The organism is Mycolicibacterium nivoides (genome assembly GCF_003855255.1).
Lineage (GTDB): Bacteria > Actinomycetota > Actinomycetes > Mycobacteriales > Mycobacteriaceae > Mycobacterium > Mycobacterium nivoides.
The window spans coordinates 3,813,435-3,871,105 of record NZ_CP034072.1; the positions used below are offsets into that span (position 1 = coordinate 3,813,435).

Below are 57,671 nucleotides of genomic sequence, written 5' to 3' on the forward strand. Positions count from 1 at the left end.
CGACACGGACGCAACGTGATTGGTGAACTGCACGATCTGTTCGTTGCTGTTGGACAACGCGTTGACGAGGACCTGAAGGTTCTTCACCGTGCCGAACAGATCGGTGCGGGAATCACCCAACCGGCCCGCGGTCTGGGACAGCTCCCTCAGTGCGTTGCGGAACGAGTCGCCGTTGCCGTCGAACGTGGTGGCGGCCTGGTCGACGAATGCCGCGATCGGACCCTGGACCGAGTTGGCCTGCGGTCCGAGTTGTGAACTGAGCTGCGTGAGTTGCTCTTTGACCTCGTCCCATTCGACCGGGACGCCGGTGCGGTCCAGCCCGATCGACGCGCCGTCGGCCATCACGTCGCCCTCGGTGTAGGCCGGCGTCAACTGAATGAACCTGGCCGACACCAGGTTCGGCGAGAGGATCAGCGCCTTGGCATCGGCGGGCACCTTGATGCCGCGGTCGAGGGTCATCTCGATCTTGACGTCCGAGGGCCGCGGCTCGATCGAGTCGATCGTGCCCACCGGCACACCGACGATCCGAACCTCGTCGCCGGGGTACAGGCCGACGGCGTTGGTGAAGTACGCCGTGAGCTTGGGACCCGTCCGCGACGGCCACACCTGGTACACGCCGACGGCGAGCACCGCCAGCAGCAACACGGCCAGGCCGATGCGCATCCACCGGTTACGACCGGACGACACCGAACTCTCTTGGGTCATGGCGATTTCGGCCTAACGATCGTGCGTTCGGAGATGTATCCACGCAGCATGTCGGCGAGGCTGTCGGGCAGCTTCCCCGGCTGGAAGTAGGTATCGAGCAGCACCTCGGACATCGACGCCGGCGGCAAGCCGTACAGGTTGATGTTGAAGCCCGGACCGTTGCCGACCACCTCGGCGAGGGTGGTCGCGTACGGCGGCAGGCGGCGCAACGCCTCGCCGATGTGCTCTTTGCGCTCCAGCAGGTTGTCCATCACCAGGTTGAGCTTCTCCAGCGCCGGCTTGAACTCCTTGCGGTTGTCGGCGACGAATCCCGAGAGCTGCCTGGACACATCGTCGATGCCGGCGATCAGATTGCTCAGCGCCTGCCTGCGCTCGTCGAGCGCGGCGAACAGCTGGTTGCCGTCGGTGACCAGCTGGTTGACCTGACCGGCGCGCGATGCCAGCAGATCCGACACCCGCTTGGCGTGCGCAAGCAATCCTTCGAGGGCCTCATCGCGCTTGTTGATGCTGCGCGACAGGTTGGCCACACCGTCCAGCGCGCCCCGCAACTGCGGTGTGGCATCACGCAGGGTGTCGGTCAAGGTCTGGAGGGCCTGCTCGAACTTCGGCTTGTCCAGTTCGGAGACGTTCTGCCCCAGGTCCTGCAGGGCCGTGTTGAGCGTGTAGGGAGTCGTGGTGCGTCCCAACGGGATCACCGTCGAGGACCCACTGCCCTTCGGCGTCACCGAGAGCGACTTCTGACCCAGCACGGTTTCGGTCTTGATCGCCACCAGTGACTGATCGCCGATCTTGATGTTGCGATCCACGGTGAAGCTGACCTTGGCGGTGTCACCGGCCAGCGCCACCCCGGTGACCTTGCCGACCGCGATGCCGGAGACGTTGACGTCGTTGCCCGGATCGATCCCGCCGGCGTCGCTGAAATACGCCTCGTACTTCTTGCCCTGAGGGAAGAAGGGAAGCCCGGTATAGCCGAAGGACACCAGCACCACGCATGCCACCAGGGCGATCCCGAAGATCCCGGTGCGTAGCGCTGTGTCGCCGTCGCGCTTAGCCATTCTCCGAGCACCTCCCCTTCGACGGGTCCGGCGGGCCGCCGAACGGAATCAGAATGTCGCTACCGGCCGGTCCGTTGACCTTCATCCGGATCGAGCAGTAGTAGATGTTGAAGAACGAGCCGTAGGCGCCGAGTCCGTTGAGCCGCAGGTAGTTCTCGGCCAGCGGTTCGATCACCTTGTTGACGTCGGCCTTGCGTTCGTCGAGGCGCTGCGCCAACGGCCGCGCGTTCTCGATGACGGCCTGCAGCGGACGACGCGACTTGTCCAGCATGTCGGTCAGGTCGTTCTCGGCCGAGGCCAGCGGTGCGATGGCGCCGGCGATCGGGTCGCGCCCCTCGGACAGGCCGGAGATGAGCTTCTGCAATTCGTCGACGCTGGAGTCGAACTGCGCGCCCTTCTCGTCGACGGTGCCCAGCACCGTGTTGAGGTTGGTGATCACGTCACCGATCAACTGGTCGCGGGCGGCCAGGTTCTGGGTGAATGCGCTCGTGCTGGTCAGCATGTTCGCCAGCGCTCCGCCCTGACCCTGCAGCATCTCGATGATCGCGTTGGAGATCTCGTTGACCTTGTTGCCGTCAAGGCCTTTCATCACCGGCCGCAGTCCGCCCAGCAGCGCGTCGAGATCCAGTGCGGGCTGGGTGTTCTGCTGCGGGATGGTCCCCCCGGGCGCAAGCTTGCGCAGCTCGCCGGGGCCCGACGTGATCTCCAGATACCGGTCGCCGACCAGGTTCTCGTAGCGCACCTTGGCCCGGCTCGACGTGTAGAGCTGGTAGCGCTTGTTGAGGTCGAATTTCACGTCGACCGTGTTGTCCGGGTTGAGCTTGACCTCGTTGACCGTGCCGACCGGCACGCCCGCGATGCGGACGTCCTGGCCGGCCTTCAGTCTCGAAGCCTGGCTGAACGTGGCGTGGTAGCTGTTCTCCGAGGCGAACCGGAATTCGCCGAACACCACGACCAGCATGGCCGCCACCAACAGCATGGCGATGGTGAAGATGCTGACCTTGAGCATGGTCCGGTCAGGACGCGCACTGGACGCCATCAGAAGCGATCCCTTTCCGCGAACGCGCCATTGAACAGGAACTGCAGGGTCGCCGGGGCGTCGAACTGCACCTCGGTGTTCGGCTGGAACGGCACGTAGGCGTTGTCGGTCACCAGGAACGGTGCGTGGTACCAGCTGCCACCGAACTGCTTGGACGGGATGTCCGGCAGGCCACGGCAGTTGGGGCCGCCCGAGGCGTTCACGATCGGCAGGCTCTCCGGATAGGTGTACGCCGGGGCGCCGGGCAGGAAGTTCGACGACACGAACAGACCGGGCCGGATACCACCGATGATCGGCGCGAACCGGTCCACACCGACCGACACACCCTTCAGCACACAGCCGAACTCGGGTGAGTAGTCGCTGGCCACCTTCAACGGTGCCCGCAGCCGCTGAATGGCGGCGATGTAGTCGTCGGCGGCCGGCTGCAGGGTCGCGGTGCCGTTGTTCGCCAGGCCGGTCGCGGCCAGCAGCGTGGCGTTGAGGTTGGTCTTCTCGTCGACGATCGTCTTGTTCAGGGCGGGCACATTGTCGACGATGCGCGCCAGGTCCGGCCCGGCGTCACCGTAGATGTTGGCTACCGCGGCGGCCTTCGCGAAGTCGTCGCGCAGCGTCGGCAACTTCGGATTGATCTGCGCCAGATAACCGTTGAGTCCCGTGATGGCCGCACCGAGGTCGTCCCCGTGGCCGCGCAGGCCCTCGCCGAGAGCGGTGAGGGTGGCGTTCAGGCTGACCGGGTCGATCTTGTTGAGCACATCCGACAGCGTCTGGAAGAGCGTGTTGACCTCGAGCTGCACGTCCTTGGCAGCCACCGTGCTACCCGGGCGCAGCGAGGTCGGCTGCGGCTCCGCAGGTGGCTGGAACTCCACCGACTTCGCACCGAAGATCGTGTTGCCCGCGATCCGCACCGTGGCGTTGGACGGGATGTAGCGCATCTCGCCACGCTTGATGGACAGCGTCAGCTTCGCCTCGCCGCCGGCGTACGCAATGTCGGTGACCTTGCCGATCTGGATGCCGCGGTACTTCACCTTGGCGTCGCGCTCCATCACCAGGCCGGCCCGCGGCGCGGTCAGGCTGACGGTGTCGGTCGGCGTGAAGGCAGCTGTGTAGGACAGGTAGGTGAAGACCACTGCGGCGGCCAGGATCGCCGCCAGGATCGCAGCGGCGATCCTGACATGACGACGGTGCTTGGAGGGTGCGTCTGCCATAGGAATTCCTGCCACCTACCCGGAAAGGTTGAAGTTGCCGGACGCGCCGTAGACGGCCAGGGAGATGAACAGCGTGATGGTGACGACGACGATCAGTGAGGTACGCACCGCCTGACCGACCGCAATGCCCACGCCGACCGGCCCGCCGGATGCGTTGTAGCCGTAATAGGTATGCACCAGCATCACCGCGATCGCCATCACGATCGCCTGCAGGAACGACCAGAGCAGGTCGCTGGGTATCAGGAACGTATTGAAGTAGTGGTCGTACAGACCCGCCGACTGACCGTTGATGAACACCGTGGTGAACCTCGCGGCGAAGAACGCGGCCAGCACCGACAGCGAGTACAGCGGCACGATCGCGATCAGGCCGGCCAGCAACCGGGTCGAGACCAGGTAGGACACCGCATGGACCGCCATCGCTTCGACGGCGTCGATCTCCTCGGCCACCCGCATCGCGCCGAGCTGGGCGGTTGCGCCCGCGCCGATCGTGGCGGCCAGGGCGATACCGGCGATCACCGGTGCCACGATGCGCACGTTGAGGAACGCCGACAGGAAGCCGGTCAGGGCCTCGATGCCGATGTTGCCGAGCGACGAATAACCCTGCACCGCGATCACACCGCCGGAGGCCAGGGTGAGGAAGGCCGCGACGCCGACGGTGCCGCCGATCATCACCAGGGCGCCTGCGCCCATGGTCATCTCGGCTACCAGCCGGATGGTCTCCTTGCGGTAGCGGTTGATGGCGTTCGGCAGGTACCGCATGGTCTCGCCGTAGAACAGCGCCTGCTCGCCGACGTTGTCGACGACCTTGGGTACGCCGCGGAACAGCCGGCGGAAGCGGAGTGTGGCGTCATAGCTCATCGCACGAGCACCCGGACCCCGATGGCCGTCATGATCACGTTGATCACGAACAGGCAGATGAAGGCGTAGACCACCGTTTCGTTCACAGCGTTACCGACACCCTTCGGGCCTCCTTTTACGGTCAAACCGCGGTAGCAGCCGACCAGGCCGGCGACCACGCCGAACAACAGCGCCTTGATCTCGGCCAGCACGAGCTCGCCGAGGCCGGTCAGCACCGTCAGGCCGTTGATGAAGGAACCCGGGTTGACGCCCTGCAGGAACACTGAGAAGACATAGCCACCGGCGAGGCCGATCGCACAGACCAGACCGTTGAGCAGCAGCGCCACGAAGGTCGAGGCCAGCACGCGGGGCACGACCAGTCGCTGGATCGGATCGATGCCCAGCACGCGCATGGCGTCGATCTCTTCGCGGATGGTGCGGGCACCCAGGTCGGCGCAGATCGCCGTGGCGCCCGCGCCGGCCACCACCAGCACGGTCACCACCGGGCCGAGCTGGGTGATGGTGCCGAAGGCGGTGCCGGCGCCGGAGAGGTCCGCGGCACCGATCTCGCGAAGGAGGATGTTGAGGGTAAACGCGACCAAGACCGTGAACGGGATGGCGACCAGCAGGGTCGGCACCAACGAGACCCGGGCGATCATCCAGGTCTGATCCAGAAACTCTTTGAACTGGAACGGTCGACGGAACATCTTGGCGAAGGTGTCCAAGGACATCTCGACGAAGCCGCCCACGGCCCGGGCCGGAACCGCAAGCTGTTCGATCAACCTGGGCTCCGTTCTCGGGGTACTCGGGTGGGGGAAGTTCCGCGGAAACTCGCGTTAGCGAAAGTTTGACGGCCACGTGACGTGACCGCTCTCCCACCCCTTGGTCTTACGGTGCTCTTAGTGAGCCGGATCATACTAACTAGAACACGTTCGCACTGTCAAAGAATTCAAAATCCTCATGTCGGACGCCGTTTTTGCAGCTCAGGGCGTACCGCACCAATCTTGAGTTAGAACACGTTCTACACATGTCGAGCGACGGTCAACGAGACCGTCAGTCTCGTGAATCCATCAGCTCAGTGGCCGAGAATCCACGCCCCAGGTCACGATCAGCAAAGTAATCGTGCAACGTCCCGCTGAGGTCTGCCGGGTTCCAGGCATCGGAGTTCGCAGTGAAATGCTTCTCCGCTGTGGGCGGCGCGACCAACGTGACAGTTGGACCATAGACGATGAACAGCTGACCGTTGACAGCTTCGGACGCGGGCGCGGCCAGGAATCGCACAAGGGTGACGACATGGTCGGTCGACAGCGGGTCGACCTGGCCTTCGGGCGCATCCCCGAAGACGCCCACGGTCATTGCGGTACGGGCCCGCGGTGCGATCGCGTTGGCCCGTACACCGAAGCGCTCCAGGGCGCGGGCGGCCGACACCGTGAGCGCGGTGATGCCCGCCTTGGCGGCGCCGTAGTTGGGCTGACCGACGGGACCCGACAGCCCGGCCTCCGACGAGGTGTTGATGATCCGGCCGTAGACCGTGCCGTCCCCCGCCTTGGCCTTGTTGCGCCAGTAGACCGCGGCATTGCGGGTCAACAGGAAGTGGCCGCGCAGGTGCACCGCGATGACCGCGTCCCACTCCTCGTCGCTCATGTTGAACAGGATCCGGTCGCGGGTGATGCCCGCGTTGTTGACGACGATGTCCAGGCCACCCAGACCATCGGCGGTGGCGACCAGCTCGTCGGCGGTCGAGCGCGCGCTGATGTCCCCGGCAACGGCGACACCCTTGGAGCCGGCGGCCGCGATCTCGTCGAGGACGTCAGAGGACTCCAGTGCGCCGGCCATGTCGTTGACCACCACGGTCGCCCCGGCCTTGGCCAGGTCGACCGCCTCGGCGCGACCCAAGCCCGCGGCGGCACCAGTGACCACCGCCACTTTTCCGGACAGATCAATCTGAGCGTCGGTCATGATTTATGAATACCTCTAGTCTTTTCGGATCAGGGCTGCCCGGGGGCATTCGGCGATGGACTGCTCGGCCAGATCCTCCTGGTCGGCAGGCACCGGATCGGACTTGACCACGGCATAGTCGTCGTCATCAAGATCGAACAAATCGGGGGCAATACCCACGCACACCGCATTGCCTTCGCAGCGATCACGGTCCACTTCAACTCGCATGGCGACCTCCTCACAACGTGTGTACGCACGGGGCTGCGTGCGCGCAGCCACAGAATACGACCACACCTGACGGATACCAGTCCTGCACCGGCCTGGATCCTAAGACTAGAACGTGTTACAACCAGGTGAGAACTCAGGTCTATCAAGCAGTGAGGATGCAGCGGAATGCGGATCGGTTACACCCCCGAGCAGGAGGAGCTGCGCCGCGAGTTGCGCGCATACTTCTCCAAGTTGATGACGCCGGAGCGCGTTGAGGCACTCAGCTCGTCAGAGGGCGAGATGGGACGCGGCAACGTCTATCGCGAGACCGTCGCACAGATGGGCAAGGACGGCTGGCTCACGCTGAGCTGGCCCAAGGAGTACGGCGGGCAGGCCCGGCCGCCGATGGACGGGCTGATCTTCACCGACGAGGCCGCGATCGCCGGCGCCCCGGTGCCGTTCCTGACCATCAACAGTGTCGCGCCGACGATCATGCACTTCGGCACCGAGGAACAGAAGAAGTTCTTCCTGCCCAAGATCGCCGCGGGCGAGCTGCACTTCGCCATCGGCTATTCGGAGCCGGGCGCGGGCACCGACCTGGCGGCACTGCGGACCACCGCGGTACGCGACGGCGATGACTACGTGGTCAACGGCCAGAAGATGTGGACCAGCCTGATCGCCTACGCCGACTACGTGTGGCTGGCCGTGCGCACCAACCCCGAGGCCAAGAAACACCGCGGCATCTCGATGCTGATCATGCCGACGACCGCCGAGGGCTTCTCCTGGACGCCGGTGCACACCATGTCCGGCGTGGACACCAGCGCCACCTACTACCAGGACGTTCGCATCCCGGTCACCAACCTGGTCGGCGAGGAGAATGCCGGCTGGAAGCTCGTGACCAACCAGCTCAACCACGAGCGCGTCGCGCTGGTGTCGTCGCAGCCGATCTACGTCGCGCTGGACGGGGTCCGCGAGTGGGCCCAGAACACCAAGGACGTACACGGCAAGCGGGTCATCGACTCCGAGTGGGTTCAGCTCAACCTGGCCCGCGTGCACGCCAAGGCCGAGGTGCTCAAGCTGATCAACTGGGAACTGTCTTCGGGCACCGAGGCCCCGTCTCCCGCGGATGCGTCGGCAGCCAAGGTGTACGGCACCGAGCTGGCCACCGAGGCCTACCGCTTGCTGATGGAGGTGCTGGGCACCTCGGCGACGCTTCGCCCGGACAGCAAGGGCGCGCTGCTGCGTGGCCGCATCGAGCGGTTCCACCGGTCGGCGCTGATCCTGACCTTCGGCGGCGGCACCAACGAGATTCAGCGCGACATCATCGGCATGGTCGCGCTCGGCCTGCCCCGAGTGAACCGGTAAGGACGCAAACCAATGGATTTCAAGACGACCGAAGCCGCCATCGATCTGGGCGGCCTGGTACGCACGATCACCGAATCGGTGTGCACCCCGGAACGCCAGCGTGAGCTCGACGGGCTGGAGCAGCGTTTCGACGCCGATCTGTGGACCAAACTGGCCGAAGCCGACGTCCTGTCGGCCGCGGCACCGGAATCGGTGGGCGGCGGTGGATTCGGCGTGCTCGAGCAGGTCGCTGTCCTGACCGCGCTGGGCCGACAGCTGGCCGCCGTGCCGTACCTGGACTCCGTGGTGCTGGGTGCCGGAGCGCTGGCCGCGTTCGGATCCGAGGAGCTGCGCACCGAGTGGGCCCAGCCCGCGGTGGCCGGCGACAAGATCCTCGCCGTGGCCCTGGACGGCGAAATGGGCCAGGGGCCGGTTCAGGCTCAGACCGACGGTTCGGGCTACCGGCTCACCGGCACCCGCACCCAGGTGAACTACGGGCCGGTGGCCGACGCGTTCCTGGTTCCGGCCGAAATCGATTCCGGGGTCGGCGTTTTCCTGGTCGCCAAGGATGATCCAGGTGTCACCGTCTCTGCGCTGAGCACCACCGGCAAGGGCAGCGTCGCCCATCTGGAACTGCAGGGCACCACGGTGGACGCCGCCCGCCTCGTCGGCGGTGCGGAGGTCGTGCGGTGGCTCACCACATACTCGGCGTTGGGCCACAGCGCCTTCCAGTTCGGTGTGCTGGAGCGGGCGCTGGAACTGACGTCCGAGTACGCCCGTGAGCGCGAACAGTTCGACCGGCCGATCGGCAGCTTCCAGGCTGTCTCGTCACGCCTCGCTGACGGCTACATCGACATCCAGGGCCTGCGTCTGACGCTGACCCAGGCCGCCTGGCGACTGTCGGAGGATCTGCCCGCCGACATCGATGTCGCCAGCGCGGCGTTCTGGGCCGCCGAGGCCGGCCATCGTGTCGCGCACACCACGGTGCACGTGCACGGCGGTGTCGGCATCGACATGGACCACCCGGTGCACCGGTACTTCCTGGCCGCCAAGCAGACCGAGTTCGGCGTCGGTGGGGCGACAGGGCAGCTGCTGCGCATCGGCCGCGAACTCGCGGACACACCGGTCTAGGGATGGGGGGTCCAACCGCCGAGCCGACGGTCACCGAGCTGCTGGTCCCGCTGGCCGAGGTCACCGACCGTGGCCTCTACCAAGAGGATTCGTTCGTCAGCTGGGCCGACCACATCGCCGCCGGCGCGCAACTGGCCGCGGCGCTGCGGGCGCGGTTGGACCCCTCGAAACCCCCGCACATCGGGGCACTCCTCGGCAACACCACATTTTTCTCCAGCCTGCTGGTGGCCGCGGGCCTGAGCGGGCTGGTGCCCGTCGGGCTCAACCAGACCCGCCGCGGTGAGGCGCTGGCCCGCGATATCGCCAAGGCCGACTGCCAGCTGGTGCTGGCCGACAATCCCGACGCGGTACCCCCCGGAGTGGATTTCATCGATGTCGAATCTGCCGACTGGGCTGCCGAACTCGCGTCGTATCTGGACACTCCGGTGACGTTCGCCGATCTGTCGGCCGACGACCTGTTCATGCTCATCTTCACCTCGGGAACCAGTGGCGATCCCAAGGCCGTGCGGGTCACCCACGACAAGGTGGCGTTTCCGGGCCGGATGCTGGCCGACCGCTTCGGGCTGGGTCCGGACGACACCGTGTACCTGTCGATGCCGCTGTTCCACTCCAACGCGATCATGGCCGGCTGGGCCGTCGCCGCGGCGGCCGGTGCGTCGATCGCGTTGCGCCGCAAGTTCTCCGCCTCCGGTTTCATGCCCGACATCCGCCGCTTCGGCGCCACCTACGCCAACTACGTCGGCAAGCCGCTGTCTTACATCCTGGCCACCGAACCTGCGCCCGACGATGCCGACAATCCGCTGCGGTTCCTCTACGGCAACGAGGGGGCGCCGCGCGATCTGGGCCGGTTCGCCGAGCGGTTCGGGGTGACGGTGGTCGACGGATTCGGTTCCAGCGAAGGCGGTGTGGCGATCGCCCGCACTCCCGACACCCCCGAAGATGCCCTCGGCCCGCTCACCGACCAGGTGGCGATCGTCGACGTGGACACCGGCGAGCCGTGCCCACCCGGAGTGGTCGGCGAGTTGGTGAACCCGACCGGCGCGGGCTGGTTCCGCGGCTACTACAACGATCCCGAAGCCGAAGCCGACCGCATGACCGGCGGCGTCTACCACACCGGCGATCTGGCCTACCTCGACGAGAACGGCTACGCGCACTTCGCCGGGCGTCTGGGCGACTGGATGCGGGTCGACGGCGAGAATCTGGGAACCGCGCCGATCGAACGAATCTTGCTGCGCCACCCCGACGTTGCCGAAGTCGCGGTGTACCCGATCCCCGACCCCGACGTGGGCGATCAGGTGATGGCCGCGCTGGTGCTGACTGCGGGCAAGCCGTTCGACATCGACAGCTTCGGGAAGTTTCTTCATGAGCAGCCCGATCTGGGACCCAAGCAGTGGCCGTCGTATGTGCGGGTCGGCACCGGGCTGCCACGTACCGAGACGTTCAAGGTGATCAAGCGACAGTTGTCGGCCGAGGGCACCGAGTGTGCCGACCCGGTCTGGTCGATCCCCCGCTAGCCCCACACCTGCCCGGCACCCGCGCCAATCATTTCGATACCATCGGCATCGAAACGTTGAGAGGCGGACCATGCACATCGCAGTGACCGGGGGCACCGGCTATCTCGGAGCCCACACCGTCCGGGGCTTGCTGGCCGCGGGCCATCGAATCCGCCTGCTGGTCGCGCCGGGTTGCGGTGACGACGAGGTGATCGGCCACCTCGCCGAGCTCGGTGAGATGTCGGTGCTGCAAGGCGACATCCGGGACAGCGGCACCGTAGGGGACCTGCTGTCGGGGTGCGACGCCCTGATCCACGCCGCGGGCATCGTCGGCACCGATCGCCGGCGCGAGCAGCTGATGTGGGAGATCAACGCGCACGCGACAGAGGCCGTGCTGAACCGTGCCGTCGAGGCCGGGCTCGATCCCATCGTCTCGGTCAGCAGCTACAGCTCACTGTTCCCGCCACCGAACGGGGTGATCTCCGCCGACACCCCGCCGGCGTCGGGCCGCAGCCCCTACGCCCAGACCAAGGCCTATGCCGATCGGGCGGCCCGACGACTGCAGGACGCCGGGGCCCCGGTGGTGGTCACCTACCCGTCGAGCGTGGTGGGTCCGGCCTACTTCACCGCCGCCGGGGTCACCGAGCGCGGCTGGGCACCGATCGCCAAGGCCGGTCTGGCGCCCCGGATGACCGGCGGCATGCAGATGATCGACGTGCGCGACGTCGCGCTGGTGCACGAGCGGCTGATGGTGCCCGGGCGCGGACCCAAGCGCTACGTCTGCGGCGGCGTGATGGTGTCGTTCAACGAGATGATCGATGTTCTCGAACAGGGAACCGGGCGCAAGGTCCGCCGAATCCCTTTGCCGGGGAGCCTTTTCCGGGGCATCGGCTGGTGCTCGGATCTGCTCGGCGGGGTGCTTCCGCTCGGTGACGGGATCAGCCACGAGGCCGCACTGCTGCTCACCGCCGCCACCCCCACCGACGACAGGAGCACGCTGGCCGATCTGGGCATCGAAGCATGGCGTTCGCCGCAGGACGCGATGCTCGCCTCATTCGGCAGGTGACACACCCAGGGCCTGGCTGAGCAGCCGCACCAGCCGCTGCTGCAGTTCGGGCGAATCGTCGTCGGTCGCCACCGTGGTGGTGAACAGCGCCGCCCCGGCCGCCATCGACAGCACAGCCTTCGCGTCCGATTCCGTCCCGTAGCCTCTGGCCGCGAACATCTCGATCGCCGGCCCGCTGAACCCGTCCCACAGCGCTTTACGCATCGCGGCGTTCTCGCGCAGTGCCAGCAGCAATCCGGGCACCGCCTCACTCACATCGGGACGGCTGAACAGCTGATGGCTGCCGCACACCACCCAGTCGATCCAGCCGGCCAGGTCGGTGCCGGAAAACGGTGACATGTCGGGTGATTCGCCGAGTATCGCGTGCAGCACCAGCTCGGCCTTCGACGACCACCGCCGGTTCAGACTGGACCTGCCCACCCCGGAACGCGCCGCGACCAACCGAACGCTCAGGTCGTCCCAGCCCACCTCGACCAGCAGCTCACGCGTGGCCGCGAGCACCCGCTCGTCGATCGACGTGTCGCGTGGTCGCCCGGCCATTCCCCGATTCAACCGCATGGTGGCGCGAGTAGCGTCGGAGACGTGGGCTACCGCGAACACCGTCCGCCGCCACGCCTCGGCGAGCTCGTGGAGTGCCGGTGGGTCCGCACCGGCCCGGCAGAACCCGGCCGGATACTGCCCGACGGCTGCATGGACCTGATCCAGATGGGCGGCCGGATCGTCGTGGCCGGCCCCGACACCACGGCATTCATCGCCGCGGGCGGCCGCGATCCGGTGCAGGGGTTGCGGTTTCGGCCCGGAGCCCTGCCGCGCCTGCTCGGCGTCCCCGCCTCTGAACTCCGCAACACCCGGGTCGACCTGAATGAACTGCGCCGGATCGACCGGGGCGGCTCACTCGAAGAGCTTGCCGAAACGCTCGCGTCGGAACGGCCACGCACCGAGACCGCACCCTGGCCGCTGCCGGCACTGCGCGACGTCACGCGCCGGCTGGCCGCCGGCGAATCCGTCTCCGCGACAGCGCGCCATGCCGGCTGGTCGAACCGGACCATGCAGCGGCAGTGCGCGGCGGTCTACGGATACGGGCCGGCGACGTTGCGCCGCATCCTCCGGTTCCGCCGCGCGGTCGGGCTGATCGGCACCGGCCTGAGCGCAGGCGCGGTCGCGGCACAGGCCGGCTATGCCGACCAGCCCCACCTGCACCGCGAGGTCCGCGCCCTGGCCGGGGTGCCATGGCGTCAGCTCCGTCAGCTTCCCGATGCCGCGAACAGGTCCACCGAGGTCCCGTCGGGATCTTCGACGGTGGCATAACGCTGTCCCCATGGCGCGTCGAACGGCTTGAGCGTTCCCGGGTGCCCGGCGGCGGTGAGCCGCTCATAGAGCGCGTCGACGTCGGCGGGCGCGTCGAGCCCGAAGGCCAGCGCCACCCGTCCGGCTCCCGTCGGGGGCGCCCAGCCGGGGTGCATTCCGGCGATCACCTCCTCCGTGTCGAACGCGAGGCGGTTTCCGCCCGGCAACGCCACCTCGACGTGCGGCCCGTCGGGCCGGGGAACCGGCAGGCCGAGCAGCCGATAGAAGTCCAGGGATCGGGGCAGGTCTCTCGTGACGATCTCGATGACCGCCGAGTTCAGGTTCAAGGCCATACCCGCAGGTTAGGGCGCTGGACCGGGCAAAGTCGTGAACAGATCGGACAAGCTGCGCCTTTGTCGGACTGCCGGTACCGAGTAGGTTTGGCTTGACTGTTAGTTACTTGCCAGTAGGGAGTCCCCGATGCCCGCTCCGTCCGCCGCCGACTTCGCCCGCCTGCGCGCGCTCGTCGCCATCGACGATGTCGAAGCCCGGCAATCCAAGCCGATCGACGAGGTCTTCACCGGCAAGGAGCTGACCACCATCCCGGTCGGCACCGCCGCGGATGTGACGGCCGCCTTCGCCAAGGCCCGCGCCGCGCAAGCAGAGTGGGCCAAGCGCCCGGTCAAGGAGCGCGCCGCCATCATCAAGCAGTTCGGCGCCCTGCTGGCCAAGAATCGCGACTTCCTGATGGATGTGGCCCAGGCCGAAACGGGCAAGGCCCGCTCGGCCGCGCAGGAAGAGATCGTCGACATGATCCTGAACGCGGGCTACTACGCGCGCGAGGCGGCCCGGCTACTCTCCCCGAAGCGGGTGCAGGGTCTGCTCCCGGGATTCGTCAAGACCGTGGTCAACCACCACCCCAAGGGCGTCATCGGCGTCATCTCGCCATGGAATTACCCGATGACCCTGTCGATCTCGGACTCCATCCCCGCCCTGCTCGCCGGCAATGCCGTGGTGGTCAAGCCTGACAGCCAGACCCCGTACTGCACGCTGGCCAATGCCGAACTGCTGTATCAGGCCGGGCTGCCGCGGGATCTGTTCGCGGTCGTGCCCGGGCCGGGTTCGGTGGTCGGCACCGCGATCGTCGAGAACTGCGACTACATGATGTTCACCGGTTCGACGGCCACCGGGCGGACGCTCGCCGAGCAGTGCGGCCGCCGGTTGATCGGCTTCTCCGCCGAACTCGGCGGCAAGAACCCCATGATCGTCACCAAGGGCGCCAATTTGAAGGTGGCCGCCAAGGCCGCCACCCGCGCCTGCTTCTCCAATGCCGGTCAGCTGTGCATCTCGATCGAGCGGATCTACGTCGAGCGCGACGTCGCCGACGAGTTCACCGCCAAGTTCGCCGAGGAGGTCCGCAACATGAACCTGTCGGCGGCCTACGACTTCACCGCCGACATGGGCAGCCTGATCTCCGAAGATCAGATCAAGACGGTGTCCGGTCACGTCGACGATGCAAAGGCCAAGGGCGCCAAGGTGGTTGCCGGTGGTAATGCGCGCCCCGACATCGGCCCGTTGTTCTACGAGCCCACGGTGCTGACCGGTGTCACCGACGAGATGGAATGCGCGCGCAACGAAACCTTCGGCCCGCTGGTGTCGATCTACCCGGTCGATTCCGTCGCCGAGGCGATCGAGAAGGCCAACGACACCGAGTACGGCCTCAACGCCAGCGTGTGGGCCGGATCGAAGTCCGAGGGCGAGGCGATCGCGGCCCAGGTCAATTCGGGCACGGTCAATGTCGACGAGGGCTATGCCCTGGCGTTCGGCAGCACCGCCGCCCCGATGGGCGGTATGAAAGCCTCCGGTGTCGGACGCCGCCACGGCGCCGACGGCATCCTCAAGTACACCGAGTCGCAGACCGTCTCCACCGCGCGGGTGATCAATCTCGATCCGCCGCTGGGAATCTCGCAGACGTTCTGGCAGAAGGCGCTCACGCCGATGATCCGGGCCGTGCAGAAGCTGCCCGGCCGCTAAAGCGACGCCGGCGATGCTGAGGCGACAGTTCCTCCGGTCAGGGACGGTCGTGGTCGGTGCGGCCCTGGCGGCTGGGTGCACCGACCCCGCCGGCAAGGATCAACGCAGTTGGCGGATGCCCGACGAAGGCTACCCGCACAAACGGACCTGGATGGCTTTCGGTGCCAGCGAGGCGATCTGGGGTGCTGCGCTGCTGCCGGAAGTGCGCCGGAACCTCGCGACGATCGCCCGGACGATCGCGCAGTTCGAGCCCGTCACGATGTTGGTCCGCGCCGAGGACCACGATCTGGCACGGGAAATCGTGGGGCCCACTGTGGAATTGGTGGAGGCACCGCTCGACGATCTGTGGATGCGCGACACCGGGCCGGTGTTCGTGCAGATCAACATCGACGCCATCGCCGCCGGCGGTGGAGGCATCCACTGCGCCACCCAACAGGAACCTGTCCAGTACTAGATCACGGGACGACGCGCGACGACCTCGAAGTTCAGCGGGATCCTCGGCGTTCCCGGTGGCAGGGTCCAGCCGTGGGTGCAGGGCACAAGAGCAGGGAACGCCGGCCAGTCCATGTAGGGCAGCTCGGCGAACGACTCGATGACGAGCCCGGCCTGCAGCAATGCCATGACCACTTCGGCCAGGTCATGACGCCACTCATGGTTGCGCACATGGGCGATCTGTCCGGCCGAGCTTTCGGTGTAAGTCCCTGAGTCGTCGTAGGTTCGGGCGCCTCCGCCGCTGAGGTAGTCGTCGGTGACATCCCACGGTTCGAAGTCCATCGCACCGAGGAGTGGATGATCGTCGCGGATCAGAAACACCCCGCCAGCACCTCGCGGTCCCAGCACAACGACATCGAGCCTGCGGTCAGATCGCGAAATCGTGGGAAATCGCGACCTGACCGCAGGCTCGATGCGCTATGCGCAGACTCAGCTCTCGGCGATACCGTCGAGACGCTTGGTGGCCGCCTCGAAACCGCTCACCAGCTCACCGATGATGTCGGCGGCGGGGCGGATCTCGTTCATCCGGCCGACGATCTGGCCGACCGGCATCGCGACCGCGGTCGGGTCATCAGAAAGGCTCATCCGCTGATGCGCCTCGCCGACCAGAATGTTCTGCAGCGGCATCGGCAGCGCTTCGGGGGCGTCCGGTGCGTCCCAGGCGTCGGTCCAGCGGCTCTTCAAGATCCGGGCGGGCTTGCCGGAGTAGATCTTCCGGCGCACGGTGTCGGCGGAGGTGGCGTTCAGCAATGCCTCCTGGATCACCGAGGCACCCGACTCGCGACGCACGCCCAGGTCGTATTCGGCCGCGGTGAGGAATGCCGATCCCATCCAGACACCCTGAGCACCGAGCGCCAGGGCCGCCGCCACCTGTCGGCCGCTGCCGATACCGCCGGCAGCAAGCACCGCGGCCTTGCCGTCGACAGCGTCGACGATTTCCGGCCACAACACCACCGAGCCGATCTCACCGGTGTGCCCGCCGGCCTCATGCCCCTGGGCGATCACGATGTCCACCCCGTTGGCTACGTGGCTGAGCGCATGCTTCGCGCTGCCGGCCAGCGCGGCCACCGGCACACCTGCCTCGTGAACCTGCTCGATGACGTCATTGGGCGGGGACCCCAGCGCGTTGGCGATCAGCTTGATCGGATGGCGCAACGCCACCTCGACATGGCTTCGCGCCACCGAGTGCAGCCAGCCCAGCACACCTGTGTTGTGCTCGCCCTCCGCCGGGAGCGGCGGAACGCCGAGATCGGCAAGGGTTTTCGCGACGAAGTCCCGGTGAGCCTGCGGAATCAGCTTGTCGATGTCGACTGCGCTGCCCTCGGTGGGGATCTTGTTGGGCATCACCACGTCGACGCCGTACGGCTTACCGTCGGTGTTGGCGTCCATCCAGGACAGCACGTTTTCCAGCTCGTCGGGATCGTTGAACCGCACGCAGCCCAGCACACCCAGACCGCCGGCCCGGGTGACCGCGGCGGCCACCTTCTCCGACGGGGTGAATACGAAGATCGGGTATTCGATCCCGAATCTCTCGCAGAGATCAGTCTTCATCATTTCGCTCCAACATGATTCGCGTGCACCTCGTCGGCGGCGCGCTCCTCGGTGGTGTCCTTGGCCCACCGGTAGTCGGGCTTGCCCGCGGGCGAGCGCTTGACCTCGTCGACCAGCCACAGGCTGCGCGGCACCTTGTAACCCGCGATCTCGCTGCGCACGAACGCATCGAGATCGGCCAGGGTCGGGCGCGACCCGTCGCGCGGCTGCACGACGGCGGCGACGTGCTGACCGAAGCGCTCGTCGGGCACGCCGACCACCAGCGCGTCGAACACGTCCGGATGTCCCTTGAGCGCGGCCTCGACCTCTTCGGGGTAGATCTTCTCGCCGCCGCTGTTGATCGACACCGAGCCGCGGCCCAGCATGGTCACGCTGCCGTCGGCCTCGACCTCGGCATAGTCACCCGGGATGGCGTAGCGGACCCCGTTGAAGGTCCGGAAGGTCTCGGCGGTCTTCTTCTCGTCCTTGAAGTAGCCGACCGGGATGTGGCCGCACTTGGCGATGATGCCGCGCACGCCCGACCCCGGAACCACCTCGTTGCCGTCCTCGTCGAGCACCTTGGTGTTCTTGTCGATGGTCACGCGCGGGCCGCCGGTGTGGCTCTGTCCCTTGGCGACCACGGACGTACCGCCGAAACCGGTCTCCGACGAGCCGATCGAGTCGGTGATGATCCGGTTGGGCAGCAGCTCGAGGAACTTCTCCTTGAGGCTCGTGGAGAACAGGGCGGCGGTGCTGGCCAACAGGAACAGCGACGACAGGTCGTATTCGTTACCCGCGTCCTGATGGGCCAACAGCGCATCGAGCAACGGCCGGGCCATCGCGTCACCGGTGAAGAACAGCAGGTTGACCTTGTGCTCGTGGATCATCCGCCACGCCGCGTCGGCATCGAACTCCGGCATCAGCACCACGGTGTGGCCGGTGAACAAGGCCATCCAGGTGGCCGACTGGGTCGCGCCGTGGATCATCGGCGGGATGGGCAGCCGAATCATCGGCGGGTTGGCGGCGGCCTGCTTGGACAGGTCGTATTCGTCGGCGACGGGCTCGCCGGTGGCGAAGTCGGTGCCGCCGAACAGCACTCGGTAGATGTCCTCGTGACGCCACATGACGCCCTTCGGGAATCCGGTAGTGCCGCCCGTGTAGAGCAGGTAGATGTCGTCGGCGCTGCGCGGGCCGAAGTCGCGCTCAGGTGAGTGCTCGGCGATGGCCGAGTAGAACTCGACGCCGCCGTATCGCTGGTAGTCGTCGTCCGACCCGTCTTCCACGACGAGGACGGTCTTGACCAAGGGCGTCTCGGGCAGCACGTTGGCCACGCGGTCGGCGTAACGGCGCTCGTGGATAAGCGCGACCATGTCCGAGTTCTCGAACAGGTACTTCAGTTCGCCCTCGACGTAGCGGAAGTTGACGTTGACCAGGATCGCGCCGGCCTTCACGATGCCCAGCATCCCGATCACGATCTCGATGCGGTTGCGACAGTAGAGGCCGACCTTGTCGTCCTTCTTCACACCCTGGGAGATCAGATAGTGGGCCAGGCGGTTGGCCTTCTCCTCCAACTGCGCATAGGTCAGTTGTTCGTCGCCACAGATCAGGGCGACACGGTCAGGCACAGCGTCGATGGCGTGCTCGGCAAGATCGGCAATATTCAGAGCCACAGAACCTAAACTAGAACGTGTTACATTTCGATACAAGTCTGGGTTGAAAATGCAGAGAGGCTGACCCCTGTGAGTGACACCGAAAAAGGGCCCAACGCCCTCATTGAGCAGCGCGGACACACACTGATCCTGACGCTGAACCGGCCCGAGGCGCGCAACGCGCTTTCCACCGAGATGCTCTCGATCATGGTGGAGGCCTGGGACCGCGTCGACAACGATCCGGAGATCCGTACCTGCATCCTGACCGGTGCCGGCGGGTACTTCTGCGCGGGCATGGACCTCAAGGGTGCGACCAAGAAGCCGCCGGGCGATTCCTTCAAGGACGGCAGCTACGACCCGTCCCGCATCGACGGTCTGCTCAAGGGCCGCCGGCTCACCAAGCCGCTGATCGCCGCGGTCGAGGGCCCGGCCATCGCGGGCGGCACCGAGATCCTGCAGGGCACCGATATCCGCGTCGCCGGGGAGAGTGCCAAGTTCGGCATCTCCGAGGCCAAGTGGAGCCTGTACCCGATGGGCGGCTCCGCGGTGCGCCTCGTCCGCCAGATCCCGTACACCATCGCGTGCGACATGCTGCTGACCGGACGGCACATCACCGCCGCCCAGGCGCTCGAGTACGGCCTGATCGGTCATGTGGTGCCGGACGGCACCGCGTTGGACAAGGCCCTGGAGATCGCCGAGGTGATCAACAACAACGGCCCGTTGGCCGTGCAGGCCATCCTCAAGACCATCCGCGAGACCGAGGGCATGCACGAGAACGAGGCGTTCAAGCCCGACACCGCCAACGGCATCCCGGTGTTCCTGTCCGCCGACGCCAAGGAAGGCCCGCTGGCCTTCAAGGAGAAGCGCGCGCCGGTCTTCCAGATGAAGTAGCCCTCGCCCTCCAGGCAAAAGCTGAGGCCCTGCTCGATGTATCGAGCAGGGCCTCAGTCTGTTTCAGGCTCTCAAATGCCTAACGCCAGTGCCCGGGTGGCGGAGGTGGCGGACCCCAACGCCCCGGTGGCGGGAGCGGGCATCGAGGACAGCGGGGCCGGTCCCCCGGCCTGCAGACTCGTCGGCGCCGGGAGCGGCGCCGCACCGGCCTGGCCGGCGATTCCGATCGTTCCGGCCAGCAGCGCCCCACCCAGCACCACTCCGCTCATCACGGTTCGCCCAGTTAAATGTCGTGCCATCACATGCACCCTTCAATCGTCTCGGCATCTCCCCCCGATATTGCGAGACTATCTAATTAGATGGGCTATGCGAAACCTGTGAAGGCCCTTGCACAGCGAACACTTAACCAGGACATAGGGATACACAGTCGACTGAGCCGATTGGCGGCGAAACATCCGAGGGCCTTGCTCGCATTCGAGCAAGGCCCTCGGTACTGCTGATGACTGTCTGCCGGGCTATCTCGACAACGGAGCCGTCGGGGTGAAGACGACCGGCATGGCCTCCGGCCCGCTGACGAAGTTGGCCGGGCGCAGTGGCACGTGTGCGCCGTCGACCAGTCGCAGGTCCGGCAAGCGCTCCAACAGCCGGGACACCATCAGCCGCAGTTCCAGTCGAGCCAGCTGATTACCCAGGCAGAAGTGGGTCCCGAAACCGAATGCCAAGTGGCTGTTGGGGTTCCGGTCGATCTGGAACTCATCCGGGTTCTCGAACACCGCTTCGTCGAAGTTGGCCGATTCGAACATCAGCATGATCTTCTCACCGGCCTTCAACTCGGTACCGTGGAACGTGGTGTCGGCGGTCAGGGTGCGGCACATGTTCTTCACCGGCGAGGTCCAGCGCAGCATCTCCTCGATCGCACCGGGGAGCTTGTCGGGATCGGCCACCAACGCATCCCACTGATCGCGGTGGCGCAGAAGCTGTTCCACCCCACCCGAGAGGGTGTGCCGGGTGGTCTCATCCCCGCCGATGAGGATCAGCAGCGTCTCCATGACGATCTCGTCGTCGGTCATCCGCTGGCCCTCGACCTCGGCGTTGACCAGGATCGAGAACAGGTCGTCCGTCGGGTTGGCCCGACGCTTCTTGATCTCCTCCATGGTGAATGCCGTGTAGGCGGCGAAGGTTTCCATCAGCTTCTGGATCACGGTCTCGTCGACGTGCGAGGACAGCCCGCACACCAGGTCGTCAGACCACTTCAGCAGCATGTCGCGCTCTTGGGGCAACACCCCGAGCATGTCGCCGATGACCGCCATCGGCAGCGGCGCGGCGATATCGCGCACGAAGTCGCATTCCCCGCGTTCACACACCGCATCGATCAGGGTGTCACACAGCTTCTCGATCGAGGGCACCTTGTCCATCACGCGCTTGCGGGTGAAGCCGGAGTTGACCAGCTTGCGGCGCAACACATGTGCGGGATCATCCATGTCGATCATGTACGGCATGCCGGGCTGGTCTGGCCGGATCCCACCGGTGGACGAGAACAGCTCGGGGTTCCGCTCAGCGTCGAGCAAGGCCTGATAGGTGGCGGCCGCGGCCAGTCCGTTGCGGTCGCGGAACACAGGCTCGTTGGCCCGCATCCATCGGTAGGCCTCCCGCGCGCCACCGTCGGCATAGAAAGTGCCGTTGGTGAGGTCCACATCGGGCTTGAGCAGGACTTGGGTCACGAAATCTCCTTGGCGTCAGCAAACGTCATCTGCACATTGCGGACCGAGCTGGACACCAACGCCCGTTTGGGCAGGCCCAGGGCCGCAAGTTCTTTGGCATACGGGTGGTCCCCGAGCCGGATCCGGACCCCGCCCGGCCGGTACCGCACGCCGGAAAGCCGCATCTGGCCTTCGGTTTCGCGCAGGACGCCGTCGAGGTGGGAGAAGGTGGACTGCACCTGGGGTTTGGCGGTGAACGCCGACGGCACCGGCAGGCCCGGCTTGAAGTCCATGCCTACTGCAAGCCGGCCGCCGATGCTCACGTCGAAGCTGAACGGCTTGCCGTCACGAACCCCGGCCCCATCGCCCGCACCGCGGACCCCGGCCCCATCGCCCGCACCGCGGACCCCGGCCCCATCGTCCGCACCGCGGACCCCGGCCTCATTGTCCGCACCGCGGACGGTGAAGTCCGCCAGGACTTTCGGATAGCCCCAGATCTGCCGGCCGGCCTGCAGAGTGAACTCGCCGTCGACCGGAAGGTGGTGTACGAACGCACCCGCAGAGCCAAGGCCGCGCAGGCCTGATTCCGCCGACCCGGGCCGGTTCACCATGACGTTGGTGCCGTACTCCAGGTACGGCCCGAGATCACCATCGATGTAGCGCATCAGCATCAACACGACCATCGCGCGGTTCGGCCGGTGCCGATACACGCGCAGGCCGCTGTAGTCGATCATGCGCTGCGCGGCGTCGGCATCGACCGAGAACATCGCCATGTGCTGTTCGGCGGCACGGATCTGCACCGGCATCGTCAACACGGTGCCGAGGACAGTGTGCTGCGAGGGTCCGGAAGCGGGCGCGTTGTGACTCACGCCATAAATCTAGAACCTCGAGTAGACAGGTTGCAACAAAGTGTCTACTCATCGGGAACGAACAGACGCGGACGTACCCGAAAACGCGTATTCACGGGTACCGGCGCGTCTGCTCGCGGCTGGAAACGGGCCTACACGAGGGCGGCGAGGTCCTTGATCTGCTCGACGGAGCGGGCGCCGACGACCATCATGGTCACGCCCGAGGCCTCCCAGGCCTTGATCTGCTCCTTGACGTAGTCGAGGTTGCCGACGATCGCGGAATCATCGACCAATTCGTCGGGAATGACCTTGGCCGCTTCATCTTTGCGGCCACCGCGGAACAGCTTGGTCACGTCGTCGACGACCTCGGCGTAACCCATCCGGCGGTACACGTCGGCGTGGAAGTTGGTGTCCTCGGCGCCCATCCCGCCCATGTAGAGAGCCAGATGGGGCTTCATCAGCTCCATGATCGCGGGCCGGTCGTCGGTGACCACGACCTGCGCGGTGGCACAGATCTCGAAGGTCTCCCGGGTGTTCCGCGCGCCGGGGCGGGCGAAGCCCTCGTCCAGCCATTCGTTGTACATACCGGCGATGCGCGGCGAGTAGAAGATCGGCAGCCAGCCGTCGGCGATCTCGGCGGCCAGGGCGACGTTCTTGGGCCCCTCGGCACCCAGCATCACCGGGATGTCGGCGCGCAGCGGATGGGTTATGGGCTTGAGGTTCTTACCCAGACCGGTGGTGCCCTCGCCGGTCACCGGCAGCGGGTAGTGCGGGCCGTCGCTGTGCACCGGGGCCTCACGCGCCCACACCTGGCGAAGGATGTCGATGTACTCGCGGGTGCGGGCCAGCGGCTTCGGGAACTTCGCGCCGTACCAGCCCTCGACCACCTGCGGCCCGGACACACCGAGGCCGAGGATGTGCCGGCCGCCGGAGAGGTGATCCAGCGTCAGCGCGGCCATCGCGCACGCGGTGGGGGTACGGGCGGACAACTGAATGACCGAGGTACCCAGCCGCATGCGGGAGGTCTCCCGCCCCCACCAGGCCAGCGGCGTGTACGCGTCCGAGCCCCAGGCCTCTGCGGTGAAGACGGTGTCGAAGCCCTCCGCCTCTGCGGCGGCGACGAGTTCGGCGTGGTTGGTCGGCGGCTGGGCGCCCCAGTATCCGAGTTGAAGACCCAACTTCATTAGCTCGCCTTTCCACACACGGTTGAAACCATTCTTAGAACCTGTTCTACTCGATGCTGTGACCACAGGCCAAAGCAGCCCGGTGCAGATCGACAAGCATGAGCGGCCCCTCTCGGCGCCGCTGAAGCTCTCATTCGACTACACCCGTTCAGTCGGACCGCTCCTGTCCCAGTTCTTCACCGCACTGCGCGACCGACGCATCGTCGGCGTACGCGGGTCGGATGGCCGGGTGCACGTGCCACCCGCTGAGTATGACCCGGTCACCTACGCGGCTTTGACCGAGGTCGTGCCTGTCAGCGCGGTCGGCACGGTGCAGTCCTGGACCTGGCAATCAACCCCGCTGGAGGGTCAGCCGCTGGACCGGCCGTTCGCCTGGGCGCTGATCAAACTCGACGGTGCGGACACCGCGCTGCTGCACGCCGTCGATGTTGGAGCTGCCTCCTCCATCAAAAGTGGCGACCGTGTGCATGCGCACTGGATCGACGAGCCGGTCGGCGCCATCACCGATATCGCGTATTTCCTGCCCGGCGATGAAGAGGAAGCCACCCCGGCCTCCGGTGCCGATGACCGCGAGCCCGTCACGGTGCAGGTGACGCCCAGCTTCATCGAGATCCAGCACACCGCATCCCTGCCCGAGACCACGTTCCTCAAGGCTCTCGAAGAAGGCAAGCTGCTCGGCGGCCGGACCAAGAAGGGCCGCGACGGGAATCCCGGCAAGGTCTACTTCCCGCCGAAGGAAGCCGATCCCGCGACCGGTCTGGAGCTCGACGAGTTCATCGAGCTGCCGGACCAGGGCACGGTCACCACGTTCGCGATCATCAACATCCCGTTCCCCGGTCAGCGCATCAAGCCGCCCTATGTCGCGGCGTACGTGCTGCTCGACGGCGCGGACATCCCGTTCTTGCACCTGGTGACCGAGATCGACCCGGCGGACGTGCGGATGGGTATGCGCGTGCAGGCCGTGTGGAAGCCCCGCGAGGAATGGGGCCTGGGTATCGACAACATCGACTACTTCAAGCCCACCGGCGAACCCGATGCCGATTACGACTCCTACAAGCACCACCTGTAAAGGCCTGCAAATGACTGATATCGCAGTGGTGGGCTTCGCGCACGCGCCCCACGTCCGCCGCACCGACGGCACCACCAACGGCGTCGAGATGCTGATGCCGTGTTTCCACAAGCTCTACGAAGAACTCGGCCTCAAGCAGACCGATATCGGATTCTGGTGCTCCGGATCGTCGGATTACCTTGCCGGCCGCGCATTTTCGTTCATCTCCGCGATCGACTCGATCGGCGCCATCCCGCCCATCAACGAGTCCCACGTCGAGATGGACGCGGCCTGGGCCTTGTACGAGGCCTACATCAAGTTGTTGACCGGCCAGGTGGAGACCGCGCTGGTATACGGCTTCGGCAAGTCGTCCGCCGGCACCTTGCGCCGGGTGCTGGCCTTGCAGACCGATCCCTACACCGTCGGGCCGCTGTGGCCGGACTCGGTGTCGATGGCGGGCCTGCAGGCGCGGGCCGGCCTGGATGCCGGCAAGTGGACCGCCGAGCAGATGGCTCAGGTGGCGCTGGATTCCTTTGCCGCAGGCGGGCGTACCGACCACGAGCAGGTCACCGGCAGCATCGAAGAGCTGCTGGCCCGACCGTACTTCGCCGATCCGCTGCGCCGTCACGACATCGCCCCGATCACCGACGGCGCGTCCGCGATCGTGCTGGCCGCCGGCGACAAGGCCCGCGAACTCCGTGAGAACCCGGCCTGGATCACCGGTTTCGAGCATCGGATCGAGACACCGATCCTGGGCGCGCGAGACCTGACCAGCTCACCCTCGACCGCTGCGTCGGCCAGGGCGGCCACCGGTGGCGACGTCGGCTCCATCGACATCGCGGAGATCTACGCCCCGTTCACCCATCAGCAGCTGATCCTCACCGAGGCGATCGGGCTGGGCTCGTCGACGAAGGTCAATCCGTCGGGCGGAGCCCTGGCCGCCAACCCGATGTTCTCGGCCGGACTGGAACGCATCGGTTTTGCCGCGCAGCACATCTTCGACGGTTCTGCGCAGCGCGTCCTGGCGCATGCCACGAGCGGCCCTGCGCTGCAACAGAATCTCGTCGCCGTCCTGGAAGGGAAATAAAATCGTGGCAGGACAGCTGGCCGCGGTGCTGGGCACCGGGCAGACGAAGTACGTGGCCAAGCGGCACGACGTGTCGATGAACGGTCTGGTTCGCGAGGCCATCGACCGCGCGCTGGCGGATTCCGGTTCGACGTTCGACGACATCGACGCTGTTGTGGTGGGCAAGGCGCCCGACTTCTTCGAAGGCGTCATGATGCCCGAGCTGTTCATGGCCGATGCCACCGGCGCGACGAACAAGCCGTTGATCCGGGTGCACACCGCCGGATCGGTGGGTGGTTCGACCGCGATCGTGGCGGCCAGCCTGGTGCAGTCCGGTAAGTACAAGCGCGTCCTGACGATGGCGTGGGAGAAGCAGTCGGAATCGAACGCCATGTGGGCGTTGAGCATTCCGGTGCCCTTCACCAAGCCGGTCGGCGCCGGTGCCGGCGGGTACTTCGCACCGCACGTGCGTGCCTACATCCGCCGGTCGGGCGCTCCCAACCACATCGGCGCCATGGTGGCGGTCAAAGACCGGCTCAACGGCGCGAAGAATCCCCTGGCGCATCTGCACCAGCCGGACATCACGGTCGAGAAGGTGATGTCCTCCCCGATGCTGTGGGATCCGATCCGTTACGACGAGACCTGCCCGTCGTCCGACGGCGCGGCGGCCATGGTGATCGGCAACGAGGAAGCAGCGGAGGCTCACCTGTCGAACGGGCATCCCGTCGCCTGGATCCACGCCACCGCACTGCGCACCGAGCCGCTGGCCTATGCCGGCCGCGATCAGGTCAACCCGCAGGCCAGTCGGGATGCCGCCGCGGCGTTGTGGAAGGCGGCCGGCATCACGAGCCCCATCGACGAGATCGATGCCGCCGAGGTATACGTGCCCTTCTCCTGGTACGAACCGATGTGGCTGGAGAGCCTCGGTTTTGCCGCCGAGGGCGAGGGCTGGAAGCTCACCGAGGCCGGTGAGACGGCCATCGGCGGGAAGATCCCGTTCAACGCCTCCGGCGGCGTCCTGAGCTCGAACCCGATCGGCGCGTCCGGCATGATCCGGTTCGCCGAATCGGCGATTCAGGTGATGGGCAAGGCCGGCGACCACCAGGTCGAGGGGGCCCGCAAGGCACTGGGCCACGCCTATGGCGGTGGCGCGCAGTACTACTCCATGTGGGTGGTGGGCTCTGACAAGCCAGGCAAGCCGGCGTCATGACGCGCATGAAGTACACCCTCAGCGTGGCCATGGGCCCGCTGGAGCATCTGACCGGATTGGCCCGCACCGCAGAGGAAGTCGGGTTCGATTCGATCGCACTGCCCGACTCGCTGTTCTACATGGAGAAGCAGGCCGCCGACTATCCGTACACCCCGGACGGGTCGCGGATGTGGAACGCCGAGACCCCGTGGGTCGATCCGCTGATCGCGGCGGCCTCGATGGGTGCGGCAACCTCGACGCTGCGGTTCTACACCAACGTCATGAAGCTCGGGTCGCGCAACCCGCTGCTGCTGGCCCGCCAGGTCGGCTCGGTGGCCAACCTGACCAACAACCGGTTCGGGTTCGGCGTCGGGATCGGCTGGGCACCAGAGGAATTCGAATGGTGCGGGGTTCCGTTCGCCAAGCGCGGGGCGCGCGTCGACGAGATGATCGACGTGCTCAAGCTCGTGCTCGGCGGCGGCATGGTCGAGTTCCACGGCGAGTTCTACGATTTCGAGCGTCTGCAGATGAGCCCGGCGCCGTCCGAGCCCGTGCCGTTCTACGTCGGCGGGCACACGCCGGTGGCACTCAAGCGTGCCGCCCGCGTGGGTGACGGCTGGACCAGCGCGATGATGACGTGTGCACAGCTGGCCGAGACCGTGACGGCGATCAACAAGCTGCGGAGTGAATACGGCCGGGCCGATGAGCCTTTCGAGTTCCAGTCGGTGTGCATCGACAAGTTCGATGTCGACGGGCACCGAGAGCTGGCCGAGGCCGGTATCACCGACAACATCGTCATCCCGTGGATGCTCGAGGGTCTGGGCTTCGACGCTCCGCTGGAGAAGAAGCAGGATTCGCTCAAGCGGTTCGCCGACACGTACATCCACTCAGGCTGGCAGGACTGACATGGCCGTCACCGATCCTCAACATCCGGCTCACCTGGCGGGCAAGCGATCCCGGGACGCGGTTGCCGCCAGGGACAAGCAAACCTGGCTGGACAATTTCGCCGACGACGCGATCGTGCAGGACCCCATCGGGCCGTCGTTCTTCGACCCCGAGGGCAATGGCCACCAGGGCAAGGAAGCCATTGCGGCGTTCTGGGACAAGGCCATCGCCCCCACCGACAACCTCGATTTCAACTTCGTCGACACGTTCCAGTGCGGCAACGAGGAAGCCAACATCGGCAGCATCGTCACCACGATGGGCGGGCATCGCATCACCACCCCGGGTGTCTTCACCTACCGCGCGAACGACGCGGGACAGCTGGTGGCATTGCGGGCCTACTGGGAAGTGGATCGCGCGAGCGCCGAGAAGATCGACAGCTAGCGGTCGGTGAGCCAATGACGCCAGGGCTCCGGGCACGGCGATAGTGCCGTACCCGGTCCAACCGGACGCGTTGTCATCCCCAGTGTGGGGCCGCGCGCACCTGCAGCAGGTCTCGGAATTGCTTGGTGGTGTTCGGGAGCAGTTCACCGGTGCCCCAGTCGACCACGACGCCGTAGCGGCGCAACAGGTCGAAGGTATCGAGCTCACCGTCACGGAATCGGGCAGCGACCTCTGCGGGGTCGACGTTGAGCCACTGCTGGCGAGCTGCCCGGATCTCGGCGCGCAGCGCATCGGTCGCGGTGCGGTCGATCTCGTACTCGTCGATCTCGGGGTCGATCGGCGTGATGACCACACCGTAGTCGCGTGCGCCGCCGGCTATGGTCACATAGCCGTCGATCACATCCTCCAGGACGGCCTCGGGAGCGCGGTCGAGAGGATCTCCTAGTCCGCCACCGCCTGCCGATGGTCGCTCGAAGGTATCGCCGGCCTGTACCGCCACACTGGAGAACACTGATCCCAGAAAGGCCTCTTCGGCCGTTCCACGGTTGAGCCAGACACCATGAGGAATCGAGGGGAGCCCACCGTTGATGCCCCAGGTAACCGACCGGGATCGGTCGCAGCAGTAGGACATCACGGTGTTCTCACAGTCGGTCAGGATGCCACCTTTGGTCACGCCGCAGCCTCCGCGATACAAGCCTGGCCCGCCGGAGTCGGGAATGATCGCGTGCTTGGTCGTCAGCACCGGAGTCAGGCGTTCTTGCCCCTCGCAAGGCTGGACAGCCAGTCCGACACCGAAAACCGGCGCCGTCGCGGTGGAACCGTCCTTGGTGCTGCGTCCTCCCCACCCGCCGGCCATCCAGTCGTACCACATGAAGAACGGACGTTCGTCACCTCGAGCGTCGCGGCCACCGACGAGAAGATACTCAAGGTTGAATGAGCATGCAATGGCCCGCTCGGGCATGATCGCCGACCATAGTTCGAAGATGGCGTTCATGATCTTTTCATATGGGCCAGAACAGAATCCGGTCACCGCAATCGGCCAGCCCGCGTTGACCACGGTGCCTTCGGGCCCGATGTCGGTATTGATGGCGGCGTAGAGGCCGGAGTTCAGCGGAACATCGGGAAAGAAAGTCTTTGTGCCAGCGACGATTCCCGAGAAGGCCGTGCCATACCCACAGTTGAGGAAACTCGCCACAGCGGGGGCGCTGCCCGACAGGTCGTAACTGAGCTGATCGCCCTGGATGGTCATTTTCACTCGGATCGGCACCATCCCTTCCGGTTTCGAAGGATCCGAGTCGAGGTAGTCCTCGGTCACCCACTCGCCGTCGGGCAGTTCTGCGACGCGCTGGCGAACGATGCGCTCCACATAGTCCTGTACCTCGGCCATGGCGTCGACGACGGTGCCGCGGCCGTACTTGGCAACCAGTCGTTGAATCTCGCGTTCGCAGACGCCGGTTGCCTCGGCCTGAGCGTGCAGGTCGCCCAAGCTGATCTCTGGTGCCCGGGTGTTGGCCACCAGTAGTTTGGCGACATCTGCGAGAAAGCGGCCTTCGTGCCAGATGCGGACGGGCGTGATCCGCAGCCCCTCGGCGAAATGCTCGGTGGCGGTGACGTCGAAAGATCCGGGGACGCTGCCGCCGATATCGGCCCAGTGTCCCTTGTTCTGGGCGAACCCGATCAGCTGGGCGTCGGCGAAGATCGGCCGGATGAAGCTGACGTCATTGAGGTGGGTGCCACCGCGATAAGGGTCGTTGACGCAGAACACGTCACCGTGGTTGATGTCGTCGCCGAACTCCTCGAGCACGGCTTTGCATTGGAAGTGCAGCGTTCCCACGTGCACTGCGATGTCTTGGCTTCCCTGCATGACGGTATTGCCCTGTGCGTCGCACAGGGCAGAGGAGAAGTCCCGGCTGTAGATGACGAACGAGTAGCAGGTGCGCAAGATCTGCTCACTCATCAGGTCGACGGACGTCACGAATGCGTTCTTGAGGACCTCGAACGTAACCGGATCGAGGCGTCGGCGGGTGGTGCTTGCGGCGTTCACTGCTGCTCCTGGTGGATGTGGATTCGAATGTTGCCCCACTCGTCGACGACGGCGGTGGTCGACGGGGGTATGACGGTGGTCGAGTCGAGCTGGTCGATGATGGCGGGCCCGTCGACCGAGTTTCCGGCGATGAGTTCGTCGCGGTCGAAGACCGGCGTCGGTACGCGCCCACCGACCTCGTCGAAGTAGACCTGACGAATTGTGAGTGGCGACGGTGCGGGTGAGTCCGACGCATTCTGCTGGGGGAACCGCGGTTTCGGGGTCTCGCCGATGGCGCGAACACCGATTTGGTAGATCTCGACGTCGACGTCATCGCGGCGGAACGAGTAGTCGCGTTCGTGTTCTTCGTGGAAGAGTTCGACCGCACGGTTCAGGAACCCGTCCCGGTTGTCGGCGGTGACGCTCAGCGACCGCCATTGTCCCGCGTAGCGCATGCTGATCGAGCGGTCGATACGCATGCGATCCTCATCGACGCCCTCGTTCCGGAGCCTGGCGAGGCCCTCCTTCTCGAGCTGCGCGAATTCGGACTCGAGCTCTGCTGGGTCGACGTCGGAGGCGATGCGCTGGAACATCGCCGACAAGTCGTGCCGAATGTCGACGAGCAAACACCCTTGCGCCGAGGTGATTCCAGGATGAGCCGGCACCACGACCGTGGGGATCGACAGCTCTTTGGCCAGGGCGGCACCGTGGAGTGCGCCGGCCCCGCCACAAACGACTAGGACGAAGTCTCGGGGGTCGTATCCGCGTCGGATGGACAGCAGTCGCACAGCGTCGGCCATGTTGGCATTGGCGACCTGGATGACGTTCGATGCGGCGGTGTCAACATCGAGGTCGAGGCGCTCGGAGATGCCGGTACGCACCGCTTCACGCGCCGCTGCCGCGTCGAGCGTCAGTTCGCCGCCGATCAGCGATTCGCCCAGCCGGCCGAGTACCAGGTTGGCGTCGGTGTTGGTCGGTTCGGTACCTCCGCGTTGGTAGCAGGCGGGACCCGGTGCCGCGCCTGCGGATTGGGGTCCATTACGCAGGGAGCCGGCCTCGTCGATCCAAGCGAGTGAGCCGCCGCCGGCGCCGATGGTGAGTACCTCGATGCTGGGGAAACAGATTGGGAAGCCGTACTCGACTTGCCACCGTTTGGTGGTGCGAATCTCACCGTCGTAGACCAGAGAGATATCCGTACTGGTCCCGCCCATGTCGAGGCCGATCGCATTCGGGTATCCGCAGCGGGAAGCAATGTCGGCCACCGCGATGGCGCCCGCGGCGATACCTGAGGCTGCCAACCGCACCGGATAGCGGTCTACCATTGCCGGCGTCATCGATCCACCGCCGGAGTGCAACAGCAACAGGTCACCGTCGTAGCCGTCTGCGCGCAGAGACCCTTCCAGCCGGTTCACATAACCACTCACCAGCGGGGCGAGCACCGCATTGGCCACTGTCGTGGACGCGCGGTCGTATTCGAAAATCTCCGGCAGGATCTCACTTGACGTCGACACCGTGACGCCAGGGATCTCGTCGATGAGAATGTCGCGCATTCTTCGTTCGTGGGTGTCGTTGACGTAGGAGTTCATGAAGCAAACAGCCACGGTCAGTACACCTTTGCGTCGCAGAATGCGTGCGACGTCTCGTGCCTTGTCTTCGTCGAGGGGAGTGACTATCGAACCGACGTAGTCGATTCTCTCAGGTACCTCGTAACGGTTTCGCCGCTTGATGTACGGGGCGCCGACGTCGGCGTAGGAATCCCAGAGTTCATCTTTCGTGCCGTCGCGGATCTCCAGGATGTCGCGGAACCCCTCGCTGCACACCATTGCGGCGGCTGGAAAACGACGGGTGATCAACGCGTTGGTCGCCACTGTCGTGCCGTGCGAGAACAGGGTCACCGCTGAAAGATCGATACCGGCTGAACGCACACCGGCAACGACCGCTTCCATAGGGTCGCGCGGGGTAGACGGCACCTTGGCAACGCGCGTGCTCTGGTCACGCTCGTCGAAGATGCACACGTCGGTAAACGTCCCACCCACGTCGACAGCAACACGAAGCGTCTTCGTGGCTGTGTTCTGCTTCATTGGCAAGCCTCCTCTGGTGAAGTGTGGTCAAGTATTGAGCTGCACTAATCCAGAGCCAATTGGAGAAAGTGACTGTCATCTACACTCATCTTGGAGTTTTTGACTGTTCGGGGTGAGACTGCTGCAACCTGTGCAAAAAGACGATTTCCGTCTTGTTGATCTGCTGTTGGATCAGTCGCTCGGCCTTGCCCTGGTGAGCGACTGCAATCCGCACGTACCACTGTCGGGCGCGCATGCGATCGAGATCGCCCATCCGTCAGAGTGGCTGCAGCCGGGAACAGTGATGCTGACGACGGGTTCGCTCTACGGCGATGCGGCCAAGAGCGGAAAAGCAGCGCAGGCGTTCCGCGGCCTGGTGCGCGAGCTGGTCTCGGCCGGCGTCGCTGCGCTCGGGTATGGACTCGGGGTTGTCACCGATGAGGTGCCTCGTGCATTGGTGGACGAGGCGAACCGTCATCACTTCGCGGTGTTCACCGTGCCGCGCGAAGTCGCATTCATGACGGTGATCGATCGTGTTGCGGAACAGACTCATTCAGTTGAGTCGCATTCCTTGCGGCGCGCGTTGCAGATGCAGGATCAGCTACTCGACGCGCTAGGCGCCGCCGATCCCGAGCAGGAGCTGATATCCCGCCTGGCCGCGATATTGCGTTGCAGCGTACTGCTGTACAACGAGCTGGGCGACGTCGTCGCGTCCTCCGGCAAGGCACCGTCACATCTGATGCGGTCCCAACTACGTGGACGCAGCGACCATCTACGGTTCAGCGTCGGTAAGTGGTCGGTTACAGCCGACCCGATTGAGCCCGGAGGAGAACCACACTGGCTTGTGGTCGCCTCGACCCGTCACGAGGTTCCCGACGCTCTGGCCCGATCGATTCTCCAGGTCTCCGTCCGCCTGCTCAACGCGATCGAACGGTCGCGTTATCGGGCCGCGGTGGAGAACCGTGCCCGCCAGGCGGCATTCGTGCGTGAGCTGGTAGCCGGTGAGATCATCGATCAATTCAGTGCCGAAGGACATTTGGAGTCGTTGCGGTTCGGGCACCGGCCCCAGCTGCGTGTGTTCGCAATGTCTCCCTCAGATGGTTACGACGCCGGACGCTGGGTAACGCGAGCCGCGACCGCGCTTGACGCACTGGAGGCTGACGCGCTCGATTTGGCGAGATTGATGCGCCTGCCCGTGATGTTCGCACAGCTCGCCGATCAGCTGATCGGCGTACTCGCGGCGGATGTGCCCGCCGTCAACGGCTGGATCGCCAACCAACCCGAAGGTGCCGTCTGCGGCTTCTCCGAACCATTCCAGGATGTACGCACCGGCCCCGAACGTCTTAGAAACGCACAGCGGGCGCTGCGGGCCGCGCAAACCCGAAACCTTCACCACACCAAGTTCGAGGACGTTGGTATCGCGGATTGGCTCCTGACCGGACAACACCGCGAGACCACCGCAGCCAAGGCCGCCGAACAGCTCGCCGTGCTCGGTCAGCACGACGGCTACTTGGAGTTCATTCGCGCGTTCTTCGCCCACGATCTCGATGTCGTAGCGACGGCGAAGGCACTCAACGTGCACCCGAATACCGTGCGGCACAGAGTGAAACGCGTCGAGTCGATGTTCGGCGAATCGTTGCGTTCACCGGCGCTGATCACCGCCATCCACCTGAGCCTCGAGGTACTCGCGCTTGAGGGCGACCATTCCGCCACGATGGTCGCGTCGCGCCTGAAATAACCAGTGTTGTAGTGCTTCCAAGCACAGAGAAACGGTCCATCACCTGGTCAACCAGCCATGGTCGGTGAACGCATTCTTCTACAGGGCCTTAAAGAAACGCGGCCCGCACAACCGTCGCAAAACGCATCCACCCGACAGCTAGAGCTCGGCGAGCCCCGTCAGGTAGCGCTGGGCCAGCTCCCGGTACGCCGCCGGATTGGTCCGCACCCACGTCTGTGCGCCGGTGCCCGCGATGGGTCCCCGGATCTTCGCGGGTGCACCGGTGACCAACACCTCGTCGGGAATCTTGGTACCCCCGACCACCAGGGAATGCGCGGCGATCAGGCTGCGCCGGCCGATCACCGCCCCGTCGAGCACCGTGCAGTGGTTGGCGATCAGCGCCTCCTCGCCGACGTGTGCGCCGTGTACGACACACATGTGGGCGACCGTCGCGCCCGGGCCGATGTCGACCGGGATCCCAGGTGGCGCGTGCAGCACCGAACCGTCCTGGACGTTGGCCCCTTCGCGGATGACGATGGGGGCGAAGTCGCCTCGCAGCACGGTGTTGAACCACACCGAGGCACCGGCCTCGACCGTCACGTTGCCGATCAATGTTGCCGTCGGGGCCACAAATGCGCTTGGGTCCACCACGGGGGCACGCCCCTCGAACGAATACATCGGCATCGTCCACATATACCGCAGGAAACCGGCTCCGGCGCAGCGACGCGTACCCTGAACAGTAACTATGTCGCTCACGACAACCAATCACCCCAGGTTCTTGATCACCATCGGTCTTGCCGCGGCCATCGTCGGCACGGCCGTCGCATGCTCCCCGGCCGGCGAATCGCCGAGTACGCCGTGGGTTGCCACGCCGTCCACGTCGACATCGGCAGCCGCCCCGAAGTCACCGAAATCGCAGGCGTCCGACTACAGCCATCTGCTGCTGCAGGCCGAGGATGTCAGCATTCCACCTGACTCGTTCACGGCCCGGTCCAGCAACGTCAACCCCGACGGTCAGTCCGGGGCCAGCGCACTGTTCGTCAACGCCGACGACACCAGGGCGATCGCCGACACCATCCTGATCTACCCGGACGCGGAGACCGCGGTGGCAACGCTCAAGCAGGCCTCCGCGGCGGTGAGCACCATGGTGACCGGTGGCCAGCCGCAACCGGTGCCGGTGGGTTCGAACGGCACCGTCATCTCGGGAACCGCACCCGACGGCAAGAAGGCCGTGACGCTGTTGATGTACACCCAGGGGCGCGCCGTGGTGCGGCTGGAGTTCGACAGCAACCCAGACGATCCGGTGTCTCCCCAAACCGTCGCCAGTGTCGGCCGAATGCAACAGATCGCGTTGAGAATCGGCCTTCCGGAGCGGGAGTAACCCCCGTTCACACCGGGTATGCCGCAGGTCACGCCTCAATTATTGCCATGAGGCCTCAAAAAACTGTAACGTGTTCTAGTTAGAGAGCACCGATACGGGAGGCCCACCGTGACTACCGAACATGCCGGCATCAGAGAGATCGACACCGGCGCCCTGCCAGACCGCTACGCGCGGGGTTGGCACTGCCTGGGACCGGTCAAGAACTTCCTTGACGGTCAGCCGCACTCTGTCGAGATATTCGGCACCAAGCTGGTGGTGTTCGCGGACTCGGAAGGGTCCCTGAAAGTTCTTGATGGCTACTGCCGGCACATGGGCGGCGACCTGTCGCAGGGAACCATCAAGGGCGACACCGTGGCCTGCCCGTTCCACGACTGGCGCTGGGGCGGCGACGGCAAGTGCAAGCTGGTCCCCTACGCCAAGCGCACCCCGCGGCTGGCCCGCACCCGCGCCTGGCACACCGACGTGCGCGGCGGCCTGTTGTTCGTCTGGCACGACCACGAGGGCAACGAACCGCAGCCCGAGGTCCGGATCCCGGAGATCCCTGAAGCAGCCAGCGACGACTGGACCGAGTGGCAGTGGAACTCGATGTTGATCGAGGGCAGTAACTGCCGCGAGATCATCGACAACGTCACCGACATGGCGCACTTCTTCTACATCCATTTCGGTCTGCCGACGTACTTCAAGAACGTCTTCGAGGGCCACATCGCCTCGCAGTACCTGCACAACGTGGGCCGCCAGGACATCGGCGGCATGGGCACCCAGTACGGCGAGTCGCACCTGGATTCCGAAGCCTCCTACTTCGGGCCGTCCTTCATGATCAACTGGCTGCACAACAACTACAGCGGCTACAAGGCCGAGTCGATCCTGATCAACTGCCACTACCCGGTCAGCCAGGACGCCTTCATGTTGCAGTGGGGCGTCATCGTCGAAAAGCCCAAGGGAATGGACGACAAGACCACCCAGAAGCTGGCCAACGCGATGACGGACGGTGTCAGCCAGGGCTTCCTGCAGGACGTGGAGATCTGGAAGCACAAGACCCGCATCGACAACCCGTTGCTGGTCGAAGAGGACGGCGCCGTTTACCAGATGCGCCGCTGGTACCAGCAGTTCTACGTCGACGTAGCGGACATCACGCCCGACATGACCGACCGTTTCGAGATGGAGATCGACACCACCGCGGCCAATGAGAAGTGGCATGTGGAGGTCGAGGAGAACCTGAAGATCCAGGCCGAGGAGAAGGCGGCCGAGAAAGAAACAGCGCAGTCCAGCTGATGACGACACGCAACGAGCGGAGCCAGGCGCCGGACGTCGACGACCTGGCCCGCTCGATGCTGCTTCTGCATGGCGCGCATGACGATGACGATCATCACGCCGGCAGCACCCCCACGGGTCCGTCCCCCGGATCATGGGCCAAGGCACCGAGTTTCGCGTCCGATCCGCAGCGCGCCGCCGCGGTCCGCGAATCCAGCGCGCGCGACCGCGAGCGCTACCTGACGTCAGGCCTGGTGTCGGTCGACTGCAGGTTCTGCCATGTCGCGGTGCAGGTGAAAAAACTCAGCGCAGAGCACACTTCGGTGCAATGGAATTCCGAAGCGGTGCGACGCTGTGCGACATTCGAGGAGATCCGTTCCACCGGAGGAGATCCGGCCCGGGCGCGGTCATGTCCGCGGCTGACCGACAGCATCAGGCATGCCGTCGCCGAAGGGTGCCTGGAAGAGGTGTCCACCGCGCCCTCGCCCGGCGACGGCTGATCCGCCCGGCTAGTTCGCCCTCTGCAGTTCGCCCACGCAGGCACCCAACGACTCGTCGTCATCCCCGTCGCCCAGCGGGGGCAGCACGATACCGTCGGCGACATCGCCGAACCGTGCCTTCAGCTTGGCGGGGATCTCGTCATGACGCCCGCAGACCAACAGCTCGTCCAGAATGGAATCGGTCAGCACCGAAGGCAATTCGTCCCACAGCTCGGTCCGCACCAACGACCGCAGCCGGTCCGGGAGGTCAGCCAGGCCACGCCGGGCCAGACCGGTCGCATACGCGGGCGTCGAATACAGGAATGCCAGCATCCGGCGCTGCCGTTCCCGTTCTCCCGCCACCGCCTCATCAGTGCGGCCAGTGGCGATCGCCGTCGACGCGACGACGAGCGGTTCGTCTGCCCGGCCCGAAGTCTCGGCGCCCCGCGCCAACGCCGGGCGCACCACGTCACGCAGGTAGCCGGGGTCCGAGTTGGTCGAGTGCGTGACGATCCCGCGCGCGACGCCGCCGGCGAGTTCGCACATTCCGGCATTTACCGCACCCAGCCAGATCGGCGGGCGCACTGCGTCGCTCGGGCCGGGGTTGAAGTACGGCTGCATCCGGGTCAGCCGGTAGTTGTCACTCTCGAAATGCACTGTGCCCCCGGTTCGGAACGCATCGAACAGGGCATCCAGCGCGCCCACGTAGTCCCTGAGCCGGGCGATCGGATCACTCCACGGCATGCCGTAGCGGTCCCGGATGTTCTGCTTGATCTGCGTGCCCAGACCCAGCTCGAACCGCCCGCCGGAGAGCACCGACAGATCCCAGGCCGTGTACGCGGTCAGCGTGGGACTGCGCACGAATGCCAGGGTCACGGCGGTACGCACGGTGATGCGCGACGTGTGCTCGAGAGCCAGCAGCGAGACTGCGAGGGAGTCGTGCACGGTCTCGGCGACGTGCACGCCGTCACAGCCAAGGCGCTCGGCCCGCCGCGCATAGTCCGCGGTGGCGGTCAGCGGCTTACGCGGGTCGAGTGCCAGATAGACCTTCATCTCGGGGATCCGCCTCTACAGCCCCTTGAACCGCTCCTTGACCGTCTCAGCGGACAACCCGTAGTCGGCCAGTGAGTAGGTGTGTTTCGGTGCGCGGGGCCCCTGCTTGGTGGCGTTGTGACTGTCGATCATCGCCTGCCTTGCGGCGTCGGTGAAGTCCAGCCCGAACGTCCGGTAGATTCCTTCGACCGCACCGATCGGATCCTCGACGAACTCGAAGTAGTCCACGTCGCAGAACTGAGCCGGATCATGCTTGGCCCGTTCGGTATTGAACAGCTCGAGCCCGCGCGACCAGGTTTCCATGGAGTCTTCGCCGATCACGTTTCCGGTGAACGTGTTGGACCAGCCTGCGGTCGTGTGCTGCGCCAGCGAGCACATCGAGGCCATGATGGTCTCCGCCGGCCGGTGGCACTGGACCACCAGTGCGTCCGGATAGGTCGCGAACAGCGCGTCGAGGGCGAACAGGTGGCTGGGGTTCTTGAGCACCCAACGCTTCTCGGGCTCGTTGAGACCGATCAGCTGCAGGTTCTTCCGGTGCCGCGCATACGGCTTGGTCCAGTCCTGACGGGCCAGCCACTGCGCGTAGGTAGGTACATGGGCCAGCGTCTCGTAGGACACCGAGTGCAACGACTGGCGCAGCAGCTGCCAGCATTCCTCGACCTCGTCGGCGGTCATGTAGTGCAGGCCCGTGTAATCCGGGTTCTCTTCGTGCGCCTTCTTGAACCGGGCATCGAGCGCGCTGAAGACCGGGTTGTCCGGCCAGGTTTCCCGCGGCGGCCGCGGCTGCGGGAACTCCGCCAGCCACATCTCCAACCCCTGGTGCATCGGGTCCGCGGTCAGCAACCGGTGGATCACCGTGGTCCCGGTGCGCGGCAGGCCGGTGACGAAGATCGGCCGCTCGATCGGCACGTCGACGTGCTGCGGGTACTGCTTGAACGCGGCTTCCGACACCAGACGGGCCACCAGCGCGTTCCGGGTGAAGAAGCGCTGCATCTTGCTACCCAGCTCGGTCAGATCCGCGTCGCGCTGGTAGGACTCCAGCAGCACCCCGAGCGCTTCCAGGTAGTTGTCGTCGTCGGTTCCGAAATCCTCCAGACCGCAAGCCTTTACCGCCGAAGCGTGCAGATCCTCGATGGTGCCGACGTCGGTGCGCGGGGCACTCATGCCTTGTACTCCCCGCAGTTCACATCAAGTGCCTGACCCGTGATGCCGCTAGACAGGTCGCTGGCCATGAACAGGATGGCCGAGGCCACCTCGTCCTCGGTCGGCAGACGCTTGAGGTCGGACGAGGCCGCCGTCGCCTTGTAGATCTCCTCGACGGTGGTGCCGTGCTTGCCGGCCTGATGGGCGAAGTAGCTCTCCAGCGTGCCGCCCCAGATATAGCCGGGCAGAACGGAGTTCACCCGGATGCCCTGGTCGCCGAGCTCGGTTGCCAGGGTCTGCGACATGGCCAGCAGCGCCGACTTGGCCATCTTGTAGGCACCGTACTTGGCCTGCGAGTGCCGGACCACCATGGAGTTCACGTTGACGACGGAACCCTTGCTCTGGGCCAGGGCCGGGGTGAAGGCCTGCACCATCCGCAGCGCACCGAACACCGTGAGCTCGATGGCGTCGCGCATGTGCTCGAAAGTGGTGTTGGCGAAGGGTTTCATCGACGGCACCCGGAACGCGTTGTTGATCAGGACGTCGACCTTGCCGTATGCCTCGATCGAGGCGTCGACGAGGTTGTTCACCTGGGCCTCGTCGGTGATGTCGGTTCCGACCGAGATCGCACGACGGCCGAGGTCGGTCACCTGCTTGGCCACCTCGTCGAGCCGCTCCACGGTGCGTGCGGCCAGCACCAGATCAGCGCCCGCCTCGGCACACCGTCGCGCCAGCGTGGTACCCAATGCCGGCCCGACACCGCTGATGACGACAACCTTGTTCTCCAGGAGAGCCATGCGCTAACCCACCATCCTTTCGCCGATTTGCTTTTGACGCAGTGCGATTCGCTCGCGCCAGTCTTGTTCTGAGATCTTGTTGGAGTCGTAGTGGGGCAACACCGAGGCGATCTGGTCGACGTCGACGATCTCGATGCTCGGGCCGTCGGCTTCGGTGAGCTCGCGCGACACCCGCTGCCACCGGAACTGCAGGTAACCCTTGGTATGCCCGAGCGTCTCGCACCAGTTGGTGACGCCAGGATTGGCGTCGGACACGACGATGCGGATCTTGCCATCCGGATCGACCTGGGCCTGTGTGCCGTTCAGCGAGGTCTGGTGGTTGATGTAGTCCAGCGAGATGTACCAGAGGCTGCCCAGCTGGAAGCCGAGGTAGGGTGCGTCGCTGACCGGAAGGGTGATGACGATCGCCTGATCGGGCGACAGGTCGTAGTGTCCGACCGATGAATACTGGGTGGCCAGTCCGCCCGGCGTCAACCGCGGCGCGGTCAGCGTGTTGACGGGCAGGTTGTCGTAGAACCACTTCGGGAACTGCAGCCAGGTCTTGACGCGCTGCACGAGTTGCTTGCCCGCAGTGGCGTAACGCTTCTCGATCAGTTCCTTGGTCAGCGGTGCCGGGGCCGTCCCCGCGGTGTCGGTGCGCGCGATCGCGAAAGACCCGCGCTGGGCCGCCCAGTCGTTGTACACCTCGCGGATCACCAGTTGCGACGGCGTAGCCGGGGTGAACCGCCACTCGAAGGTGCCGTCGGCGGCGATGTCGAGCTTTCGATCGTCGAACGCGGTTTCACTGTCGGGCACGTTGTCGTCGGTGTACTCACCGCCGAGGAGCTGGAAGCTCACGTCTGTGGTGGTGCCACGGCGTCCGGTGACCACGTACTCGTGGCCGGGCTGGACCCGAGTGCCGAAGTACATGGTGTCAGGGTTGTCCAGACCCATCTTGGTGAACGGCCCGGTGCCGCTGTGCAGGAACGGATGGTCGCGGTCGTAGTCGAACGCGACGTGGGTGCAGGCCGCGATACACCCGGCCAGGTATTGCAGGCCCTCGAGGAGATCGGCCTCGGATTCGATGAAGGCGGCCTCGGTCACCAGGCGTTCAGCTTCGGCTATGGCCTCGACCAGTGGTTGTGAGTACATCAGCATCTGCTCTCTTGGTCCAATATTGGACCACAGTGGTAGAGTTTCCTACCTGACACTAGAACGCGTTCCAATTCGAGTCAACGCCCGATTGCCGCCAGGAGGACGGATGTCAGATGCCGAATCGGCCGGCCGTGCTTCACCACCCACGGCCCGGGTGGTGGCCATTCTGGATTTCCTGTCTCGCCATCCGCAGGAGCGGTTCGGGCTCTCCGAGCTCACCCGCCGGGTCGGACTGAGCAAGCCGACCTGCCTGGGGATCCTGAGCACGCTCACCGAATCCGGCTATCTGGTGTGCGAAACGGGGGACAACAGCCGGGACAAGTCGTACCGCCTCGGCCCGGCGCTCATCTCACTCGGCCAGATGGCCCAGGAGTCGATGCGCGTCAACCCGGCGGCACGGGCGGAATTGCGCGCGCTGTCAGCCGCTTTCGACACCTCAGCGGGACTGACCGCCGTCGTCGACGACCGGATCACTGTGCTGGAGCTGATCGGTCCACCGGGCCGGGATCCCGGGGTGAGGGTCGGGCAGAGCTATCCGTTCGCACCACCGGTAGGACTGATGTTCGTCCTGTGGGACGACGACGCGCTGCGCGCCTGGCTGGCCAAGGTCCCGACCATTCCGCTGCGCACCGAGTCCGCCCGTTTGCACCGGGTGATCGAAAGCTGCCGTGCCGACGGGTATCTGGTGGAACGACTGACCCCCGGAGGCCGCAGGCTCTATGCACTGATGGCGGGGATGTCGACCAATCTGCCCGACGAACTGCGTGCGCTGCTGAGTGAGTTGGTGTCCGATATCGGCGAGCGGGTGTATCTGCGTGACGAGGGACCGGCCGGCCGAAAGCCACATGACATCAGCGTGATCTCCGCGCCGGTGTTCGACCACTACCAGCGCCAGGTCATGGCGGTCTCACTGCACATCGGAACGGCATTGACGGACAAGGAGATCAGCGATCGGGCGCGTGCGCTGGTGGCCACGGCCGACGCGCTGACCAAACAGCTCGGCGGAACCAAGCCGACGTACTGACGGCGCTGCGCTCAGAAGTTGTTACAGGTGTCGAAAACCGCCTGCAGCAACCCGAGGTACGGCTGGTTGGCCGGTTGAGCGGCGATCCCCTCGGCCATGCGTTGTCGTTGATCCCGCCCGGAGCCCAGGAACTGACGCAGCACGTCCTGGACGGCGGGCGACGCCCCGGCCATGGGGCTCTGCGCGTTCAGGGCCCCCATCACCTGTGGATAGCTACAGGTGGTGTTGACGGCCGAGTCCAGTCTGGGGTCCGCGGATGCGACACCCGCGCCGGCGGTCAACAACACCGCCAGACCGCCCACTGCGACAGCCAGTTTGACCGACGATTGCTTCATGATGTGTAGACCTCCTCCCCCGATTTTCGGACTCTAACGCGCAAAGCATGATCACTTCCGGGTTTTCGCAATTTGCTGCGCTGGATCCGGGGCAGGTTTTTGCCCTGGAAAGCGGTTTGCGGCCGACGCGCGAGCGTCAGGGCTCGTCTGGACGCAACAGCAGGGACCGGACCACCGTCCGAGGAGCCGTGTCGCGCAACAGCATGCTGGCCGGCCGCTGGCGGACCTGTTGCGGCCACCAGAACCAGCGACCCAGCAGCGCGGCGATGGACGGCGTCATGAGGGCGCGGACAACGAGAGTGTCCAACAGCAGACCGATACCGATCGTGGAACCCACCTGGCCGATGATGCGCAGATCGCTTGCGACCATCGACATCATGGTGAACGCGAACACCAGACCCGCGGCGGTTACGACCTTTCCGCTGCCGCCCATGGCCCGGATGATGCCGGTGTTGATCCCCGCCCCGATCTCCTCCTTCATCCGGGACACCAGCAGGAGGTTGTAGTCGGAACCGACGGCAAGGAGAACGATCACCGACATCGCGAGCACGAGCCAATGCAGATTTATGCCGAGGATGTGCTGCCAGATGAGCACTGACAGTCCGAACGCCGCGCCGAGTGACAGCGCCACGGTGCCGACGATGACCAGGGCGGCGATCAGGCTTCGCGTGACCATCAGCATGATGACAAAGATCAGGCAGAGCGCGGCAACCCCCGCGATCAACAGATCGTATGTCGATCCGTCACGCATGTCCTTGAACGTCGGGGCGGTACCGGTCAGGTAGATCTTGGCGCTCTCCAGGGGAGTCAATTTGAGCGCCTCTTCGGCCGCCCTGTGCACCGCGTCGACCCGCGCAATGCCTTCGGGCGTCGCGGGATCCCCGCGGTGCGAAATGATGAAACGGACCGACTTCCCATCCGGGGAGAAGAACAGATTCATCGCCCGTTTGAAGTCCTTGTTCTCCAGAACTTCGGGCGGAAGGTAGAACGAGTCATCGTTTCGCGCCGCGTCGAACGCCTGACCCATCGCGGTGGCGTCCTCGCTCACCTCGTCCATCATGGCGATCGAACCCGCCATGGTGCTGTGCATGGTGAGGATGGCGGCCCGCATTGCCTTCATGCTGTCGATCATCTTCGGGAACTGGGCGATCATCTGGGGCATGAGCACATCGAGCCGATCGGTCTCCTTGCTGAGCTCGAATACTCCCTCGGAAACCGCATCGACGCCGTCGAGTGCGTCGAACAGTGATCTTGTCGACCAGCAGAACGGAATATCGAAGCAGTGCGGCTCCCAGTAGAAATAGTTGCGAATGGGCCGGAAGAAATCGTCGAAATCAGCAATATGGTCGCGCAACTCATCGGTGACTTCCGCCAATTCACGCGTGTCCTGCGTCATCAGATGAGTCGTGTTGATCATTTTCAGGCCCACACCGTAAATCCGCTGCGTGATATTGATCATCGTGGTCATATCGTCGGCCTGCTTCAACAGGTCCTTCATGCGATTCTTCTGGAACGGCATGACCTGTTCCTGATTGGCATTCTGCAAGCTGAGCAGGAACGGTATCGAGGTCCGATCGATGGGGTTGCCCTCGGGCCGAGTTATCGCCTGCACCCGGGATATGCCCGGCACGGCGAAGATCGCCTTGGCCACCTTGTTCAATATCAGTAGGTCTGCCGGGGTACGCATATCGTGGTCGGACTCGAGCATGAGGACGTCGGGAGTCATGCGGGACTGCGGAAAGTGCCTCTCGGCAGCCGCATATCCGACATTGCCGGGAATGTCGGCAGGCACATAAAGGCGGTCGTTGTAGCTGGTCTGATAGGCCGGTAGCGCCAACAAACCGATGAGCGCGATGACACTGGCCGTGACGAGGATGGGTGCCGGCCATCGGACGATCGCCGTCGCCAACCGCCGCCACCGCCGGACGATGATCTTGCGCTTGGGCTCGAACAGCCCGAACCGACCGCCGACCACTAGCGCGGCCGGAACAAGCGTCAGCGCGACCGCGACCGCGACGACCATTGCCACGGCAGTGGGAACGCCCATCGTCTGGAAATACGGCAGTCGAGCGAAACTCAGACAGAAGATCGCCCCGGCGATGGTCATACCGGAACCCAGAACCACCTTGGCCACACTTCGATACGTGGTGTAGAAAGCGGTGTCCCGGTCCTCACCCGCCTGACGCGCCTCCTGATAGCGCCCGAGGAAAAATATGCCGTAGTCGGTTCCTACCGCGATCCCCAGCGATACCAGCAAGTTGACCGCGAATGTCGACAGCCCGATGACCTGATGTTCACCGAGCAGCGCGACCACTCCACGGGCAGCCTGAACCTGTATCCCGACCATCAGCAGAAGCAGCACCGCGGTGACGATCGAACGGTAGACGAGGAGCAGCATCGTCAAGATCACCACGAGCGACACCACGGTGATCTTGATGATGGACTTGTCTCCGGCGTGGTTCATGTCCGAAACCAACGGCGCGGGGCCCGTGACGTAGGCCTTCAGCCCGGGGGGCGGCGGCGTCCGATCCACGATTCCCCGGACTGCTTCCACGGACTCGTTCGCCAGCGATTCGCCTTGGTTACCAGCCAGATTCAGCTGAACATAGACAGCTTTGTCGTCGGCGCTCTGGACTGCGGGCGCCGTGAGCGGATCACCCCAGTAATCCTGCACGTGCTGCACATGACGGGTGTCGGCGTTCAACTGCCGGATCAGATCGCTGTAATAGCGGTGCGCTTCATCCCCGAGAGGTTGGTCGCTCTCCAGGACGATCATTGCCACACTGTCGGAATCGGATTCGCCGAAGCTCCTGCCCATGCGCTGCGCCGCCTGGAACGACGGGGCGTCTTGGGGAACCAGCGAGACCGAATACTGCCGTCCCACATGTTCGAGCGAGGGGACGGCGAAAGTCAGTAACGCGACGATCACGAGCCAGCCGAGGATGATCGGCACCGCCAGGCGGTGGATCATCCGCGCAATGAACGGTGGACGGTCGTTCACCGCGGTCAGCGTTCGTCGGGTTTCAGCAACAGCGAACGGACCAGTGGGCGAGGGCCGGTGGGCCGCAGCAGCGCGCTGGCGGGCCTCTGGCGAACGTGCAGCGGCCACCAGAACCACCGGCCCAGCAGGGCGGCGATGGACGGCGTCATGAGTGCGCGCACGATCAGGGTGTCGAACAGGAGGCCGATGCCGATCGTGGAACCGACCTGACCGATGGTGCGCACATCGCTGGCCAACAGCGCGAACATCGTCGAGGCGAACACCAGACCCGCTGCCGTCACCACCTTTCCGCTGCCGGCCATGGCGCGGATGATGCCGGTGTTGATACCCGCGCTGATTTCCTCCTTCATCCGGGACACCAGCAGCAGGTTGTAGTCGGAACCGACCGCCAGAAGAATGATCAGGGCGATGGCGAGCACGATCCAGTTCAACTGGATTCCGAGAATGTGCTGCCAGATGAGCACCGAAAGCCCGAACGCCGCCCCGAGCGACAGGGCGACGGTCCCCACGATGACCATGGCCGCGACCAGGCTCCTGATCATGATGAGCATGATGATGAAGATCAGGCACAGCGCGGCTATTCCGGCGATCATCAGGTCATAGGTCGACCCGTCCACCTGATCTTTCGCCATCGCCGAGCTGCCGGTGAGGTACAGCCTGGCGTTTTCCAATGGCGTTCCCTTGAGGGCCTCCTCTGCCGCCGTCCTGATCGGATTGACCCGCGCAATGCCTTCGGGTGTCGCGGGATCTCCTCGCTGGGAGATCAGCAGGCGCGCGGTTTTCCCGTCCGGCGACAAGAACACGTCCATGACCCGCTTGAAGTCGGCGTTCTTGAAAACAGCGGGAGGGATGTAGAAGGAATCGTCGTTCTGGGCGTCGTCGAAGGCTCTACCCATAGCGGTTGCACCATCGGACATCTCATCCATCTGCGCGAGGATTCCTGCCATGGTGCTGCGCATCGACAGCATCATGGTCCGCGTGCTCTGCATTGTCGCGATCATGGCTGGGAACTGGGCGATCATCTGCGGCAGCAACAGATTGAGTTGATCGAGGTTTCCGATCAGCCGATGCATTGTCACGGTGAGCTTGTCGACACCGTCAAGCGCCTCGAAAAGGGACTTTATCGACCAGCACAGCGGGATGTTGTAGCAGTGCGGTTCCCAGTACAGGTAGTTGCGGACCGGCCGCCAGAAGTCATCGAAGTCCGCCATGTGGTCCCGCAACTCGAGCGTGACGTCTTCCAGGTCGTGCGTCTTGCTGACCACGTTGTTGGTCGCGACAGCGAGTTGCTGCATCAACTCGAACATGCGCTGCATCACGGCGATGGTTTTCGAGATTTCGTCGGCCTGGGTGAGCAGATCATTCATCCGGGCCTTCTGAAACGGCAGAAGCTGCAGCTGGCCCGCGTTCGAGGCACTGATGATGAACGGAATCGTGGTGTGCTTGAGGGGAATCCCCTCGGGCCGGGTCGCCGACTGCACCCGGGAAACCCCGGGAACGGACAGCACACCTTTGGCGAGCTTGTTCAGAATCAGGAAGTCCGCCGGGTTACGCATATCGTGGTCGGCCTCGACCAACAACACGTCGGGCGACGCCATCAGCGACTGAGTGAAATGCCGTGCGGCAGCGTCGTACCCGGCATTGGCAGGAATGTCTTTGGGCAGATACTGCTGGTCGTTGTAGCCGGGCTGGTACGCAGGCAGTGCCAACAGGCCGATCAGCGATACAGCACAGGCCGCCACGAGGATTGGTGCGGGCCAGCGAACGATCGCCGTGCCGATCCGGCGCCACCGACGGACGCTGATCTTGCGTTTGGGTTCGAACAATTTGAATCGGCTGCCCAGCGCCAGGACGGCCGGGATCAGCGTCAGTGCCACCGCAACCGCCACCACCATGCCCAGGGCGCACGGGATACCCAGGGTCCGGAAGTAGGGCAGGCGGGTGAAGCTGAGGCAGAAGACCGCGCCGGCGATGGTCAATCCCGATGCCAGCACCACCTTGCCGACGCTGCGATACGTGGTGTAGAAGGCGGTTTCCCGATCTTCAGCCGCCTGACGTGCCTCTTGATAGCGCCCGACGAAAAAGATGCCGTAGTCGGTGCCCGCCGCGATACCGAGGGTCACCAGAAGATTGACGGCATAGGTGGACAGGCCGATGAAGCCCTGATCGCCGAGGAGCGCGACGACCCCTCGCGCCACCTGTAATTGGATTCCCACCAGGAGAAGCAGGATCACCGCCGTGAAGATCGAGCGGAAGAAGAACAGGAGCATCGCCAGGATGACCGCGAGGCTCAGGCCCGTCACCAGTAGGACGGTTCGGTTGCCGCTCGCGCTCAGATCGGCGACTATCGCCGCCGGACCGGTGACATAGGCTTTGACGCCCGGGGGTGGCGAACTCCGGTCGACGATGCCCCGGACTGCTTCCAGGGACTCGTTCGACAGTGCTTGGCCCAGGTCACCCGCCAGCCCCATCTGGACGTACACAGCCTTGTTGTCGGCGCTTTCCGCTGCGCCTGCGGTGAGCGGATCCCCCCAGAAATCCTGCACGTGCTGCACATGCGCCGGGTCCGCCTTCAGCTGACGGACCAAATCGTTGTAATACCGGTGTGCCTCGTCACCGAGGGGTTGGTCACCCTCCAGGACGATGATCGCCACGCTGTTCGACGTCGCTTCGCCGAAGTTCACACCCATACGCTGGATCGCCTCGAACGAAGGCGCATCGTTGGGGATCAGTGATACGGAGTGCTCTTTCTCCACCTGCTCCAGCGGGGGGACGACCGCGCTCAGGACATAGGCGATCACCAACCAGCCGATGATGATCGGCACCGCCAGCAGGCGGATCATCCGCGCGATGAACGGCGGCTTGGCGGTGGTTGCCTGGTTACTCATGCTGCCTTCAGAAGGCAATAGGTGAACGCGCTTTCCCCGGTCTCCACCTTTTCCGACTTGACCTCGTCATCCACGATGATGCGGCAGCCGATTCTGTTGCTGTCGCCCTGCGCAATGACGTTGACCATGGCCGTGGCCTCGGTCATCGGGAACTTCAACGACCATGGCAGGCTCGCCCCTTCGACAAACCGCGGCTCTGCATCGACGTCGAAATAACTGATGTTGGCCACCGTCCCAGGCGGCCCGAACACCTCGTACACCAGTTGTTTGGGGTCGTACGGCTTACGTTTCTCGAGCTCGGTGTCGGCGTACGCGGGGCGGGTCTGGGAGCCGAACACGCCGTGCAACCGCATGACGGTGAAGCCTCCGGCACCGAGGACGACCAATACCAGTAGCGGAATCCATAACCGCTTCAAAACCCCCAAAGCACGAACCCCCTGAATCCGTGGCCTAGCCCGGGCAATCCATGTCGCGGGAACCAGCGATGCACATATTCCGCCCCCCATGCGATGCCGGCAACTCGAATGCGGTGCGCATCCCAGACCGGCCGTGAGGAGGGATCACGGCATACACGCGGCACATCGAGCAGGACAATCCGAACCTGACCAGTAGAGCATTCAGGTGACCTCCCATATCTGCCCATTCCCAAGGTGATACGGGATCGTAATGCATTTTGCGTGGTCTCCGACGCGGAACGGAATTTAACGCGGCTAACGGTTCTCACGGCGCGGAATTACCATTGTTTGACTTTGCAAAGAAATTCAAGATTGCCGAGTTCACCGCATTTGGCCGTTCCAGAAAGCCGAGGTGCCCGGCGTCAGCGATCTCGAGATAGCGCCCGTGCGGCAGCGCATCCGCCACCTCCGCTCCGAGATGCGGCGGCATCACCAGGTCATCGGCGAATCCGATCACGAGAACCGGTGTGGTGATCGTCCGGTAGGCGGCCCGGCGGTCGTTCTGCGGGGCCACGCCATACTGAGCGCGGACCCCCGGTGTCAGCTTCGCGGGCCACCTGGTGAAAGTGTCGATCCAGTCCCGGACGGCAGCCTCGTTGTTCAAGGTCTTCGGTGAAAAGTTCTCCAGTAGGCGCAGTTTCGCCTCATATGTGGCGGGCAACTGGACATCGGCCCTGGCGAGGTCACGTTCGGCGGTACGGAAGAACTCGCGCGTCAGATCGTGGCGCCCCCGGGTGGCCATGAGAGCGGCCTGGCTCACCAACCCGGGCCGGGACAGCATCAGTTCCTGTGCGATATATGAGCCCATCGAGACCGCCACCACCCGGACCGGTGCGATTTCGAGTCGCTCGAGCAACTGCGCCGTGTCGGCCACCATCGTTGCCGACGTGAAGCCGTCGGCATCCGCCGTAGCGCCGACACCCCTGTTGTCGAACGTGATGACCCGGTAGCCGGCGGCGCGAAATGCCGGAACCTGATAGAGATCCCAGGTGCGTCCGACGCCGCCCTGCCCGGCGATGAACAGAACAGGCTCACCGTCTCCACGGTCTTCGTAGGCCAGGTTCACTTCCCACCCGCCCGCACAGGTTGCTATGCGTCCAGGCGGGCGAACTCGCCCTGCCGGTACTGATCGACGCACGCCGCACGCCGGACCTTGCCGCTCGTCGTGATCGGAATCGAACCAGGCGGCACCAGAACCAGATCCGCGACACCCAGGCTGTGCGTGTTGAAGATCGCCGAGGTCACTTCACGCTTGACCGCGGAAAGCTGGTCCGCGGGCGTCTCGGGCGACTCGGCCCGCTTCCTGACTTCGATGATGACGACGAGCTTCTCGGTATGGCCGTCCGGCACCGCAATGGCCGCACACCGGCTCCGGCTGATCTCCTGGATCGTCGCCTCGATGTCGTCGGGAGAGTGGTTACGCCCGTAGACGATCAGCAGGTCCTTGATGCGACCGATGACGAACAGCTCGCCGTCGAACATGAATCCTGAGTCCCCGGTGCGCAACCACGGCCCCTCGGGCGTGCCTGCCGACGGAGCGACGAGGCTGGCACCGAAGGTTGATTCGGACTCCTGCGGTCTGTGCCAGTAGCCGCTTGCGACGTTGTCCCCGTGCACCCAGATCTCCCCTACGGTGCCGGGCGGACACTCGGTATTCGTCTCGGAATCGACGATCCGGATCGTCGGCGAGACCGGGATGCCGTAGCTGACCAGCGGTGTACCTGCGCCGTTGCGGCAGCGCCGCGCGGTGCCCGCGGTCAGCGACTCCGATTCGAAGCGCACGATCGCCGGCGGTTCCCCAGATTCGCGGGTCGCGACGTACACCGTGGCTTCGGCGAGACCGTAAGACGGCCGTATCACCGACGCGCCCAGATTCAGCCGGGAGAAGCGCTGGGTGAAGCGCTCAAGCGTCGCCGGGTGCACTCGTTCGCTGCCGGTGATGATGGCGAGCACACTCGACAGGTCGAGGCCGGCCATGTCATCGTCCGACGTCTTGCGCACCGCCAGTTCGAACGCGAAGTTCGGTGCGGCGGTGTAGGTGCGACCGTTCGTGGCCAGCATCTGCATCCACCGGGCGGGCCGTTGCAGGAACGCCACCGGACTCATCAGCACGGCCGGGACCCCGGCGAGCACCGGTGCGCATACTCCCAGATACAAGCCCATGTCGTGATAGAAGGGCAGCCACGAGACGATGGTGGAGCCTTCCGGGATGACATTGTTGAATTCCGCGAAGTAGCCCGACGTCAACTGTTCGTAGTTGGCCAGCAGGTTCCGGTGCGACATCATCACCCCGGCGGGCCGGCGAGTCGACCCGGATGTGTACTGCAAATAGGCCGTGTCCGTGACACTTTCGCTCTGCAACCCACTGCGTGCCGGGGCACTGAAATCCAACGTGTCGACCTCGACGATCGCCGGAGCCGATGCGGAATCCGATCTCACATACTCGGCCACTACGCCGGCGACCGCCGAGGTGGTGAGAATGACCGTCGGCGCCGCGTCCTGCAGCACCGAGCTGACCCGCTCATCGCTGACGCCACCGAGCGGAACCGCCAGCGGAACGGCGATTCGCCCCGCCTGCATCGCGCCGAAGAAGGCGACGATGTAATCCAGCCCCTGCGGCGCAAGGATGAGTGCACGATCACCCGGCGAGCCGAGGCTGCCGAGTTCTCGCGCGACGCCACACGCGCGCCGATACAGCTGCGAGTACGTCAGGCTCGTTGCCGAGCCCTCCCAATTATTTTCGTAGTCAATAAATGTCGCCGCGTTGTCGTCGCCCTGCAGGCCGGCACGTTCCCGCAGCAGCGTCAAAATGGATGCCTCTCCCACGGAGGTCAGGGTATCGCGGTAATCATGACTGCATATCCGGAACCATCAGCAAATTCCAATTCAATGACCTTATGAATCACACCGAGGTCATTACCATCCGCCTCGCAACCGCGAACGAACAATGCTGCGCCCGCTTCGATGGCCTCTGATCTTGACTGTCATGGCCGATGCCCCGAAACTGCCGCGAAGTGCTTGCGATCGTTCCTATCTCACCTGTGGATTGATCAGATTCTGAGACAGCATTCCGCAGCGAACATACTGTTAATGATTGTGACCGCCCTCGACGGCCGCTGAGCCACTAATGGCCGCACGACACTGGCGGCCTAATTCTGTGGCTCAGCGGACGAATACAGGGTATCGAGCCTGACAGCGGCCGAACCGCGGAAAGGCCTGCCGGGAGGAGGGGCAATTGACCGCATCCGAGATCGTGAGCGGGGAACGTCCGGGTGCGGATACCGGCACCGATACACCCCGGCCGCGCGTCACGCCGGTCACTCCCATTGCCGTCATCGGCATGTCCTGCCGGCTTCCCGGTGGCATCGACTCCCCCGAACTCTTGTGGGAGGCCCTGATTCGGGGCGATGACTTTGTCACCGAAGTCCCGCCCGACCGTTGGGACGCCGACGAGTACTACGACCCGGAGCCGGGGGTGCCTGGTCGGTCGGTGTCCAAGTGGGGCGCCTTCCTCGACGACGTCGCCGGCTTCGATGCCGACTTCTTCGGTATCAACGAACGCGAGAGTGCCGCACTCGATCCCCAGCACCGATTGTTGCTGGAAACCTCCTGGGAGGCCATGGAGCACGCGGGCCTCACGCGGGAAGCCTTGTCGGACTCGCCGACCGGCGTGTTCGTCGGACTGACGCACGCCGACTACCAGATGCTGGCCGCCGACGCTCAGTCCTTGGAAGCGGCATACGGCTTCAGCGGCAACAACTTCAGCCTGGCGTCCGGCCGGATCGCTTACGCCCTCGGCGTCCACGGGCCTGCGCTCACGGTGGACACGGCGTGTTCGTCCGGCCTGACCGCGATACACCTGGCCTGCCGCAGCCTGCACGAGGGCGAAAGCGATTTCGCGTTGGCCGGCGGCGCCACCTTGGCGTTGGACCCGCGCAAGTTCGCTTCGGGTTCGGCGGAGGGAATGCTCTCGGCGACCGGACGCTGCCATGCCTTCGATGCCGCAGCCGACGGATTCGTAGGAGGCGAAGGCTGCGTCATGGTGTTGCTCAAGCGGTTGCCGGACGCCGTGCGTGATGGCGACCGGATCCTCGCCGTCATCCGCGGCACGGCCGCCAACCAGGACGGTCATACCGTGAACATCGCGACGCCGTCGGATGCCGCACAGACCGCCGTGTACCGAGCGGCGTTGACCGCGGCGGGCGTGGATCCCGGCACGGTCGGCATGGTCGAGGCACACGGCACCGGCACGCCGGTGGGCGACCCGATCGAATACTCCAGCCTGGCCAAGGTGTACGGCGTCGACGGCCCCTGTGCGCTCGCGTCGGTGAAGACCAACATGGGGCATGCCCAGGCCGCCTCCGGGGCCATCGGTCTGATGAAGACGGTCCTCGCGATACAGCACGGCGTGGTGCCACAGAACCTGCACTTCACCCGGCTTCCCGACAAGCTCGCCGAAATCCAGACCAATCTCTTTGTGCCCCAGGCGACAACACCGTGGTGCACCAACGGGCATCATCCCCGGCGGGCGGCGGTGTCATCGTATGGATTGTCGGGGACCAATGTGCACGCCGTCTTGGAGCAGGCGCCGGTCCCGGCGCCTCAACCCGCAGCTGCAGACTCCGCGCTTCCGGCTTCGCCGGTTCCGATGCTGTTCCCGCTGTCGTCCACCTCGGCCGACGAGCTGCGTCACACGGCCGGCCGGCTGGCCGACTGGCTACAGACACACGAGGATGTCGCCCTACCGGATCTCTCCTACACCCTGGCCCGCCGACGCGTGCACAGGCCGGTGCGCACCGCCGTCAGCGCGAACAGCCGACCTGATCTCATCGCCGCGTTACGCGAGGTCGCCGACGGCGACACTCCCTACCAAGCCGCGGTCGGTCGCGACGACCGCGGCCCGGTCTGGGTGTTCTCCGGTCAGGGTTCGCAGTGGGCGGGCATGGGCGCCGAGCTCTTGGCGACCGAACCGGTGTTCGCCGCCACGGTGGCGCAGGCCGAGCCGGTCATTGCTGCCGAGTCAGGATTCTCGGTGACCGAGGCGATGTCGGCCCCGGAGGTCGTCAACGGTCAGGACCGGTTGCAACCGACGTTGTTCACCATGCAGGTCGCCATGGCCGCCACCATGAAGGGGCACGGGGTGCGGCCCGGAGCCGTCATCGGCCACTCCCTGGGTGAGGCCGCGGCAGCGGTCGTCGCCGGGGCACTGTCGTTGGAGGACGGGCTGCGGCTCATCTGCCGCCGGTCCCGGCTGATGTCCCGAATCTCCGGAAAGGGCGCCACGGCCGCAGTGGAATTGCCTGCCAAGCAGGTACTTTCGGAGCTGACCGGCCGCGGTATCAACGATGTCGTGGTGGCGGTGGTGGCTTCGCCACAGTCCACCGTGATCGCAGGCACCACACAGATGGTGCGCGATCTCGTGGCGGATTGGGAACTACGTGGGGTGATGGCTCGCGAGGTTCCCGTCGATGTGGCCTTCCACTCACCGCAGGTCGAGCCCATCGTCGGAGACCTGGCCGAGGCCCTTGCAGACCTCAAACCCATGACACCGGAGATTCCGTTCTATTCGGCGACCCTGTTCGATCCACGCGAGCAGCCGGTGTGCGATGCCGACTACTGGGTGACCAACATGCGCCGGATGGTGCGCTTCGCCTCCGCCGTACAAGCCGCGCTGGAGGACGGCTATCGCGTGTTCGCCGAGCTTTCGCCACATCCGCTGCTCACCCGAGCGCTCGAGCAGACCGCAAGCGGCCGCGAGACGCCGCTGGCCGCCCTGGCCGCGATGCGCAGACAGCAAGAGATGCCGGATGGGCTGCGCGGGCTCCTCGTCGATCTGCACAGTGCAGGTGCTGCGGTCGATTTCTCTGTCCTGTGCCCCGACGGCCGGCTGGTGGATGCGCCACTGCCTAGCTGGACGCACCGCCGGCTGTGGCTCAGCGGCGGCGGTCAGGAACACCCGACCCACGGCGGTTGCACCATCGCAGTTCACCCGCTGCTGGGCGCCAACGTGCGGCTGCACGAGGAACCGGAACGCTACGTGTGGCAGGCCGACGTCGGCACTGCCGCCCAGCCATGGCTCGCAGATCACCAAATACGCACTGTTGCAGTACTTCCGGGTGCGGCGTACTGCGAGATGGCGCTGGCTGCGGCGCAGGCCGTGCTGGGAGAGACTTCCGAAGTCCGCGACATCCGGTTCGAGCAGGCACTGCTCCTGGACGAACAGACAGTGGTCGGAGCCTCCGCCTCGGTGTCATCACCCGGCGTGGCCGCCTTCACCGTCGAGACCGATGAGGAGGGCCAGCAAGCTCGGCACGCAACCGCGGTCCTGCACGCGGCAGCGGACGAGCAACCCCCTGCGTACGACATGTCGGCGGTCGTTACCGCCCATCCCTGCGACGAGGACGGCGCAGAGGTGCGTAATCGCGTGGGCCTGCACGGCATTCAGTACGGTCCGGCGTTCACCGGTCTGGTCACCGTGCGTACCGGCGAGACGGAAGCCCGCACGGTCCTCGCCGAGGTTGCCCTCCCCCGCTCGATCCGCTCCCAGCAGGACGCGTACGGCGTGCACCCGGCACTTCTGGATGCCTGCTTCCAATCGGTCGAGGCACATCCCGACGTTCAGGCGCTCGGCGGCGACGTGCTGGGATTGCCGCTGGGCGTGCGGCGGCTACGCGCCTACAGCTCGGCCCGCAACGCGCACTACTGCTACACGCGATTGATCAAGGCCGACGCAACCGGTATCGAGGCCGACATCGATGTGCTCGACAAGGACGGCACAGTCCTGCTGACCGTGCAGGGGCTTCGCCTTGGCACCGGCGCCTCCGGCAGCGGACACGACGATCAGGTTTTCAGCGAGCGGCTGCTGACGGTCGAGTGGCAACAGCGCGACCTGCCGGAGGTCGAATACGCCGAAGCCGGATCCTGGCTGCTCATCAGCGCCCCGGACGGCCCCGACGCGGCTACCGACACGTTGAGCAGCATCCTGAAAGACCGCGGCGCACAGTGCACCACGATGAGTTGGCCCAACCAAGCCGACGACACACTGACCTGCGCACAGCTCGGCAACCATTTGCGGGCCGGCCGATTCACCGCCGTGGTTGTCCTGACGTCGCCGAACAACGGGGACCACAACGACCAGTCGCCATTGCTGGGTCGCGAGTACCTGCGTCATATGGTGCACATCGCCCGCGAACTACCGGAGATGAGCGGAGAACTACCTCGCCTGTACGTCGTGACCCGCAACGCCCAGACGGTGGTGGCCGGCGACGTGGCCAATCTGGACCAGGCCGAGCTACGGGGCCTTATCCGGGTCATCGGCACCGAACATCCGCACCTGACCGCCACCCAGATCGATGTTGACGAGGCCACCGGCGTGGAGCAGTTGGCACAGCAACTGCTCAGCGGATCCGATGAGGACGAAACCGCGTGGCGCAATGGTCGGTGGTATACCGCACGGTTGTGCCTCGCCCCGTTGCGTCCCGAGGAGCGGCAGACCACCGTTGCACATCTCGAACGCGACCGGATGCGGCTGCAGATCCGCACTCCGGGTGACCTGGAGTCGATGGAACTTGTTGCCTGCGAGCATGTTCCCCCGGGATCGGGGCAGATAGAGGTCGCGGTCAGCGCGTCCAGCATCAACTTCGCCGACGTGCTCGTCGCATTCGGTCGCTACCCCGCGTTCGACGGGCATCTACCCCAACTCGGTATCGACTTCGCAGGAGTGGTTACCGCGGTCGGGCCCGACGTCACCGACCACAAGGTCGGCGATCGGGTCGGAGGTCTGTGCGCCGACGGCTGCTGGGGCACGTTCGTCACCTGCGACGCACGCCTGGCCGCCACGTTGCCGGCGGGCCTGACGGACGCCGAGGCGGCCGCACTGACCATTGCGACCGCCACCGCCTACTACGGGCTGAACGACATGGCCCGAATCAAGTCAGGCGACAAGGTGCTGATCCACTCCGCGACAGGCGGTGTCGGACAGGCGGCGATGGCCATCGCCCGCGCCGCCGGGGCGGAGATCTTCGCCACCGCCGGCAGCGAGCAGCGCAGACAACTTCTGCGCGACATGGGCGTCGAACATGTCTACGACTCACGGACTTTGGAGTTCGCCGATCACATCCGCCAGGACACCGACGGATACGGCGTCGACATCGTGCTGAATTCGGTGACCGGTGCCGCCCAGCGGGCGGGCCTCGAATTGCTGGCATTCGGTGGGCGATTCGTGGAGATCGGCAAGCGCGACATCTACGGTGACACCCGGTTGGGGCTCTTCCCCTTCCGGCGCAACCTGTCGTTCTACGCCGTCGATCTGGCGCTGATGTCCGTCAGCCACCCGGATCGGCTCCGGGAGTTGCTGGAAACGGTGTATCTGTTGACCGCCGAGGGTGATCTGCCGAGGCCCGAGGTCACCCATTTCCCACTTGCAGACGCCGCCACCGCGATTCGGATGATGAGCGGCGCGCAGCACACCGGCAAGCTCGTGCTGGACATTCCACACACCGGTTCGAGTCGGCTTGTGGTTCCGCCGTCCCAGGTGCGGGTGTTCCGGCCCGACGGCGCGTACATCGTCACCGGTGGCCTCGGCGGGCTGGGGCTGTTCATCGCCGAGAAGATGGCGGCCAGCGGATGTGGACGAATTGTGCTGTCCTCACGCACGCAGCCGAGCG

General features: G+C 65.2%; 48 protein-coding genes and 1 pseudogene (2 of these 49 cut by a window edge). 19 read left to right on the plus strand and 30 right to left on the minus strand.

Annotated elements, in window-relative coordinates; translation table 11 throughout:
- The 8 genes from EH231_RS18780 to EH231_RS18815 all read right to left on the minus strand — a co-directional run.
- A protein-coding gene (locus tag EH231_RS18780; protein WP_124713051.1) for a virulence factor Mce family protein crosses the window boundary here: on the minus strand, window positions 1-705 show its 5' portion. 669 nt of this gene lie to the left of the window's left edge; only the first 705 of its 1,374 coding nucleotides appear in the window; the start codon lies at window positions 703-705; its stop codon lies beyond the left edge, outside the window.
- Complete coding sequence (locus EH231_RS18785) at window positions 702-1,760, minus strand: virulence factor Mce family protein (RefSeq protein WP_090426431.1); 1,059 nt, start codon at window positions 1,758-1,760, stop codon at window positions 702-704. Before EH231_RS18785 ends, EH231_RS18780 begins: the two co-directional genes overlap by 4 nt.
- Window positions 1,753-2,799, minus strand: coding sequence for an MCE family protein (locus EH231_RS18790; protein ID WP_124713052.1), 1,047 nt, complete (start codon window positions 2,797-2,799; stop codon window positions 1,753-1,755). Before EH231_RS18790 ends, EH231_RS18785 begins: the two co-directional genes overlap by 8 nt.
- Complete coding sequence (locus EH231_RS18795) at window positions 2,799-4,004, minus strand: MCE family protein (RefSeq protein WP_124713053.1); 1,206 nt, start codon at window positions 4,002-4,004, stop codon at window positions 2,799-2,801. Before EH231_RS18795 ends, EH231_RS18790 begins: the two co-directional genes overlap by 1 nt.
- 15 nt (window positions 4,005-4,019) lie before the next feature.
- Complete coding sequence (locus EH231_RS18800; protein WP_044520588.1) at window positions 4,020-4,862, minus strand: ABC transporter permease; 843 nt, start codon at window positions 4,860-4,862, stop codon at window positions 4,020-4,022.
- Entirely contained in the window at window positions 4,859-5,623 is a 765-nt protein-coding gene (locus EH231_RS18805; RefSeq protein WP_003879810.1) for an MlaE family ABC transporter permease, read from the minus strand. The genes EH231_RS18800 and EH231_RS18805 overlap by 4 nt, the downstream gene beginning before the upstream one ends.
- A gap of 271 nt (window positions 5,624-5,894) precedes the next feature.
- Window positions 5,895-6,800 carry a 3-oxoacyl-ACP reductase gene (locus tag EH231_RS18810; protein ID WP_124713054.1) on the minus strand — a complete coding sequence of 302 codons (906 nt, stop codon included), beginning with the start codon at window positions 6,798-6,800 and terminating at the stop codon, window positions 5,895-5,897.
- 15 nt (window positions 6,801-6,815) lie between these two features.
- Complete coding sequence (locus EH231_RS18815) at window positions 6,816-7,007, minus strand: ferredoxin (protein ID WP_036391771.1); 192 nt, start codon at window positions 7,005-7,007, stop codon at window positions 6,816-6,818.
- Window positions 7,008-7,172: 165 nt separating this feature from the next.
- On the opposite strand from EH231_RS18815, the gene EH231_RS18820 reads away from it, so the two are divergent.
- The 4 genes from EH231_RS18820 to EH231_RS18835 all read left to right on the plus strand — a co-directional run bounded on the left by EH231_RS18820 (window position 7,173) and on the right by EH231_RS18835 (window position 12,020).
- A complete protein-coding gene (locus EH231_RS18820) occupies window positions 7,173-8,351 on the plus strand; it encodes an acyl-CoA dehydrogenase family protein (RefSeq protein WP_090426420.1) in 1,179 nt (392 codons plus the stop codon).
- Window positions 8,352-8,363: 12 nt separating this feature from the next.
- Window positions 8,364-9,461, plus strand: coding sequence for an acyl-CoA dehydrogenase family protein (locus EH231_RS18825; RefSeq protein WP_090426418.1), 1,098 nt, complete (start codon window positions 8,364-8,366; stop codon window positions 9,459-9,461).
- A 2-nt stretch (window positions 9,462-9,463) separates the two neighbouring features.
- Window positions 9,464-10,975: a long-chain-fatty-acid--CoA ligase FadD17 gene (fadD17, locus tag EH231_RS18830; protein ID WP_124713055.1), complete on the plus strand. Its 1,512-nt coding sequence runs from the start codon at window positions 9,464-9,466 to the stop codon at window positions 10,973-10,975.
- 70 nt (window positions 10,976-11,045) lie between these two features.
- Entirely contained in the window at window positions 11,046-12,020 is a 975-nt protein-coding gene (locus EH231_RS18835) for an NAD-dependent epimerase/dehydratase family protein (protein ID WP_124713056.1), read from the plus strand.
- On the opposite strand, the gene EH231_RS18840 is transcribed toward EH231_RS18835, so the two are convergent.
- Entirely contained in the window at window positions 12,006-12,560 is a 555-nt protein-coding gene (locus EH231_RS18840; protein ID WP_124713057.1) for a TetR/AcrR family transcriptional regulator, read from the minus strand. The two genes, EH231_RS18835 and EH231_RS18840, sit on opposite strands and share 15 nt — an antisense overlap.
- A 42-nt stretch (window positions 12,561-12,602) precedes the next feature.
- Between EH231_RS18840 and EH231_RS18845 the strand changes: the two genes are divergently transcribed.
- Window positions 12,603-13,328 carry a helix-turn-helix domain-containing protein gene (locus EH231_RS18845; protein WP_124713058.1) on the plus strand — a complete coding sequence of 242 codons (726 nt, stop codon included), beginning with the start codon at window positions 12,603-12,605 and terminating at the stop codon, window positions 13,326-13,328.
- On the opposite strand, the gene EH231_RS18850 is transcribed toward EH231_RS18845, so the two are convergent.
- Window positions 13,265-13,660, minus strand: coding sequence for a VOC family protein (locus EH231_RS18850; RefSeq protein WP_090426403.1), 396 nt, complete (start codon window positions 13,658-13,660; stop codon window positions 13,265-13,267). The genes EH231_RS18845 and EH231_RS18850 overlap by 64 nt on opposite strands.
- A gap of 127 nt (window positions 13,661-13,787) precedes the next feature.
- Here EH231_RS18850 and EH231_RS18855 point away from each other — a divergent pair, with 127 nt between their 5' ends.
- Window positions 13,788-15,341 (plus strand): succinic semialdehyde dehydrogenase, encoded by a 1,554-nt coding sequence (locus tag EH231_RS18855; RefSeq protein WP_090426399.1) that lies wholly within the window; start codon window positions 13,788-13,790, stop codon window positions 15,339-15,341.
- 115 nt (window positions 15,342-15,456) lie between these two features.
- A complete protein-coding gene (locus tag EH231_RS18860; RefSeq protein WP_241177765.1) occupies window positions 15,457-15,795 on the plus strand; it encodes an agmatine deiminase family protein in 339 nt (112 codons plus the stop codon).
- Here EH231_RS18860 and EH231_RS18865 read toward each other — a convergent pair.
- From EH231_RS18865 to EH231_RS18875, 3 genes and pseudogenes are all read right to left on the minus strand, one after another.
- Window positions 15,792-16,160 (minus strand): annotated as a pseudogene (locus EH231_RS18865) (class I SAM-dependent methyltransferase); the annotation flags it as partial. The gene EH231_RS18860 and the pseudogene EH231_RS18865 overlap by 4 nt on opposite strands.
- A gap of 102 nt (window positions 16,161-16,262) precedes the next feature.
- Entirely contained in the window at window positions 16,263-17,384 is a 1,122-nt protein-coding gene (locus tag EH231_RS18870) for an NAD(P)H-dependent flavin oxidoreductase (protein WP_090426393.1), read from the minus strand.
- On the minus strand, window positions 17,384-19,033 hold the full coding sequence (locus tag EH231_RS18875; RefSeq protein WP_124713059.1) for a medium/long-chain-fatty-acid--CoA/3-oxocholest-4-en-26-oate--CoA ligase: 1,650 nt from the start codon (window positions 19,031-19,033) through the stop codon (window positions 17,384-17,386). Before EH231_RS18875 ends, EH231_RS18870 begins: the two co-directional genes overlap by 1 nt.
- Window positions 19,034-19,102: 69 nt before the next feature.
- On the opposite strand from EH231_RS18875, the gene EH231_RS18880 reads away from it, so the two are divergent.
- Window positions 19,103-19,903 carry a crotonase/enoyl-CoA hydratase family protein gene (locus tag EH231_RS18880; RefSeq protein ID WP_124713060.1) on the plus strand — a complete coding sequence of 267 codons (801 nt, stop codon included), beginning with the start codon at window positions 19,103-19,105 and terminating at the stop codon, window positions 19,901-19,903.
- Between the two features lie 71 nt (window positions 19,904-19,974).
- On the opposite strand, the gene EH231_RS18885 is transcribed toward EH231_RS18880, so the two are convergent.
- From EH231_RS18885 to EH231_RS18900, 4 genes are all read right to left on the minus strand, one after another.
- A complete protein-coding gene (locus EH231_RS18885) occupies window positions 19,975-20,202 on the minus strand; it encodes a hypothetical protein (RefSeq protein WP_124713061.1) in 228 nt (75 codons plus the stop codon).
- Window positions 20,203-20,418: 216 nt separating this feature from the next.
- On the minus strand, window positions 20,419-21,624 hold the full coding sequence (locus EH231_RS18890) for a cytochrome P450 (RefSeq protein ID WP_124713062.1): 1,206 nt from the start codon (window positions 21,622-21,624) through the stop codon (window positions 20,419-20,421).
- Window positions 21,621-22,409, minus strand: a complete 789-nt coding sequence (locus EH231_RS18895; RefSeq protein ID WP_124714318.1) for an acetoacetate decarboxylase family protein — start codon at window positions 22,407-22,409, stop codon at window positions 21,621-21,623. Before EH231_RS18895 ends, EH231_RS18890 begins: the two co-directional genes overlap by 4 nt.
- Before the next feature lie 194 nt (window positions 22,410-22,603).
- Complete coding sequence (locus EH231_RS18900) at window positions 22,604-23,635, minus strand: LLM class F420-dependent oxidoreductase (protein WP_124713063.1); 1,032 nt, start codon at window positions 23,633-23,635, stop codon at window positions 22,604-22,606.
- Window positions 23,636-23,693: 58 nt separating this feature from the next.
- Between EH231_RS18900 and EH231_RS18905 the strand changes: the two genes are divergently transcribed.
- Genes EH231_RS18905 through EH231_RS18925 form a run of 5 tightly spaced genes read left to right on the plus strand, consistent with a single transcriptional unit; the run spans window position 23,694 to window position 28,264 of the window.
- Complete coding sequence (locus tag EH231_RS18905; RefSeq protein WP_090426377.1) at window positions 23,694-24,704, plus strand: Zn-ribbon domain-containing OB-fold protein; 1,011 nt, start codon at window positions 23,694-23,696, stop codon at window positions 24,702-24,704.
- 10 nt (window positions 24,705-24,714) lie between these two features.
- Entirely contained in the window at window positions 24,715-25,770 is a 1,056-nt protein-coding gene (locus EH231_RS18910; RefSeq protein WP_164480946.1) for a thiolase family protein, read from the plus strand.
- A 4-nt stretch (window positions 25,771-25,774) separates the two neighbouring features.
- A complete protein-coding gene (locus EH231_RS18915) occupies window positions 25,775-26,959 on the plus strand; it encodes a thiolase family protein (protein ID WP_124713064.1) in 1,185 nt (394 codons plus the stop codon).
- 5 nt (window positions 26,960-26,964) lie between these two features.
- Complete coding sequence (locus EH231_RS18920) at window positions 26,965-27,843, plus strand: TIGR03619 family F420-dependent LLM class oxidoreductase (protein ID WP_090428660.1); 879 nt, start codon at window positions 26,965-26,967, stop codon at window positions 27,841-27,843.
- Between the two features lies 1 nt (window position 27,844).
- Window positions 27,845-28,264, plus strand: a complete 420-nt coding sequence (locus EH231_RS18925; protein WP_124713065.1) for a nuclear transport factor 2 family protein — start codon at window positions 27,845-27,847, stop codon at window positions 28,262-28,264.
- A 73-nt stretch (window positions 28,265-28,337) separates the two neighbouring features.
- Here EH231_RS18925 and EH231_RS18930 read toward each other — a convergent pair whose 3' ends face one another.
- Window positions 28,338-30,308, minus strand: coding sequence for a hydantoinase B/oxoprolinase family protein (locus tag EH231_RS18930; RefSeq protein WP_090426369.1), 1,971 nt, complete (start codon window positions 30,306-30,308; stop codon window positions 28,338-28,340).
- Window positions 30,305-32,368 carry a hydantoinase/oxoprolinase family protein gene (locus EH231_RS18935; RefSeq protein WP_124713066.1) on the minus strand — a complete coding sequence of 688 codons (2,064 nt, stop codon included), beginning with the start codon at window positions 32,366-32,368 and terminating at the stop codon, window positions 30,305-30,307. Before EH231_RS18935 ends, EH231_RS18930 begins: the two co-directional genes overlap by 4 nt.
- Before the next feature lie 130 nt (window positions 32,369-32,498).
- On the opposite strand from EH231_RS18935, the gene EH231_RS18940 reads away from it, so the two are divergent.
- Entirely contained in the window at window positions 32,499-34,085 is a 1,587-nt protein-coding gene (locus EH231_RS18940) for a PucR family transcriptional regulator (protein ID WP_090426363.1), read from the plus strand.
- 138 nt (window positions 34,086-34,223) lie between these two features.
- Here EH231_RS18940 and EH231_RS18945 read toward each other — a convergent pair whose 3' ends face one another.
- On the minus strand, window positions 34,224-34,748 hold the full coding sequence (locus tag EH231_RS18945; protein WP_090428657.1) for a gamma carbonic anhydrase family protein: 525 nt from the start codon (window positions 34,746-34,748) through the stop codon (window positions 34,224-34,226).
- A 61-nt stretch (window positions 34,749-34,809) separates the two neighbouring features.
- Between EH231_RS18945 and EH231_RS18950 the strand changes: the two genes are divergently transcribed.
- The 3 genes from EH231_RS18950 to EH231_RS18960 all read left to right on the plus strand — a co-directional run bounded on the left by EH231_RS18950 (window position 34,810) and on the right by EH231_RS18960 (window position 37,196).
- Window positions 34,810-35,445, plus strand: coding sequence for a hypothetical protein (locus EH231_RS18950; RefSeq protein ID WP_090426360.1), 636 nt, complete (start codon window positions 34,810-34,812; stop codon window positions 35,443-35,445).
- 108 nt (window positions 35,446-35,553) lie between these two features.
- Complete coding sequence (locus tag EH231_RS18955) at window positions 35,554-36,717, plus strand: 3-ketosteroid-9-alpha-monooxygenase, oxygenase component (protein ID WP_124713067.1); 1,164 nt, start codon at window positions 35,554-35,556, stop codon at window positions 36,715-36,717.
- Window positions 36,717-37,196 carry a hypothetical protein gene (locus EH231_RS18960; protein ID WP_090426354.1) on the plus strand — a complete coding sequence of 160 codons (480 nt, stop codon included), beginning with the start codon at window positions 36,717-36,719 and terminating at the stop codon, window positions 37,194-37,196. The genes EH231_RS18955 and EH231_RS18960 overlap by 1 nt, the downstream gene beginning before the upstream one ends.
- Before the next feature lie 9 nt (window positions 37,197-37,205).
- On the opposite strand, the gene EH231_RS18965 is transcribed toward EH231_RS18960, so the two are convergent.
- The 4 genes from EH231_RS18965 to EH231_RS18980 are packed head-to-tail and all read right to left on the minus strand — an operon-like array spanning window position 37,206 to window position 41,299.
- On the minus strand, window positions 37,206-38,228 hold the full coding sequence (locus tag EH231_RS18965; RefSeq protein WP_124713068.1) for a TIGR03617 family F420-dependent LLM class oxidoreductase: 1,023 nt from the start codon (window positions 38,226-38,228) through the stop codon (window positions 37,206-37,208).
- Window positions 38,229-38,243: 15 nt separating this feature from the next.
- Window positions 38,244-39,392, minus strand: coding sequence for a sulfotransferase family protein (locus EH231_RS18970; protein ID WP_124713069.1), 1,149 nt, complete (start codon window positions 39,390-39,392; stop codon window positions 38,244-38,246).
- On the minus strand, window positions 39,389-40,168 hold the full coding sequence (locus EH231_RS18975) for an SDR family oxidoreductase (protein ID WP_124713070.1): 780 nt from the start codon (window positions 40,166-40,168) through the stop codon (window positions 39,389-39,391). The genes EH231_RS18970 and EH231_RS18975 overlap by 4 nt, the downstream gene beginning before the upstream one ends.
- Before the next feature lie 3 nt (window positions 40,169-40,171).
- The gene (locus EH231_RS18980; RefSeq protein ID WP_090428654.1) at window positions 40,172-41,299 is read right to left on the minus strand and encodes a hypothetical protein; all 1,128 of its coding nucleotides are present in this window, start codon (window positions 41,297-41,299) and stop codon (window positions 40,172-40,174) included.
- A 109-nt stretch (window positions 41,300-41,408) separates the two neighbouring features.
- On the opposite strand from EH231_RS18980, the gene EH231_RS18985 reads away from it, so the two are divergent.
- Window positions 41,409-42,326, plus strand: a complete 918-nt coding sequence (locus tag EH231_RS18985) for an IclR family transcriptional regulator (RefSeq protein ID WP_090426344.1) — start codon at window positions 41,409-41,411, stop codon at window positions 42,324-42,326.
- Between the two features lie 11 nt (window positions 42,327-42,337).
- Here the strand turns inward: EH231_RS18985 and EH231_RS18990 are convergent, their stop codons facing one another.
- The 6 genes from EH231_RS18990 to EH231_RS19015 all read right to left on the minus strand — a co-directional run bounded on the left by EH231_RS18990 (window position 42,338) and on the right by EH231_RS19015 (window position 51,831).
- Window positions 42,338-42,661, minus strand: a complete 324-nt coding sequence (locus EH231_RS18990; RefSeq protein ID WP_090426341.1) for a hemophore-related protein — start codon at window positions 42,659-42,661, stop codon at window positions 42,338-42,340.
- A 136-nt stretch (window positions 42,662-42,797) separates the two neighbouring features.
- A complete protein-coding gene (locus EH231_RS18995; RefSeq protein WP_090428651.1) occupies window positions 42,798-45,632 on the minus strand; it encodes an MMPL/RND family transporter in 2,835 nt (944 codons plus the stop codon).
- 35 nt (window positions 45,633-45,667) lie between these two features.
- Window positions 45,668-48,550 carry an MMPL/RND family transporter gene (locus EH231_RS19000; protein WP_090426339.1) on the minus strand — a complete coding sequence of 961 codons (2,883 nt, stop codon included), beginning with the start codon at window positions 48,548-48,550 and terminating at the stop codon, window positions 45,668-45,670.
- The gene (locus EH231_RS19005) at window positions 48,547-48,966 is read right to left on the minus strand and encodes an MmpS family transport accessory protein (RefSeq protein WP_090428648.1); all 420 of its coding nucleotides are present in this window, start codon (window positions 48,964-48,966) and stop codon (window positions 48,547-48,549) included. Before EH231_RS19005 ends, EH231_RS19000 begins: the two co-directional genes overlap by 4 nt.
- Window positions 48,967-49,270: 304 nt before the next feature.
- On the minus strand, window positions 49,271-50,071 hold the full coding sequence (locus EH231_RS19010; RefSeq protein WP_124713071.1) for an alpha/beta fold hydrolase: 801 nt from the start codon (window positions 50,069-50,071) through the stop codon (window positions 49,271-49,273).
- 23 nt (window positions 50,072-50,094) lie between these two features.
- Window positions 50,095-51,831 carry an AMP-binding protein gene (locus EH231_RS19015; RefSeq protein ID WP_090426334.1) on the minus strand — a complete coding sequence of 579 codons (1,737 nt, stop codon included), beginning with the start codon at window positions 51,829-51,831 and terminating at the stop codon, window positions 50,095-50,097.
- Between the two features lie 514 nt (window positions 51,832-52,345).
- Here EH231_RS19015 and pks2 point away from each other — a divergent pair.
- On the plus strand, window positions 52,346-57,671 hold the 5' portion of the coding sequence (gene pks2, locus EH231_RS19020; protein WP_241178188.1) for a sulfolipid-1 biosynthesis phthioceranic/hydroxyphthioceranic acid synthase. 908 nt of this gene lie beyond the right edge of the window; 5,326 of the gene's 6,234 nt are visible here — the first part of the coding sequence; its start codon is at window positions 52,346-52,348; its stop codon lies beyond the right edge, outside the window.

Excerpts from the sequence above, each read along its gene's own strand:
- EH231_RS18785 (WP_090426431.1), bottom strand. The coding sequence starts at position 1,760 with ATGGCTAAGCGCGACGGCGACACAGCGCTACGCACCGGGATCTTCGGG.
- EH231_RS18790 (WP_124713052.1), bottom strand. The coding sequence starts at position 2,799 with ATGGCGTCCAGTGCGCGTCCTGACCGGACCATGCTCAAGGTCAGCATC.
- EH231_RS18795 (WP_124713053.1), bottom strand. The coding sequence starts at position 4,004 with ATGGCAGACGCACCCTCCAAGCACCGTCGTCATGTCAGGATCGCCGCT.
- EH231_RS18800 (WP_044520588.1), bottom strand. The coding sequence starts at position 4,862 with ATGAGCTATGACGCCACACTCCGCTTCCGCCGGCTGTTCCGCGGCGTA.
- EH231_RS18810 (WP_124713054.1), bottom strand. The coding sequence starts at position 6,800 with ATGACCGACGCTCAGATTGATCTGTCCGGAAAAGTGGCGGTGGTCACT.
- EH231_RS18815 (WP_036391771.1), bottom strand. The coding sequence starts at position 7,007 with ATGCGAGTTGAAGTGGACCGTGATCGCTGCGAAGGCAATGCGGTGTGC.
- EH231_RS18820 (WP_090426420.1), top strand. The coding sequence starts at position 7,173 with ATGCGGATCGGTTACACCCCCGAGCAGGAGGAGCTGCGCCGCGAGTTG.
- EH231_RS18825 (WP_090426418.1), top strand. The coding sequence starts at position 8,364 with ATGGATTTCAAGACGACCGAAGCCGCCATCGATCTGGGCGGCCTGGTA.
- fadD17 (WP_124713055.1), top strand. The coding sequence starts at position 9,464 with ATGGGGGGTCCAACCGCCGAGCCGACGGTCACCGAGCTGCTGGTCCCG.
- EH231_RS18835 (WP_124713056.1), top strand. The coding sequence starts at position 11,046 with ATGCACATCGCAGTGACCGGGGGCACCGGCTATCTCGGAGCCCACACC.
- EH231_RS18840 (WP_124713057.1), bottom strand. The coding sequence starts at position 12,560 with ATGGCCGGGCGACCACGCGACACGTCGATCGACGAGCGGGTGCTCGCG.
- EH231_RS18850 (WP_090426403.1), bottom strand. The coding sequence starts at position 13,660 with ATGGCCTTGAACCTGAACTCGGCGGTCATCGAGATCGTCACGAGAGAC.
- EH231_RS18855 (WP_090426399.1), top strand. The coding sequence starts at position 13,788 with ATGCCCGCTCCGTCCGCCGCCGACTTCGCCCGCCTGCGCGCGCTCGTC.
- EH231_RS18860 (WP_241177765.1), top strand. The coding sequence starts at position 15,457 with ATGCCCGACGAAGGCTACCCGCACAAACGGACCTGGATGGCTTTCGGT.
- EH231_RS18870 (WP_090426393.1), bottom strand. The coding sequence starts at position 17,384 with ATGAAGACTGATCTCTGCGAGAGATTCGGGATCGAATACCCGATCTTC.
- EH231_RS18885 (WP_124713061.1), bottom strand. The coding sequence starts at position 20,202 with ATGGCACGACATTTAACTGGGCGAACCGTGATGAGCGGAGTGGTGCTG.
- EH231_RS18895 (WP_124714318.1), bottom strand. The coding sequence starts at position 22,409 with ATGCCGGTGCAGATCCGTGCCGCCGAACAGCACATGGCGATGTTCTCG.
- EH231_RS18900 (WP_124713063.1), bottom strand. The coding sequence starts at position 23,635 with ATGAAGTTGGGTCTTCAACTCGGATACTGGGGCGCCCAGCCGCCGACC.
- EH231_RS18910 (WP_164480946.1), top strand. The coding sequence starts at position 24,715 with ATGACTGATATCGCAGTGGTGGGCTTCGCGCACGCGCCCCACGTCCGC.
- EH231_RS18920 (WP_090428660.1), top strand. The coding sequence starts at position 26,965 with ATGAAGTACACCCTCAGCGTGGCCATGGGCCCGCTGGAGCATCTGACC.
- EH231_RS18925 (WP_124713065.1), top strand. The coding sequence starts at position 27,845 with ATGGCCGTCACCGATCCTCAACATCCGGCTCACCTGGCGGGCAAGCGA.
- EH231_RS18935 (WP_124713066.1), bottom strand. The coding sequence starts at position 32,368 with ATGAAGCAGAACACAGCCACGAAGACGCTTCGTGTTGCTGTCGACGTG.
- EH231_RS18945 (WP_090428657.1), bottom strand. The coding sequence starts at position 34,748 with ATGCCGATGTATTCGTTCGAGGGGCGTGCCCCCGTGGTGGACCCAAGC.
- EH231_RS18950 (WP_090426360.1), top strand. The coding sequence starts at position 34,810 with ATGTCGCTCACGACAACCAATCACCCCAGGTTCTTGATCACCATCGGT.
- EH231_RS18960 (WP_090426354.1), top strand. The coding sequence starts at position 36,717 with ATGACGACACGCAACGAGCGGAGCCAGGCGCCGGACGTCGACGACCTG.
- EH231_RS18965 (WP_124713068.1), bottom strand. The coding sequence starts at position 38,228 with ATGAAGGTCTATCTGGCACTCGACCCGCGTAAGCCGCTGACCGCCACC.
- EH231_RS18970 (WP_124713069.1), bottom strand. The coding sequence starts at position 39,392 with ATGAGTGCCCCGCGCACCGACGTCGGCACCATCGAGGATCTGCACGCT.
- EH231_RS18975 (WP_124713070.1), bottom strand. The coding sequence starts at position 40,168 with ATGGCTCTCCTGGAGAACAAGGTTGTCGTCATCAGCGGTGTCGGGCCG.
- EH231_RS18980 (WP_090428654.1), bottom strand. The coding sequence starts at position 41,299 with ATGTACTCACAACCACTGGTCGAGGCCATAGCCGAAGCTGAACGCCTG.
- EH231_RS18985 (WP_090426344.1), top strand. The coding sequence starts at position 41,409 with ATGTCAGATGCCGAATCGGCCGGCCGTGCTTCACCACCCACGGCCCGG.
- EH231_RS18990 (WP_090426341.1), bottom strand. The coding sequence starts at position 42,661 with ATGAAGCAATCGTCGGTCAAACTGGCTGTCGCAGTGGGCGGTCTGGCG.
- EH231_RS18995 (WP_090428651.1), bottom strand. The coding sequence starts at position 45,632 with ATGATCCACCGCCTGGCGGTGCCGATCATCCTCGGCTGGCTCGTGATC.
- EH231_RS19000 (WP_090426339.1), bottom strand. The coding sequence starts at position 48,550 with ATGAGTAACCAGGCAACCACCGCCAAGCCGCCGTTCATCGCGCGGATG.